Source organism: Gluconacetobacter aggeris (genome assembly GCF_014174395.1).
GTDB classification, from domain to species: domain Bacteria; phylum Pseudomonadota; class Alphaproteobacteria; order Acetobacterales; family Acetobacteraceae; genus Gluconacetobacter; species Gluconacetobacter aggeris.
Window position 1 is genome coordinate 57672 of the sequence record NZ_JABEQD010000003.1, and the last position, 57671, is coordinate 115342.

The 57671-nt window shown below is 65.6% G+C and carries 51 protein-coding genes (2 of these 51 cut by a window edge); 25 read left to right on the forward strand and 26 right to left on the reverse strand.

The window, feature by feature from the left end; genetic code table 11:
- Positions 1 to 702, reverse strand: partial view of a lysine--tRNA ligase gene (locus HLH36_RS05365; RefSeq protein WP_182985439.1) — the 5' end (the start) only. 918 nt of this gene lie to the left of the window's left edge; 702 of the gene's 1620 nt are visible here — the first part of the coding sequence; the start codon lies at positions 700 to 702; its stop codon lies off the left edge, out of view.
- Between the two features lie 108 nt (positions 703 to 810).
- Here HLH36_RS05365 and HLH36_RS05370 point away from each other — a divergent pair, with 108 nt between their 5' ends.
- On the forward strand, positions 811 to 3765 hold the full coding sequence (locus HLH36_RS05370; RefSeq protein WP_182985440.1) for an ATP-dependent DNA helicase: 2955 nt from the start codon (positions 811 to 813) through the stop codon (positions 3763 to 3765).
- Between the two features lie 8 nt (positions 3766 to 3773).
- Here HLH36_RS05370 and HLH36_RS05375 read toward each other — a convergent pair whose 3' ends face one another.
- Together HLH36_RS05375 and HLH36_RS05380 are read right to left on the reverse strand one after the other, a co-directional pair.
- Complete coding sequence (locus HLH36_RS05375; RefSeq protein WP_012225746.1) at positions 3774 to 3977, reverse strand: cold-shock protein; 204 nt, start codon at positions 3975 to 3977, stop codon at positions 3774 to 3776.
- 187 nt (positions 3978 to 4164) lie between these two features.
- On the reverse strand, positions 4165 to 5226 hold the full coding sequence (locus tag HLH36_RS05380) for a YeiH family protein (protein ID WP_338030397.1): 1062 nt from the start codon (positions 5224 to 5226) through the stop codon (positions 4165 to 4167).
- 109 nt (positions 5227 to 5335) lie between these two features.
- On the opposite strand from HLH36_RS05380, the gene HLH36_RS05385 reads away from it, so the two are divergent.
- The gene (locus HLH36_RS05385) at positions 5336 to 6217 is read left to right on the forward strand and encodes a LysR family transcriptional regulator (protein WP_182985441.1); all 882 of its coding nucleotides are present in this window, start codon (positions 5336 to 5338) and stop codon (positions 6215 to 6217) included.
- Positions 6218 to 6314: 97 nt separating this feature from the next.
- Here the strand turns inward: HLH36_RS05385 and groL are convergent, their stop codons facing one another.
- Complete coding sequence (gene groL, locus HLH36_RS05390) at positions 6315 to 7955, reverse strand: chaperonin GroEL (RefSeq protein ID WP_182985442.1); 1641 nt, start codon at positions 7953 to 7955, stop codon at positions 6315 to 6317.
- A gap of 53 nt (positions 7956 to 8008) precedes the next feature.
- Positions 8009 to 8299, reverse strand: a complete 291-nt coding sequence (locus HLH36_RS05395; RefSeq protein ID WP_114726807.1) for a co-chaperone GroES — start codon at positions 8297 to 8299, stop codon at positions 8009 to 8011.
- A gap of 272 nt (positions 8300 to 8571) precedes the next feature.
- On the opposite strand from HLH36_RS05395, the gene HLH36_RS05400 reads away from it, so the two are divergent.
- Positions 8572 to 8832: an usg protein gene (locus tag HLH36_RS05400; RefSeq protein WP_182985443.1), complete on the forward strand. Its 261-nt coding sequence runs from the start codon at positions 8572 to 8574 to the stop codon at positions 8830 to 8832.
- A 46-nt stretch (positions 8833 to 8878) separates the two neighbouring features.
- Here HLH36_RS05400 and HLH36_RS05405 read toward each other — a convergent pair whose 3' ends face one another.
- Positions 8879 to 9079, reverse strand: coding sequence for a DUF4169 family protein (locus tag HLH36_RS05405; RefSeq protein ID WP_182985444.1), 201 nt, complete (start codon positions 9077 to 9079; stop codon positions 8879 to 8881).
- Between the two features lie 46 nt (positions 9080 to 9125).
- On the opposite strand from HLH36_RS05405, the gene HLH36_RS05410 reads away from it, so the two are divergent.
- The 4 genes from HLH36_RS05410 to HLH36_RS05425 all read left to right on the forward strand — a co-directional run bounded on the left by HLH36_RS05410 (position 9126) and on the right by HLH36_RS05425 (position 14376).
- Positions 9126 to 9794 (forward strand): dienelactone hydrolase family protein, encoded by a 669-nt coding sequence (locus tag HLH36_RS05410; protein ID WP_182985445.1) that lies wholly within the window; start codon positions 9126 to 9128, stop codon positions 9792 to 9794.
- 376 nt (positions 9795 to 10170) lie between these two features.
- Positions 10171 to 11700 (forward strand): FkbM family methyltransferase, encoded by a 1530-nt coding sequence (locus HLH36_RS05415; RefSeq protein WP_182985446.1) that lies wholly within the window; start codon positions 10171 to 10173, stop codon positions 11698 to 11700.
- A gap of 26 nt (positions 11701 to 11726) precedes the next feature.
- A complete protein-coding gene (locus HLH36_RS05420) occupies positions 11727 to 13352 on the forward strand; it encodes a glycosyltransferase family protein (RefSeq protein WP_182985447.1) in 1626 nt (541 codons plus the stop codon).
- The gene (locus HLH36_RS05425) at positions 13345 to 14376 is read left to right on the forward strand and encodes a hypothetical protein (RefSeq protein WP_182985448.1); all 1032 of its coding nucleotides are present in this window, start codon (positions 13345 to 13347) and stop codon (positions 14374 to 14376) included. Before HLH36_RS05420 ends, HLH36_RS05425 begins: the two co-directional genes overlap by 8 nt.
- Before the next feature lie 190 nt (positions 14377 to 14566).
- Here the strand turns inward: HLH36_RS05425 and HLH36_RS05430 are convergent, their stop codons facing one another.
- The 5 genes from HLH36_RS05430 to HLH36_RS05450 are packed head-to-tail and all read right to left on the reverse strand — an operon-like array spanning position 14567 to position 18769.
- Positions 14567 to 15361, reverse strand: a complete 795-nt coding sequence (locus tag HLH36_RS05430; RefSeq protein ID WP_182985449.1) for an acyltransferase family protein — start codon at positions 15359 to 15361, stop codon at positions 14567 to 14569.
- Positions 15292 to 15786: an acyltransferase family protein gene (locus tag HLH36_RS19715; RefSeq protein WP_182985450.1), complete on the reverse strand. Its 495-nt coding sequence runs from the start codon at positions 15784 to 15786 to the stop codon at positions 15292 to 15294. Before HLH36_RS19715 ends, HLH36_RS05430 begins: the two co-directional genes overlap by 70 nt.
- Positions 15787 to 15844: 58 nt before the next feature.
- Complete coding sequence (locus HLH36_RS05440) at positions 15845 to 16762, reverse strand: S-methyl-5'-thioadenosine phosphorylase (RefSeq protein ID WP_182985451.1); 918 nt, start codon at positions 16760 to 16762, stop codon at positions 15845 to 15847.
- A complete protein-coding gene (locus HLH36_RS05445) occupies positions 16752 to 17534 on the reverse strand; it encodes a cytochrome c1 (protein ID WP_182985452.1) in 783 nt (260 codons plus the stop codon). The genes HLH36_RS05440 and HLH36_RS05445 overlap by 11 nt, the downstream gene beginning before the upstream one ends.
- Positions 17531 to 18769, reverse strand: coding sequence for a cytochrome b (locus HLH36_RS05450; RefSeq protein WP_182985453.1), 1239 nt, complete (start codon positions 18767 to 18769; stop codon positions 17531 to 17533). Before HLH36_RS05450 ends, HLH36_RS05445 begins: the two co-directional genes overlap by 4 nt.
- Before the next feature lie 156 nt (positions 18770 to 18925).
- Here HLH36_RS05450 and hemF point away from each other — a divergent pair, with 156 nt between their 5' ends.
- Entirely contained in the window at positions 18926 to 19828 is a 903-nt protein-coding gene (gene hemF / locus HLH36_RS05455) for an oxygen-dependent coproporphyrinogen oxidase (protein WP_182985454.1), read from the forward strand.
- 159 nt (positions 19829 to 19987) lie between these two features.
- Positions 19988 to 21079 (forward strand): type 2 periplasmic-binding domain-containing protein, encoded by a 1092-nt coding sequence (locus HLH36_RS05460; protein ID WP_182985455.1) that lies wholly within the window; start codon positions 19988 to 19990, stop codon positions 21077 to 21079.
- Between the two features lie 28 nt (positions 21080 to 21107).
- On the opposite strand, the gene HLH36_RS05465 is transcribed toward HLH36_RS05460, so the two are convergent.
- From HLH36_RS05465 to HLH36_RS05485, 5 genes are all read right to left on the reverse strand, one after another.
- Positions 21108 to 21704, reverse strand: a complete 597-nt coding sequence (locus tag HLH36_RS05465) for a Smr/MutS family protein (RefSeq protein ID WP_182985456.1) — start codon at positions 21702 to 21704, stop codon at positions 21108 to 21110.
- Between the two features lie 118 nt (positions 21705 to 21822).
- Positions 21823 to 23247: a cytochrome-c peroxidase gene (locus HLH36_RS05470; protein ID WP_338030398.1), complete on the reverse strand. Its 1425-nt coding sequence runs from the start codon at positions 23245 to 23247 to the stop codon at positions 21823 to 21825.
- 93 nt (positions 23248 to 23340) lie between these two features.
- Positions 23341 to 24195, reverse strand: a complete 855-nt coding sequence (locus HLH36_RS05475; protein WP_182985458.1) for a DNA-methyltransferase — start codon at positions 24193 to 24195, stop codon at positions 23341 to 23343.
- On the reverse strand, positions 24195 to 25352 hold the full coding sequence (mltA, locus tag HLH36_RS05480) for a murein transglycosylase A (RefSeq protein ID WP_182985459.1): 1158 nt from the start codon (positions 25350 to 25352) through the stop codon (positions 24195 to 24197). Before mltA ends, HLH36_RS05475 begins: the two co-directional genes overlap by 1 nt.
- Before the next feature lie 59 nt (positions 25353 to 25411).
- Positions 25412 to 26092: a Tim44/TimA family putative adaptor protein gene (locus HLH36_RS05485; RefSeq protein ID WP_182985460.1), complete on the reverse strand. Its 681-nt coding sequence runs from the start codon at positions 26090 to 26092 to the stop codon at positions 25412 to 25414.
- 220 nt (positions 26093 to 26312) lie between these two features.
- On the opposite strand from HLH36_RS05485, the gene secB reads away from it, so the two are divergent.
- On the forward strand, positions 26313 to 26831 hold the full coding sequence (gene secB / locus HLH36_RS05490; RefSeq protein ID WP_182985461.1) for a protein-export chaperone SecB: 519 nt from the start codon (positions 26313 to 26315) through the stop codon (positions 26829 to 26831).
- Between the two features lie 622 nt (positions 26832 to 27453).
- Positions 27454 to 28773, forward strand: a complete 1320-nt coding sequence (locus HLH36_RS05495; RefSeq protein ID WP_246376496.1) for an MFS transporter — start codon at positions 27454 to 27456, stop codon at positions 28771 to 28773.
- A gap of 43 nt (positions 28774 to 28816) precedes the next feature.
- Here HLH36_RS05495 and HLH36_RS05500 read toward each other — a convergent pair whose 3' ends face one another.
- Complete coding sequence (locus HLH36_RS05500; RefSeq protein WP_246376498.1) at positions 28817 to 29578, reverse strand: uroporphyrinogen-III synthase; 762 nt, start codon at positions 29576 to 29578, stop codon at positions 28817 to 28819.
- On the reverse strand, positions 29568 to 30701 hold the full coding sequence (gene hemC, locus HLH36_RS05505; protein WP_182985463.1) for a hydroxymethylbilane synthase: 1134 nt from the start codon (positions 30699 to 30701) through the stop codon (positions 29568 to 29570). The genes HLH36_RS05500 and hemC overlap by 11 nt, the downstream gene beginning before the upstream one ends.
- Before the next feature lie 149 nt (positions 30702 to 30850).
- Between hemC and tsaD the strand changes: the two genes are divergently transcribed.
- The 3 genes from tsaD to HLH36_RS05520 are packed head-to-tail and all read left to right on the forward strand — an operon-like array spanning position 30851 to position 33712.
- Positions 30851 to 31921: a tRNA (adenosine(37)-N6)-threonylcarbamoyltransferase complex transferase subunit TsaD gene (gene tsaD, locus HLH36_RS05510; protein WP_182985742.1), complete on the forward strand. Its 1071-nt coding sequence runs from the start codon at positions 30851 to 30853 to the stop codon at positions 31919 to 31921.
- Complete coding sequence (locus HLH36_RS05515; protein WP_182985464.1) at positions 31918 to 32745, forward strand: 23S rRNA (adenine(2030)-N(6))-methyltransferase RlmJ; 828 nt, start codon at positions 31918 to 31920, stop codon at positions 32743 to 32745. The genes tsaD and HLH36_RS05515 overlap by 4 nt, the downstream gene beginning before the upstream one ends.
- Positions 32746 to 32749: 4 nt before the next feature.
- Positions 32750 to 33712 (forward strand): NAD(P)H-dependent glycerol-3-phosphate dehydrogenase, encoded by a 963-nt coding sequence (locus tag HLH36_RS05520; RefSeq protein WP_182985465.1) that lies wholly within the window; start codon positions 32750 to 32752, stop codon positions 33710 to 33712.
- Between the two features lie 21 nt (positions 33713 to 33733).
- On the opposite strand, the gene HLH36_RS05525 is transcribed toward HLH36_RS05520, so the two are convergent.
- The 3 genes from HLH36_RS05525 to HLH36_RS05535 form a co-directional block, all read right to left on the reverse strand.
- Positions 33734 to 34480 carry a hypothetical protein gene (locus tag HLH36_RS05525; RefSeq protein ID WP_182985466.1) on the reverse strand — a complete coding sequence of 249 codons (747 nt, stop codon included), beginning with the start codon at positions 34478 to 34480 and terminating at the stop codon, positions 33734 to 33736.
- A 95-nt stretch (positions 34481 to 34575) separates the two neighbouring features.
- Positions 34576 to 36075, reverse strand: coding sequence for a M20/M25/M40 family metallo-hydrolase (locus HLH36_RS05530; RefSeq protein ID WP_246376499.1), 1500 nt, complete (start codon positions 36073 to 36075; stop codon positions 34576 to 34578).
- A 300-nt stretch (positions 36076 to 36375) separates the two neighbouring features.
- On the reverse strand, positions 36376 to 37617 hold the full coding sequence (locus HLH36_RS05535; RefSeq protein WP_182985467.1) for a NupC/NupG family nucleoside CNT transporter: 1242 nt from the start codon (positions 37615 to 37617) through the stop codon (positions 36376 to 36378).
- Between the two features lie 169 nt (positions 37618 to 37786).
- Between HLH36_RS05535 and HLH36_RS05540 the strand changes: the two genes are divergently transcribed.
- The 7 genes from HLH36_RS05540 to HLH36_RS05570 all read left to right on the forward strand — a co-directional run bounded on the left by HLH36_RS05540 (position 37787) and on the right by HLH36_RS05570 (position 49453).
- On the forward strand, positions 37787 to 38272 hold the full coding sequence (locus HLH36_RS05540; protein WP_182985468.1) for a glutathione peroxidase: 486 nt from the start codon (positions 37787 to 37789) through the stop codon (positions 38270 to 38272).
- A gap of 82 nt (positions 38273 to 38354) precedes the next feature.
- Entirely contained in the window at positions 38355 to 39923 is a 1569-nt protein-coding gene (gene murJ / locus HLH36_RS05545) for a murein biosynthesis integral membrane protein MurJ (protein ID WP_182985469.1), read from the forward strand.
- A gap of 62 nt (positions 39924 to 39985) precedes the next feature.
- On the forward strand, positions 39986 to 42640 hold the full coding sequence (gene mutS / locus HLH36_RS05550) for a DNA mismatch repair protein MutS (protein ID WP_182985470.1): 2655 nt from the start codon (positions 39986 to 39988) through the stop codon (positions 42638 to 42640).
- A 235-nt stretch (positions 42641 to 42875) separates the two neighbouring features.
- Positions 42876 to 45776, forward strand: a complete 2901-nt coding sequence (locus tag HLH36_RS05555) for a [protein-PII] uridylyltransferase (RefSeq protein WP_182985471.1) — start codon at positions 42876 to 42878, stop codon at positions 45774 to 45776.
- A gap of 265 nt (positions 45777 to 46041) precedes the next feature.
- Positions 46042 to 46737: a VIT1/CCC1 transporter family protein gene (locus tag HLH36_RS05560; RefSeq protein WP_182985472.1), complete on the forward strand. Its 696-nt coding sequence runs from the start codon at positions 46042 to 46044 to the stop codon at positions 46735 to 46737.
- 41 nt (positions 46738 to 46778) lie between these two features.
- On the forward strand, positions 46779 to 47978 hold the full coding sequence (gene chrA / locus HLH36_RS05565; RefSeq protein ID WP_220791433.1) for a chromate efflux transporter: 1200 nt from the start codon (positions 46779 to 46781) through the stop codon (positions 47976 to 47978).
- Positions 47979 to 48139: 161 nt separating this feature from the next.
- Complete coding sequence (locus tag HLH36_RS05570; RefSeq protein ID WP_182985473.1) at positions 48140 to 49453, forward strand: MFS transporter; 1314 nt, start codon at positions 48140 to 48142, stop codon at positions 49451 to 49453.
- A 23-nt stretch (positions 49454 to 49476) separates the two neighbouring features.
- Here the strand turns inward: HLH36_RS05570 and HLH36_RS20035 are convergent, their stop codons facing one another.
- The gene (locus HLH36_RS20035; RefSeq protein ID WP_182985474.1) at positions 49477 to 51366 is read right to left on the reverse strand and encodes a tetratricopeptide repeat protein; all 1890 of its coding nucleotides are present in this window, start codon (positions 51364 to 51366) and stop codon (positions 49477 to 49479) included.
- Between the two features lie 78 nt (positions 51367 to 51444).
- Here HLH36_RS20035 and HLH36_RS05580 point away from each other — a divergent pair, with 78 nt between their 5' ends.
- The gene (locus HLH36_RS05580) at positions 51445 to 52950 is read left to right on the forward strand and encodes a carboxypeptidase M32 (protein WP_182985475.1); all 1506 of its coding nucleotides are present in this window, start codon (positions 51445 to 51447) and stop codon (positions 52948 to 52950) included.
- 75 nt (positions 52951 to 53025) lie between these two features.
- Here the strand turns inward: HLH36_RS05580 and HLH36_RS05585 are convergent, their stop codons facing one another.
- Both HLH36_RS05585 and HLH36_RS05590 read right to left on the reverse strand, forming a co-directional pair.
- Positions 53026 to 53559 carry a DsrE family protein gene (locus tag HLH36_RS05585; RefSeq protein ID WP_182985476.1) on the reverse strand — a complete coding sequence of 178 codons (534 nt, stop codon included), beginning with the start codon at positions 53557 to 53559 and terminating at the stop codon, positions 53026 to 53028.
- A gap of 63 nt (positions 53560 to 53622) precedes the next feature.
- Complete coding sequence (locus tag HLH36_RS05590; protein ID WP_182985477.1) at positions 53623 to 53907, reverse strand: hypothetical protein; 285 nt, start codon at positions 53905 to 53907, stop codon at positions 53623 to 53625.
- Between the two features lie 196 nt (positions 53908 to 54103).
- Between HLH36_RS05590 and HLH36_RS05595 the strand changes: the two genes are divergently transcribed.
- Positions 54104 to 55051 (forward strand): GlxA family transcriptional regulator, encoded by a 948-nt coding sequence (locus HLH36_RS05595; RefSeq protein ID WP_182985478.1) that lies wholly within the window; start codon positions 54104 to 54106, stop codon positions 55049 to 55051.
- A 148-nt stretch (positions 55052 to 55199) separates the two neighbouring features.
- Here the strand turns inward: HLH36_RS05595 and HLH36_RS05600 are convergent, their stop codons facing one another.
- The gene (locus tag HLH36_RS05600) at positions 55200 to 56015 is read right to left on the reverse strand and encodes a DJ-1/PfpI family protein (RefSeq protein ID WP_182985479.1); all 816 of its coding nucleotides are present in this window, start codon (positions 56013 to 56015) and stop codon (positions 55200 to 55202) included.
- Between the two features lie 239 nt (positions 56016 to 56254).
- Between HLH36_RS05600 and HLH36_RS05605 the strand changes: the two genes are divergently transcribed.
- Positions 56255 to 57001, forward strand: coding sequence for an SDR family oxidoreductase (locus HLH36_RS05605; protein ID WP_182985480.1), 747 nt, complete (start codon positions 56255 to 56257; stop codon positions 56999 to 57001).
- A 47-nt stretch (positions 57002 to 57048) separates the two neighbouring features.
- Positions 57049 to 57534 carry a YybH family protein gene (locus HLH36_RS05610; protein WP_182985481.1) on the forward strand — a complete coding sequence of 162 codons (486 nt, stop codon included), beginning with the start codon at positions 57049 to 57051 and terminating at the stop codon, positions 57532 to 57534.
- A 110-nt stretch (positions 57535 to 57644) separates the two neighbouring features.
- Here HLH36_RS05610 and HLH36_RS05615 read toward each other — a convergent pair whose 3' ends face one another.
- Positions 57645 to 57671, reverse strand: the 3' portion of a protein-coding gene (locus HLH36_RS05615) for a TetR/AcrR family transcriptional regulator (protein WP_338030399.1). The gene runs 471 nt beyond the window's last position; only the last 27 of its 498 coding nucleotides appear in the window; its start codon lies off the right edge, out of view; it ends in the stop codon at positions 57645 to 57647.

Here is a 57671-nt window from a genome sequence, read left to right on the forward strand (position 1 = left end):
CTTCGCATGGCCACCGGTCACCGGGGTCTCGAACGTCTCGCCATCCTCGTCGGTCCAGCGCACCGTCCCGGCAACGGGGTCGATGCCGTCCATGCGCACCTGCATCACCAGTCCGGTACGCGGATGAATCGGCAGAACGGGGGAGTAGGTCGCCCGGCGATCCGGGCCAAGGGTCGGGACGATAACCGCGACGATCTCGTCATGCACCTCAAGCACCCGACGCAGCGCCGCATCGAACCGGCCGCTGGCATAATACTCGGTAGAGGACGCGAATTCATATTCAAAGCCGAATCCGTCCAGGAACGAGCGCAGCCGGGCGTTATTGTGCGCCGCGAACGATTCGTGCGTACCGAACGGATCGGGAATGCGCGACAGCGGCTTGCCCAGATGCTGGCGCAGCATGTCGCCATTCGGCACATTGTCCGGCACCTTGCGCAGCGCATCCATATCGTCGGAAAAGGCGAGCAGCCGCGTCGGCCGGCCCGTCAGGCGCGTATAGGCCTGCCGGACCCAGGAGGTCCGCGCGACCTCGCCGAAGGTGCCGATATGCGGCAGGCCCGAAGGCCCGTAGCCGGTTTCCAGCAGGGCGGGCGCATCGGCGGGCAGGGCCTTGCGTTCGACATGGGCGGCCAGCTTGGCCGCCTCTTCGAACGGCCAGGCCTTGGGCAGGGAAGCGGGGTCGAGACGGTTCTGATCGGACATGATGCGCCGGAAGCTATGAACTGAAACCTGATGGGTCAATCCATACCATACATCATCTGTCTGCCAGATGGGCGACAGACGGCGATTTGTCCCCTATATGTTCCCCTGATGGCCACACCGCCCCCCTCCCCGGACCTCCCGCCCGCCCTGGTGGCGCGCCACGGCACCTGCTCGCTGCTGACCCCGGACGGCGAACTGCTGACTGTTCCGGGAGACGAAGCCGCACGCCTGCTGCGCGACATGCCGCCGCCCCTGGTCGTGCATGCTCCCCTGACCGCGCGCCGGCTGGGCCTTCCACCCCTGCCCCAACCCACACCATGGCTCGACCTGCTGGAACTGTTCCTGTTCGCCATGCCCGGCCGGACGGTCCCGCCCACGGCGCGTGGGCTGGCATTGGCCCTGGGACTGGACGATGCGCGGATCGGCGGGGCAGAGGCCGACCTGCTGCCCGATCTCGCCGATATCCTGCTCGACCACATCGCCGCCCGACAACCGACCCCGGCCGGCGAGGAGATGGCTGCGCTGGCGGTGCGGATGGACCATGCCGGCTGGGCATGGGGCCCCAGCGTGCTGGCGGCCCTGCGCGCCGCCCACCCGCTCCCGGCGGAGGTCCTGCAGCCCAGCGATGCCATCCGCGTCTGGCGCCGCCTGCCGAAATGGGAGGAAACCGCTCCCCGTCCCACCCCGTCCAGCCTGCCGGTCCCAATCGCCGATGCCCGCCGCCGGCTGGCCGAAATGCTGGGCGCGCAGGCGGAAACCCGCGCCGGCCAAGCCGATTTCGCCGGCGCGGCCAGCGCTGCCTTCGCCCCGCGCCTGACACGGGGCGACCCGCACATGGTGCTGGCCGAAGCGGGAACGGGCACCGGCAAGACCCTGGGCTATGTCGCCCCCGCCAGCCTGTGGGCCGAACGCAATGGCGGCTCCGTCTGGATCAGCACCTATACACGGCACCTGCAGCGCCAGATCGAAGGCGAACTGACGCGGCTCTACCCCGACCCGGCCATCCGGCGGCAGCATGTCGTCCTGCGCAAGGGACGGGAGAACTATCTGTGCCTGCTGAACATGGAAGAGGCAGTGAATGTCGCCGGCAACCGGGGCGGCCCGTCAGGCGGTATCGTCGCGCTGTCGCTGCTGGCCCGCTGGGCCGGGGTCACCGCCGATGGCGACCTGATGGGCGGCGACCTGCCCGGCTGGTTCGGCGACCTGTTCGGGCGCGGCACCATCGCGGGCGTGGCGGACCGCCGGGGCGAGTGCATCCATGGTGCCTGCCCGCACTATCAACGCTGTTTCGTCGAACATTCGATCCGGCGCGCGCGCCAGGCCGACCTGGTCATCGCCAACCATGCGCTGGTGATGACCCAGGCCGCATGGCACGCCATGGGCGGTGACGCCGCCTCGGACGAAGACAACATCCCCACCCGTTACGTATTCGATGAAGGCCATCACGTGATGGATGCGGCCGATAGCGCCTTCTCCGTCGAACTCTCGGGGCTGGAAGCGGCGGAACTGCGCCGCTGGCTTCTGGGGGCGGAAGGCGCACGCTCCCGCGCCCGTGGCCTGAAACGCCGCCTGGACGATCTGGTGGTGGGCGATGCCAGGCTGGAATCCCCGCTGGATGCCGTCCTTCAGGCCGCCCACGCCCTGCCTGCGCCCGGCTGGTCGGGCCGCCTGGCCAACATGCTGCACGCATCCATGCCCGCGCCACCCGGCGACGATCCGGCCACGACGGCAGCGCCCTCTTCCGATACCCTGCCCAATCCATGCGAGCAGTTCCTGCACCTGCTGGCCTGCCAGGTCCTGGCGCGCAGCCGCGCCGGCGACCCCGCCCAGTCGCCCGCCATGCAGCAGGGCTCCATCGAATGCGACCTGCACCCGCTGGCCGAGAACGTGCCGCCGGCCGCAACCACGCTGGCCCGGGCGCTGGACCGGCTGTCGGTCGCCCTGCGCACCCTGGTCGATCGGCTGCTGGAGCGGCTGGATGACGAATCGGGCGAACTCGACCCCGCCACGCGCGAGCGGATCGAAGCCGCCGTGCGGACGATGCGCCGCCGCGCCCTGAGCCGCGTCGACGGATGGAGCGCGATGCTGCGCGCGATCGGCGAGACGCGTGACGACACACGGCTCGGCGCCCCGCAATATGTCGATTTCATCCGTATGGACCGGCGCGAGGGACAGCGCCCGGGCGAGCAGGATGTCGGACTGCACCGCCACTGGCTGGACCCGACCATTCCCTTCGCCACCGTGCTGGCGGCGCCGGCGCACGGGGTCCTGATCACCTCCGCGACCTTGCGCGACGAAAACGGAAGGGGCGACCCGGAGGAAGCCGAACGTGCCTGGGAGGCCGCCGAGGCCCGGACCGGCGCCAGCCACCTCCCCTCGCCCGCGCTGCGGGCCTCGCTGGCCAGCCCGTTCGATTACCGGCACCAGAGCCGCGCCTTCATCGTGACCGACGTGGCCCATGACGATATCGGCGCACTTGCCGCGGCCTATCGTACATTGTTCCTGGCGGCCGGTGGCGGAGGCCTGGGCCTGTTTACCGCGATTTCCCGCCTGCGTGCCGTGCATCGAAGACTGTCGCAACCGCTGGAGGAGGCGGGCATCCCGCTTTATGCCCAGCATGTCGACGGCATGGATAACGCCACGCTGGTCGATATCTTCCGTTCGGAAGAAAATGCGTGCCTGCTGGGTACGGATGCCATGCGCGACGGGGTGGATGTGCCCGGCCGGTCGCTGCGTCTGGTGGTGTTCGAGCGCGTGCCATGGCCCCGCCCCGACATCCTGCATCGGGAGCGCCGCACGCACCTGTCGCACGGGGCACCGGGCGAATATGACGACCGGATCGCGCGCCTGCGCCTGCGTCAGGCCTTCGGCCGGCTGATCCGCAGCACCGGCGACCGGGGCGCGTTCGTCCTGCTCGACCGGCGGGCGCCATCACGGCTGATGTCGGCCTTCCCCGACGGCGTCGCCATCCGCCGGGCCGGCCTTGCCGAAACCGCGCGGGAACTGGAAGCGTTCCTGCGCGCCTCGGCGGACGGGGAGCATGCAGGGCCCCCCGCCCCGTAATCTTGTCCTCAGAGCGGCTTGAGGTTCGATGCCGCCGCCTTGCCGCGCTCGGTCACGACGTCATAGCTGACGCGCTGGTTCTCATTCAGTCCCCGCAGACCCGCCGCCTGAACGGCCGTGATGTGCACGAACACATCCTTGCCCCCATCCTCCGGCATGATGAAGCCAAAACCCTTGGTTGCGTTGAACCACTTCACGGTACCCGTCGCCATAGTCACTTCGTCCCTTGTTGCCGGCATGATGCCGCTCGACCGATGTCTGCCCGACACGCGATACCCGACGGACTGCCCGCCGACGACCAGCATCGATCCAGATGGGTTATGGGCGCACGAACCCTGCCGCTTTGTCAAACCATGCCGATGACGCTCCTCAAAAAATCATGACCCTGTCGAAATGCCGTCACTGGGCCAGGCGCAGTACCCCGATCAGCACGACAGCCAGCCCCGTCAGGACCAGAAGCGACAGCACGACCGTCGCCATCACCCGTCCACCGGCCTTCATCACCGTCCGCAAATCGGCGCCCAGTCCCAGTGCCGCCATGGACAGCACGGTCAGAACCGCCGCTCCGGTTCCCAGCGGCCGGACGGCACCGTCCGGCACCAGCCCCAGCAGGCGACACGCCGCCAGCGCCAGAAAACCGACCAGGAACCATGGCACCAGCGGCGGCCTTTCCCTCCGCGTCGCCCGATTCTCCCGCCCGTCCGGGTGCGCCAGGACCGACAGCACCAGACAGACCGGTCCCAGCATCAGTACCCGCGCCAGCTTGACCAGCATGCCCATCTGTATCGCCACGGTTCCCATCGGGGCGGCCGCAGCCATGACCTGCGGCACGGCATAGACGGTCAGCCCCGCCAGCGCGCCATAGGCAACCCCTTCCATGCCAAGCAGGATACCCAGCAACGGCAATCCGAGCACGACCACCACACCGAATAACGCGGTGAACGCGATCGACGCCGCAATCTCGTCATCATCAGCCGCGATCACGGGCGCGATCGCGGCGATGGCCGAATTGCCGCAGATCGCGTTGCCGCAGGCAACCAGCAGCGCCATGCGCGCCGGCACCCCGCACAACCGGCCGATGCCAAATCCCAGCAGGATCGCCACCGCCACCACAGCCGCAATCCCGACCAGCAACGCCGGACCGGCGGCGCGGACCACCGTGTCGCTGACCGACGCCCCCAGGAGCAGGATGGCCAGTTCCAGCGGGTATTTTGCACAGAAGGCAATGCCGGGGCGCCATTTCCGGGCCGGCGTCCATCGGCTGCGCGCCACCGTTCCGCACAGGATCGCCAGAACCAGCGCCTCCAGCCACGCCCGCCCGGTCCACGCGCGTTCCAGAGCTGCCAGCGCATAGGCCACACCCGTAACCAGCAGGCACAGCGCGATGCCGGGCGCCAGAGAGACCTCATTCCGGCGGAAACAGGCGGGCACGCCTGCGGTACGGGATACGGAATTCATCATGGCGGCTTCCTTTCACCGCCCGTGTTACCGCCCGACCGACCATTCTATCCAACGCATCATTCTTGTGGTTTTAATCGCAAATTCAGATCAATCAGGATCTCCCCCCTCCATGACCCTCGAACAGCTCCGCATCTTCATCGCCGTCGCCGAACGCGAGCACATGACGGCCGGAGCAAGGGCGCTGAACGTCACCCAGTCGGCCGCCTCTGCCGCCATCGCGGCACTGGAGGACCGCCACGCCATTCGTCTCTTCCATCGGGTCGGCCGGGGCATCACCCTCACCGAGGCCGGCCGTCTGTTTCTCACCGAAGCCCGCGCCGTACTGGCCCGCATGGCCGCCGCCGAAAATGTGCTGGACGATCTGGGCGCCCTCCGGCGCGGCACCCTGCGCGTGGTCGCCAGCCAGACCATCGCCGCCTACTGGCTGCCGCCCCTGCTGGCGGATTTTCACCGCTGCCATCCAGCCCTGTCGATCACCCTTGCCATCCGCAATACCGAACAGGCCGCCGCCCAGGTCCGTACGGGCGAGGCCGAAATCGGAATCATCGAAGGCGAGATCGACGATCCCGCCTTGGCCCATTGGCCGATCGGCGAGGACCGATTATTGCTGGTGCAGGCCGAACCGTTCGACGACACCCCCATCGATGCCGTCTGGCTGCAACGCGCCCGCTGGATCATGCGCGAGGACGGCTCGGGCACGCGTTCGACGCTCGACCAGCATCTGCGCCGCTTCGGCATCGCGCCCGACACGCTGGACGTGGCGCTGGTCCTGCCTTCCAACGAAAGCGTTCGCACCGCTGTCGAAGCCGGCGCCGGCATCGCCGCCCTGTCATCCCTGGTCGTCGCGCCGGGCATCCGCGCCCGTACATTGCACGCGGCGCCGCTTTCGTTCGGCCCCAGGGCCTTCTTCGGGCTGCGCCACAAGGAACGATATCAAAGCAAGGCGGCCGAAGCCCTGCTGGCCTTCATCACCGCATCCATCCGGCAATAAGACAAAAAAAACCGCCCGCGAACGGACGGTTCTTTTCCTGCCGGATAAAGCAGCACCCGGCCCGGGCACGAAACCCGGACCGGCAGGCTGATGGATCTTAGAAATCCATGTCGCCCATGCCACCCATGCCGCCACCGGGGGCCGGCGGGGCCTTCTTTTCCGGCTTCTCGGCCACCATCGCTTCGGTGGTGATCAGCAGGCCGGCAACCGACGCCGCATCCTGCAGCGCGGTACGGACGACCTTGGTCGGGTCGATGATACCGGCCGCGACCAGATCCTTGTAGTCGCCGATCTGGGCGTCGAAGCCATAGGTGTAGTCGCTGACTTCCAGCACCTTGCCGGCAATCACCGCACCGTCTTCACCCGCATTGTGGGCGATCTGGCGCAGCGGAGCCTGCAGGGCCTTGCGGATGATCTCCGCACCGACGCGCTGGTCTTCGTTGTGGAAGTGCAGATGGCTCAGCGCGGTCGACGCACGCGCCAGCGCCGTGCCGCCACCCGGAACGATGCCTTCCTCGACGGCGGCGCGGGTCGCATGCAGCGCGTCGTCGACGCGGTCCTTGCGCTCCTTCACCTCGACCTCGGTCGAGCCACCGACGCGGATGACGGCAACGCCACCGGCCAGCTTCGCCAGACGCTCCTGCAGCTTCTCGCGATCGTAGTCCGAGGTGGTCTCCTCGATCTGCGCGCGGATCTGGGCGCAACGACCCTTGATGTCGTCGGATGCGCCGGCACCCTCGACGATCGTGGTGTTTTCCTTCTCGATCCGGACCTTCTTCGCGCGGCCCAGCATCGCCAGGGTCACGGTTTCCAGCTTGATGCCCAGATCTTCGCTGATCACCTGGCCACCGGTCAGGATCGCGATGTCTTCCAGCATCGCCTTGCGACGATCACCGAAGCCCGGCGCCTTCACGGCAGCGATCTTCAGGCCGCCACGCAGCTTGTTGACGACCAGGGTCGCCAGTGCTTCGCCATCGACGTCTTCCGCCAGGATCAGCAGCGGACGGCCGGACTGCACGACGCTCTCGAGCAGCGGCAGCATCGGCTGAAGCGACGACAGCTTCTTCTCGTGGATCAGGATGTAGGGGTTGTCCAGATCGGCAACCATCTTCTCCGCATTCGTGATGAAATACGGGGAGATATAGCCGCGATCGAACTGCATGCCCTCGACGACGTCCAGCTCGGTGTGCAGGCCCTTGGCCTCTTCCACCGTGATGACGCCCTCGCTGCCGACCTTCTGCATGGCCTGCGAGATCATCTCGCCGATCTCATGCTCGCCATTGGCGGAGATCGTGCCGACCTGCGCCGTCTCGGCCGGGGTCGTGATCTTCTTGGTGTTCTTCTTCAGCTCTTCGACGACGGCCGCAACGGCCTTGTCGATGCCGCGCTTCAGGTCCATCGGGTTCATGCCCGCGGCCACGGCCTTGGCGCCCTCGCGGATGATGGCCTGCGCCAGCACGGTCGCGGTCGTCGTGCCGTCACCGGCCACGTCGTTGGTCTTCGAGGCCACTTCGCGCACCATCTGGGCGCCCATGTTCTCGAACTTGTCGGCCAGCTCGATTTCCTTGGCGACCGACACACCGTCCTTCGTGATGCGCGGCGCGCCGAAGCTCTTGTCGAGCACGACGTTCCGGCCCTTCGGGCCCAGGGTCACCTTCACCGCGTCGGCCAGAATGTCCACGCCCCGCAGCATGCGCTGGCGTGCGTCACCGCCGAACTTTACGTCCTTGGCTGCCATTTTAGAATTCTCCTGTAGGAAACTCGTCGATCAGAAAGGAAAGAGGAAGGACTTCAGGCGATCACGCCCATGATGTCGCTTTCCTTCATGATCAACAGCTCCTCGCCATTGATCTTGACCTCGGTGCCCGACCACTTGCCGAACAGCACCTTGTCGCCCGCCTTCACATCGAGGGCGACGATCTGTCCCTGCTCGTTCCGCGCGCCGGGGCCGACCGAGATGACCTCGCCCTCCATCGGCTTTTCCTTGGCGGTGTCGGGGATGATGATGCCGCCAGCCGTCTTCTCTTCGCCGGTCAGGCGACGGACGACCACACGGTCATGCAGGGGCCGAAAATTCGTCATTATGGATCGCTCCACATCAAAAAGGTAACGCCCTTGAATAAGCAACGCCACCGGGTTGGCACGCGCGCCAGAGCCGCGTCGCTTTAGCACTCTCCTTGCGAGAGTGCCAACAAACAGGTAGGTGCCCACCCCGCCCATGTCAACGCTTTGGCAGCACTTTCTTTCGACGACTGCCAAGTTTCTGGGAATAAAGAATTTTTGTTGAAATACGCCCGGCCGATCCCGCAGGCTGACGATGTGTCCACAACCGTCGATCCCGCACCGAGGTGTCCATGTCTCTGCGGCTCCAGCTCAACGACTACCGCCTGACGACCGCCGAAATCCTCTATCGCCTTCCCGATCACCCGACCCTGCTCCAAACCTATATCTGGCAGGACCTCGATCTGGCGCCGTCCTATCCGCAGTTCCGCCGGTTTCTCGATTTCTGGACCCGTTCGCTGGCAGGCCAACTGCACTCGGTCAGGGTGGCGCAGCAGGCCCTGATCGACCCTCCGGCTCTGCGCCATGCCTCGGCCTGTCTCACATTACATTGACCGCCCAACATCGACAGCACAGGGCTGGCAGCCCGTCCGGGTCATGTCAGCCCTGCCCATCCCGCTCGGGCCCGGAGGGCAGCCGCGCACCATCCAGCGTGCGCCGGGCCCGATCAGCCTCCTGCCGGTCGCGATCACGCTCGGCGGCCGTCCTGCCATGCAGGGCGCGGTTCGTCGACGCCACGGCGGCCTGTTCCGCACGGGCCTTGCGCTTGCGCGCCTGCCGCAGGTTGACGATCTCAGCCATGGCGCCACTCTACCGGCCATCGTTGGCACAGAACAAGGACCCGTCCATGAGCCAGACCATCACCCTGACCGCAGCGGACGGTCACACGCTTTCCGCCTACAGCGCCGGCCCGGCCGATGCCCCCCGCGCGCTGGTGGTGGTGCAGGAGATTTTCGGCGTCAATCACCATATCCGCACGGTTGCCGACGCCTTCGGCGCCGAGGGATACCGCGTCATCGCCCCAGCCCTGTTCGACCGCGCCGAGCGGGATGTGGAACTGGCCTACGATCAGGCCGGGGTACAGAAGGGCCTTAAACTACGCGCCGCAATCCCGCCCGAAGACACATTGCTCGATATCGTCGCCGCCGCACGGGCGCTGGGGCTGGAACCGGCCCATACCGGCATCATCGGCTATTGCTGGGGCGGCACGCTCGCCTGGCAGGCAGCCTGCCGGACCGACAGTTTCGGGGCGGCGGTCGGATGGTATGGCGCCGGCATCGCCGCCAAGCGTACCCTTGTTCCGCACTGTCCGGTGGAACTGCATTTCGGCGAGACCGACGGATCGATCCCCCTCTCCGATATCGCCGCCATCCGCGCCGCCCACCCCGATCTGCCGATCTACATCTACCCCGATGCCGGGCATGGGTTCGGCTGTTCGGAACGCGCCAGCTTCAATGCTCCGGCGGCGGAACTGGCCCAGACCCGCAGCCTTGCCTTTTTCGACAGGCGGCTCTGAGCCTCCCAGCGGCAGCCGCCTCGCAGCCAGCATGCTAGCTGCAGAAATATCACGAATATGTGTTGGTCAGCCTTCCTAGGGAACGTGACCTTCTGCCTGCGTCCCATCACAAGATGGCCCGGCGCGGATCACATCATCCGTCAAAATATTTGCATCGACGTGATATAACCACCGAGTATATCTTGCGTTCATGTCGTTTCGAGGCAAGATGCCCTTGAACTTGTTGATGAGCGAACCGAGGCAATAGGCGGATCATGCCAAATCTGGTGCTGGACGGGTGCAAGCCGACATCCGCGACGGGGCGGCGCCACGTGCGATCCTTACCACACACTGTTCCGACAGCGTGATGCATCTGGGATACAGGGAAGCACGACATTTGCAAGACATCGATACGCGCTACGGGGCGTTCAGAATCCCCACGGCAGAAGATGACCTTATCGGCCGTTTTCTTGCTCATTACGGCGAATGGGCATGGGATGAAGTCTCCTTCGTCGCCTCCATAGTGCCGGAGAACGCACGGATTCTGGATATCGGCGCGTGCTTCGGTACCTTTGGCCTTGGCATCTCACTCCTGCGCAAGATCTCCCATGTCTGTTTCGTAGACGCCAATCCGGCGGTTATTCCCTTCCTGACCCATAATGTCACCAGCAACGCGCGCATCTCCCACACCATCAGGGAGAATTTGATCGGGAGGGCGGGTATAAAGGTGGCCGCTGCCCATAGCGATCCAGGCAACATTGGGGCCACATCCTTTACCCCCGACGCGTCGGTCCAGATCTCGCAACCCACAGTGCCGGCAATCAAGGAACTGTCCGATCTCTGGCAGGAAGAGGGGCCGTTCGACCTGATCAAGATCGATGCGGAGGGAATGGAACTCAGCATCCTCGACAGCCATGCCCGCCTCCTCTCTCAAGGCCAGGTAACCCTCTGGCTGGAATGCAATGAGGATGCTCAGTCCCTCGCACTCTGCGAACGATTATTATCCTGGGACCTCAAGGTCTTCTACTTCGCCTTCCCCAGTCACAATCCGGACAATTTCCGTCACGCGGCCACCCCGATCTTTCCCCTCGCCTATGAAGCCGGTCTGCTGGCTGCCCCCCGTCGCCAGCCGGTCCTGGACGAAAAACTGCGTGCCCATCACTGCATCCTGCGCGCGATCAGCAGCGTGGCGGACCTGCGGGAAGCATTGTGGGAGACCCCTCGCTGGGGCATGCCGGAGTGGGAAGGCAGGGACGTTCCAGCCATCGCGGCTCGGGCCGGACATTCCATGCGCGGCGAGGATTTCGAGACCTTCCTCACCCCCGGCTGGCAGAATGGCGAACTGATCAGGGACAGATTGACGGCATTGGAGCACTCCACGCGCGAAGCCCTGCACGAAGCGCATGAACAGAACACAGCCCAGCAGCAGGCACTGGACGATCTTTCGGCACGCTGCCAGAATCTGACAGACAGCCTCGTGCACGAGCAGGCGGCCCATGCCGCGGCGCAGGCACACAATCAGAAACTGCTCGACACCCTCGCGCATCGCGCCCTCGCATTGACGGCAGCGGAGGCGCAAATCCAGCGCCTTGAGAGAGAACTTGCCGCCACGACAGCGAATATGCTCGACCCGATCGCCGAAGCCGGAAAATATCTGGAAAGCACGATCCGCGATGATCTGAGAGACAAGGAATTACAAATCGACCAAATGCAATCCCTGGTCGATTACCACTCCGAACAGGCCATTGCTCTACAAAGCGCACATCAACAGCTACAAAATCGAATCAGGGACATCGAGATCAGTACGATCTGGCGGGCGACATCACCGGTGCGGCAGATTGCCGAAAGGCATCCGGCGATCCAGAAGGCGGCCCGAACAGGACGCCGCGTCGCGGCCAGCATTCGCAACAGATATTTCAAGAACTGAACGAAGCGCCAACCTGGGATCGGGCCATGAACGACCATATTGCGGCTCTCGAACATTTCTTTGACAGAACATTTTATCTTCGTTCCTATCCCGATGTGGCGGAACTGCGCATCGACCCGCTGGAACATTATTGCGCGACTGGCTGGCGAGAGGGCCGCAATCCCAGCATCTCCTTCGATACGAGCTTCTACCTGCAGCGAAATCCCGACGTCGCCAAAGCCGGGATAAACCCCCTGCATCACTATGTCTTCGCTGGCCGGCATGAAGGACGAAAGGCCATTCCCCCTTTGCGGGACATGCGCGCACGCGTCCAGAACAGCTTTCGGGCAAAGTTGGATATAAGCCCGGCACCCACGATATCAGACGAGGGCGTTCTGTCGGCGGGGCGCCTGTCGAGTCTGCTGGAAGCCGGACTCCTCGATGGACCGACCATCCTGTCGGTCAGTCATGACGACTACCGCAAGAATGTCGGTGGCGTGCAGAAGCTGATTTCGGTCGAGCAGGCCACCTGCTCGGAGCTCTCATGGAATTATCTGCATCTGTCTCCTGCCTGCCCCCGACTGGGCTTGGCCGACCGGGTCCCCGGGCTGCCGATCGCCTTATCCGTTTGCCTGAATGGCACAAAACTGGGCAACGCCACGCCGGCCAGCCTGATCCGGGCACTTGTACACACCCGGCCGAAAGGCCATCCGGTTCACGCCGTCATCCACCATCTCATGGGCCATGCTCCGGAAGATATCGGCGATATCCTTCAGGCCGTGTGTCACGATCGCATTATTGTCTGGACCCACGATTTCTTCACCCTCTGCAGCAGTGTCCAACTGCTGCGCAACGATACCGTCTATTGCCATGCGCCGCCCTCCCACTCGATGGCCTGCGGAATCTGTAGCCACGGCGCGGGCCGGCCCGCTTTCCTGGCACGCATCGAGGCCTTTTTCACGCGCTTCACACCATGTGTCATGGCGCCATCCGAAGCCGCGCTGGCCCTCTGGCTGAAGCACGCTTCCTTTTCTCATGCCGATGCGCTGGCTCGCCCACTTGGCCGATTGCTGCTCAGTGACTCGCACATTCCCTTCGAAACAGGCAGCACCGAGCGTCCGATCAGAATCGCCTTCCTCGGTCAGCGGGCCTACCCGAAAGGCTGGCCGGTCTTCCAGAATCTGGCCGAGCATTTCCAGAACGATCCTCGCTATGAATTCCATCATATCGGACTGGCGCATTCCGTTCCTGCGGCGGGACACATTATCTATACACCAGTCAATATTGCCCTCGACGGGCCAGATGCCATGATCAGGGCCGTCGTCGCCCGAAACATCGACGTGGTCGTCAACTGGTCACTTTGGCCCGAGACCTTCTGCTACGCAGCCTACGAGGCTCTGGCCGGCGGCGCCTTCCTGCTGGCACCCGACGGAGAAGGCAACGTTCCCGTCCTCCTGCGCCGCTCTGCCCCCGGCCAGGGTCTTCTTCTGGAAAGCGAAGACGAGTTGGTGGCACTTCTCGCCACAGGCAAATTGTCGAACATTCTGAAGCTTTCCAGCCGCCAACGCGGCTATCTCCTGGCCGAGGAGGGGAGTATCGCCTGGCTCCGCGATCAGCGCGAACAAGAAGTGACCAGCCGTCCAGAGTTCTTGTCCGAGGTGCAGGATGCCTAAGGTACAATGTTTCACAAGTGCTTCGTTTTCCTATCTCGATCGCGTCCGCGTTCTGGGCGAGACCCTGCATCGCCATCATCCGGACTGGGAGTTCACGTTCTGCCTGTCGGATATCGAACCCGAAGGGTTCGTCTTCAACCTGGATGAAGAGCCGATCGACGCCCTCGTCCGCATCGGGGAGCTTGGAATTCCCAATCTCGATTCATGGATGTTCGAACATGACATCGTCGAACTCTGCACGGCCGTAAAGGGAAAAATGCTCTGCCGCCTGCTGGAACAGGGCGCTGAAAAAGTCGTCTATATTGACCCCGACATCGCGATTTTTGCGGATCTGACGGATATCGAACGTGCATTGGATACCCATAACGTCATCCTGACGCCTCATCAGTTGCGGCCGGATACCAGCGAGACCGCCATTCGGGATAACGAAATCGGCTCCCTGAAATTCGGAATCTACAATCTCGGCTTCGTGGCCGTATCCGGGCGCCCCGAAGGTCGGCGTTTCGCCGAATGGTGGCGTGACCGGCTCCTTTCCTTCTGCTTTGACGACGTTCCGAACGGGCTGTTTACCGATCAAAAATGGTGCGATCACGTTCCCGCATTCTTTGACGACGTGCTGATCCTGCGTGACCCGGGCTATAATGTTGCCAGTTGGAATCTCAGCCAGCGTCCGATTGCAATCGATTCCAACGGCGTCATTCGCGCCGCGGACAGCGTACTGCGCTTCTTTCACTTCACCAAGGTCACATGGGCCGGCGAAGTCATGCTGGAACGCTATTGCGGCAACCGTATCGAAGTCTTCGAACTGATGTATTGGTACCGGGACCAGTTGGCGCAAAAGGCACCAAAGGGCCTGCCGGAACGCTGGTGGGCCTTCGCCCGTTACGAAAGCGGCAACCCGATCCCTCCCCAGCACAGGCTGGCTTATCGACAGGATGGCGCTCTCCGGCGGCAATTCCCTCATCCATTCTCCAGCGGCGCAAACTCATTCGAAAATTTCATGAAAGAACGGGAATCACGCTGATATTGCAGCGGCAGAAGGGAACGGTGCATGCCATCCATGCCCTGACGAAGGCATACGAGGAAATTTCTCCCCCTCGAAAGACCCGACTAGAGCAGATCCTGTTTGAACGTGTGCGTTCGAACAGGTAAAGATGCTCGCAAAAACAATAAACTAGAGCATTTCTACCGAACCTGTGTTCGGTGGAAATGCTCTAGGCGCCCGCGTCATGAGAGAGCCGGCGTCCAAATCGCTGCATTATGGGTTTTTCAAAAAAATGCCATGACGCAGACGCAAACAGGATGGTCAAGATGAGGATCGTCGGCAAGGCCTGCGGGCCGGAAAGCCAACCCAATCTCTTGAACGCCTCGATAATGGACAGATGCCATAAATATATCCCGTAGGATATCGTGCCCAGATATCTGAACGGTGCTGAAATCAGCAGCAGGGATTTCTGATTAACGGAACATGCCGACAACACAAGAAGACCACAAGAGACACAAAACAGCGTCTTGTAACTCACCACCATCCATTCCGAATCCCAATATATTGCATTATGCCAATATACGAGAAACGCTATGCCTCCCATGATTACGGTCGCCGCAGGAAATACCCATAGCCGCGCAGGATTGGTCGTTATAAACCGCCGCCCAGCCCTTGTGCGAACAAACCGTGCCAGCAAAATCCCACAGGCAAATTCATCCAGCATCCCCGGCAATTGAGTCGCATAGACAAAGCGGGGAAACACCCCGAGCGGTCCCGTAATATCCGTTACATGATAGATGAATAACCGCCACGTCCAGGCAATCGCAACGGCACCCACCCCGATGATCCAGGGTGGGCATTGGCGCAGCCAGACGGCCACGAACATCATCAGAACATAGAACTGCGCCTCATCACCCAAAGACCAATTGACACCGTTTATTCCGCCCTGGTGCATCAAGAATAAATTGTGAATAAATAACGCATGCGTCGCGAATTGCTTCCATCCATCCAGACTGAAGAACATGAAAGGATATATATATAGACTACAAACACGACACATGTCGCATAATGCAGCGGCACAATGCGTAATATCCTGTGCCGTGCAAAATGCGCCAGGAATTTTCTTCTATCCGTAGTCTTGTCAAGGGTAGAAAAAGCGGAAAGGCTTATTACAAAACCCGAAATGACAAAGAAAAGATCGACCCCCATCCATCCCGTGCGGAACCACACCAGAGGACCGGAGATCGGAAATCCAACCCAGTTGAAATGCATGATCACATGATAGACGACGACGCTTATCGCCGCGAAGCCGCGCAGCACATCGATAAACGGAAAGACCATGGGACGTAGTGCCCCTCCCGCCAAGGAAGATACTACGTCCCATATCTTACAATTCTTTTCAACAAAATCGGCCAGACAGCCGGCGCGAAGCGCGTCCACCTTCACCACCGGACCGGGGCCACCAGACAGATACGCCAGGCAACCCCCGGCGCATCCCGCCGAGACATCAGCCGCGCGACAGCACCCGGCCCGCAACCGCCTCCAGCTTCGCCAGCAGGACCGGGTCGCGCTTCTCAGGCGCGGTAATCAGCGCATGTTCCAGCGCCCGGTCACACCCGGCCGGGCACAGCCCGCGCGGACGGCCCAGGGTCGGGATCACCGACTTGACCAGCGCCCGGGCCCGGTCGGCATTCGACAGCATGACCTTGACCACGGCATCGACCGTCACGCTGTCATGGTCCGGATGCCAGCAATCATAATCCGTCACCATCGCGACGGTCGCGTAACAGATCTCCGCCTCACGAGCCAGCTTGGCCTCCGGCATGTTGGTCATGCCGACGACCGAGCACCCCCAGGAGCGATAGAGATTGCTCTCGGCCTTGGTCGAGAATTGCGGGCCTTCCATCACCAGATAGGTGCCGCCGCGCGTCACATCCAGCTTCAGCTCCCGCGCCGCCTCTTCCAGCACGTCGCCGATACGCGGGCACAGCGGATCGGCCACCGACACGTGGGCCACGCATCCGGTGTCGAAGAAGCTCTTCTCCCGTGCGAAGGAACGGTCGATGAACTGGTCGATGATGACGAAATGCCCCGGCGGCAATTCCGCCTTCAGCGAGCCCACGGCCGACAGCGACACGATGTCGGTCACGCCCGACATCTTCAGCGCCGCGATGTTGGCGCGGTAGTTCAGGCGCGACGGCGGGATCGGGTGCCCCCGCCCGTGACGCGGCAGGAACACGCAGCGCACGCCGTCCAGCCGTCCGAACAGCAACTGGTCGGACGGCAGCCCCCACGGGGTCTCGACCGTGCGCCATTCCTTCTCTTCAAGCCCGTCGATATCGTACAGGCCCGATCCGCCGATCAGGCCGATCACGGGTTCGACGGCGTCCTGTACAGACGAAAGGGGGGCGGTTTCAGTGGACATCGGACCAGACTCTCCGTTTCAGAAGCAACACCAGGACGGCAAGGAACAGAAGATACAACACCACCTGCATACCCAGGCGATGGCGCGCCTCCAGGTGGGGCTGCGCCACCCACGCCAGGAAGGTGGTGACATCGCGCGCCTCCTGCGCCGCGGTCGCGGGCGTGCCGTCGGTATAGACAACCTGCCCGTCGCGCAATGGCGGCGGCATCGCGATTTCCCGACCGCTTGCATAGGGATTGTACACCGCACCGGCATGGCTGGGGCGATAGGCCGCCGGAGGCTCCCGATAGCCGGTCAGCACCGCATAGATCCGGTCCGGCCCGCCCGGATAGACCAGCGCCAGCCGTGACTGGTCCGGCGGCGCCACACCGTTATTGGCCGCCGCAGCGGCCTCCGGGTTGGCGAACGGATCACGGAAATGATCGGCCGGCGTCGCGGCCCGCGTGACCGGGTCGCCCTGCGCATCCACCCCACCCGGCACCTGCTGTGTGGCCGCGATCCGGCTGACCTGCTCCATGGTCAGCCCCATCGCCGCCAGGTCGCCATAGGTCATGGCTTTCATGCCATGGCATGCCGAACAGACCTGCGCATAAACGGCATAGCCACGCTGGACGGCCGAGAGATCGAAACGGCCCAGCGGCCCCTCGAAGCTCCAGACCTGATGCGGCGGCCGATCATGCGGCCCCGCCTGTGCCATCGCGTGAGAGATATCGGCAAGCGACGCCAGAAGGCCCAGCAGGAAGCCGAACCGCAACCGCATCCCACCCCTCATGCCCCACGCCTCCCGGCATCGGCAATGCCATCCGGCAGAACGATCCCGCGCTCGGTGCGGGCCGACAGCGGCAGCAGGACCAGGAAATGCGCGAAATAATAGACCACCGCGACCCGCCCGGCGATCATCCACCCTCCCTGCGCATGATGACGGCCGACAAAGCCCAGCAGGATGAAGCAGACGACCAGCAACCCCATGCAGACCCGATAGAACGGCCGAAACCGCGCGGAGCGGATCGGCGAACGGTCGAGCCACGGCACCAGGAACAGCACCAGGATCGCACCCACCGAGGCCAAAAGCCCACCGAATTTCGACGGAACCGACTGCAATATCCCGTAGAACGGCAGGAAATACCATTCGGGCTCGATATCGGCAGGCGTATGCAGCGGATTGGCGGGGCGGAAATTCTCGGCCTCGAACACCACATTCGGCAGGAAGAACACCACCACCGCGAACAGCAGCGCAAACAGGACCAGCCCCAGCGCGTCCTTGCTCGTATAATAAGGGTGGAAAGGCACCGTATCGCGCGGCCCCGTCGGCTCGATCCCGAGAGGATTGTTCGAGCCAGTCACATGCAGCGCCGCGACATGGACGCCCACCACACCCAGCACCGCGAAGGCCAGCACCATGTGCAGGATAAAGAAGCGGTGCAGCGACACGTCCCCCGGCGCATCGGCACCCTGGAGGAAATGTTCCAGCCACGGCCCCACGCCCGGGATCGCATCGACGGCCTTGCCCGCGACATCGGCGCCCCAATACGACATCTGCCCCCAGGGCAGCACGTAACCGGCAAAGGCGGTGAACATCACCATGGCCAGCAGCACCAGCCCGCTCAGCCACAGCATCTCGCGCGGCGCCTTGTAGGACCCGTAATACAGGCCGCGAAACAGGTGGATATACAGCGCCGCCAGGAACATGCTGGCGCCCGTGACATGGATCGACCGCAGCAGCCACCCGCTGGGCACCTGGCGTTCGATCGCCTCGACCGACGCAAAGGCCCCGGCGGCAGTCGGCGTGTAGTTGATCGCCAGGAAGATGCCCGTAGCCAGCATCACCAGCAGCACGACCGTCAGGATCGCACCGAAATTCCACAGCCCGTTCAGGTTGCGCGGCGTCTGGTAGTCGACATATTCCCGGCGAAAGGCCGAGACGACCGGCAGGCGCGCGTCCAGCCAGGCCCCCACGCCCGTCTTCTCCCGTTCATCCGGCATATCGCGGGAACCAGCGTCCGTCATCGGTCCTCAATCCTCCGCCCCAACGGCGCCCGCCTTCCATACCGGCCCCCCGCCCCTTCTTGCAATTGCCCCCATGATCGGACTCTATGGACACTGTTTCAAACGCCCCTTTCCGCCTACCCAGACGACCCGTTCGACACAGAAGATGATCCGAGCATGACAGAGACCCGCGCGCCCATCCCCCACGACCATCTGAAGGAAGAGGCCCGCGCCTGGTTCGAGACCCTGCGCGACCGGATCTGTAGCGCCTTCGAACAGATCGAACAGGATGCCGACGGCGTGCAGACCCTGCCCGGCCGCGAAGCGCCCGGCACCTTCGTCCGCACGCCGTGGGACCGCGTGAACGAAGACGGCACGCCCGGCGGCGGCGGGGTCATCAGCCTGATGCGCGGCCGGGTGTTCGAAAAGGTGGGCGTCAACGTCTCGACGGTGGCGGGCACGTTCAGCCCGGAATTCCGCGCCAGCATTCCCGGCGCCGCCGAGGACCCGCGCTTCTTTGCCACCGGCATCAGCCTGGTGGCCCATATGTGCAATCCCCGCGTCCCCGCCGCCCATTTCAACACCCGGATGATCATCACCACCGAAGGATGGTTCGGCGGCGGCGGCGACCTGACGCCGATGTTCCCCGACAGTGCCGAGGCACAGGAGGACGCTGTCCGGTTCCACGCCGGCTTCCGCACCGCCTGCGACCGGCACGACCCGGCTTATTATCCGCGCTTCAAGGAATGGTGCGACCGCTATTTCTTCCTGCCCCACCGGAACGAGCCCCGGGGCCTGGGCGGCATCTTCTACGACCGGCTGAACACCGGCGACGTCGCGGCCGATTTCGCCTTCACCCGCGATGTCGGCCTGGCCTTCCTCGAGACCTACCCCGCCATCGTCCGGCACCGCATGAACGAACGCTGGACTGAAGAGGAGCGCCGCGCCCAACTGGTCCGGCGCGGCCGCTACGTGGAATTCAACCTGATCCACGATCGCGGCACCCTGTTCGGCCTGAAAACCGGCGGGAATACCGAAGCGATCCTGATGAGTCTTCCCCCCGAGGTCCACTGGCCGTAAAATCGCGCCTTCGCCGCCGAGGGCTGCCCCGGCACCTGCCATAGACTCGCCGCATTCCAGCGCAACACAGGCGCTGGAATGTCCCCTGCCATGGAGATGCCGCCTTTGCCCGCTACCCGACCCCATCCTTGTTCTGATCACCTGCCCGGTCGGGCCTAGATGCGTATGCGCCGCCGCCAGTTTCTTGCCATGGCGGGTCTCTCCGCACTCGTCGGCATTCCTGCCGCCCATGCCGGCTCGCTGACGCGCACCGCCGCCATCGCCCCGGCCGGCGGTGCCATCGTCGACCCCACCCTGCTGGTCGCCGGCAGCGCCGAAAGTGCCGCCGGCCGCTGGAGTGCGGTGCTGGCCCCCGCACTGGCACAAGGGCTGGAATCTCCCTCTCCGCTCCCCACGCACCTGACCAGCGGGCTGGACGGCGTAACCGGCGCCAACCAGTTCGATACAACGACGGTGCCGGACGGCACCACGGCCCTGCTGGTGCCCGGCGCGGCGCTGGTGGCCTCGCTGGCCGGCGACCCGCGCGCCCATTACGATTTCGGGCGTTGGGTCCCGCTGATGTTCAGCCTGGTCTCGCCCATCGTGGTGGGTCGGGCCGACCTGCATCGCACCTTGCGCGACCTGGTCCGCGACCGGCCGATCCGCGTGGCGGTTTCCAGCGACCACGGCATCGAACTGGCCACCGTAATGGCGATGGCGATGTTCGGCTTCCGGCCGATCCCGGTCATGGGCTTTGCCACCCCGCAGGAGGCCCTGGCCGCGCTGCGCGGCGGCAAGGTGGACGTGGTGCAGATTTCCGACCCGATGGCGCCCGAGGCTCTGGACGCCCTGCTGGCACCGCTGGAGCAGAGCGGCGTCACGCCCCTCTTCACGCTGAACGACACGGTACGCGCGACCGTACATGGCCGGCCCGTGCAGACCTTCGCCGAACGTTTCAGCCAGGAACGCGGCCGCGCCCCGACGGGCCTGCTGTACGAGGCATGGAAGGTCGTCGCGGCGGCCGCATCGCTCGATATCGGGCTCGTGCTGCCGATGCTGACCCCACCGGCGCAGGTCGCCGCCTGGCGCCACGCCGTCGGCGTCGCCGTCACCCAGGGCGCGCTCGACCCGCTGAAGAACGATTCCGGCCGCGCCCTGGTCAGCGGACCGGATTGCGGCCGCTACCTGCATGACATGACCGGCGAGATCTCGGCCGTTCTGATGCTGCGCCGCTGGCTCGCCGTTCACACGCCGGAATGGAGATTGGGATAAGAGGCAGCCAGCAGCGCCGGTTTCCAGCTCAGCCGCGCGCCCGGCGCAGCAGGATACGAACCGATCCCTGATTGGCGGCATGAGGATGTACGACCGCCAGGATCATCGGCCGCAGATCCGGCCGCCCTAGCCAGAACGGGAGTTCCCGCCGCAGGACCCCGCCTTCGCGGCCCGAGCCCAGCCCGGTAATGACTTCCACGCATCGCAGATTGTCGGAACGGGCCTGCACCAGAAAGGCATGCAGGCGCTGAAAGGCAGCCTGCGCGTTCTGGCCATGCAGGTCGAGCGTCCGCGACGGACGCAGCTTGCCGCTGACCAACGTCCGCCAGCTTGTATCGTCCAGACCCGGCCCCCGTTGGCCGATCGCGATCTCAGCCCGCGACCGGACCAGCGTATAGGCCGGCCGATCCACACGGGGCATGTCGGACGGCGGCGCCGGAGGCGCAGGACGGGCAACACGATCATGCGGGTCAGCCGATGGGACGGAGGGCGGCGGTACGGGCGGCGCGGCATCCACCGCCCTGGCCCGTGCCGCCGCCTTGCGGGCCAGCGGCCGGATATCGCGCACGAAGGCCGTCCACAGCGCCTGTTCGTCTTTCCCGAGAACCCGCCGACGGCGCACCATCCCTCTCCCCGCCTGCCGGCGGGCGACCCCGTGCCGCCCGCCTCCCCGATGCGCCTGATCTTAAAGCAGTTCGCGCCCCGATCGAAGCCCGGACGCGCGCTGTCTCACAGATGGTGCCTCAGGGCGCCTCGGTACCGGCCAGGGGCTGTCCCTGATAGGCGCCGGTCAAGGTCCGCAGGAAGGCCACGATGTCAGCGACGTCGTGATCGGACAGCGTGTGATCGGGCGTCTGATAACGCGCCATCAGCCGCACCGCGTCTTCAAGCGTCTTCACGCTGCCATCGTGGAAATAGGGTGCGGTCAGCGCGATATTGCGCAGGTTCGGTACCTTGAAACGCGCCATGTCGTCCGGTGACCCGGTGACGGTGTAGCGCCCCTTGTCGGCATCGGTCACGGCTCCCCCGCGCGCCGCAAAATAATCGCCTTCCAGCCCCATCACCTCGAACGCCTGGCCACCCAGCGAGACGCCGGTATGGCAACCCGAGCAGCCCACGCTCTTGAACAGCGCGTAACCGTTCTTCTCCTGCGCATTCAGGGCCTGCTCATCGCCCTTCAGGTAGCGGTCGAAGCGGCTGTCGGGCGTGATCAGCGTCTTTTCATATTCCGCGATGGCCGTGGTCATCCGGTCCTTGTCGATATCGTCGGAACCGAATGCATCATGGAAGGCCGAGACATAGCTCGGGTCCTGCTTCACCTTGTCGGCAACCAGCGTCCAGTCATGCGAGCCCATTTCCAGCGGGTTCATGACCGGACCGGCCGCCTGCTCGGCCAGCGTGGCGGCCCGTCCGTTCCAGAACTGACTCTTGTTGAACACCGCGTCATAGACGGTGGGCACATTGATCGGGCCGTGCTGGCCATTGATCCCCAGCGCCGTGACGCGCCCGTCCACGCCGCCATGATCCAGCGCATGGCAACTGGCGCAGTTCAACGTACCGTCGCCCGACAATTGCTTGTCGAAGAACAGGCGCTGGCCCAGGGCCACCTTGGCCGCGTCGACGGGCACGCTTTCGGGCACGGGCTGGACCGGCTCCCCGGCGAAGCGCGCGGCGACGCCCGGCGTCGCGTAATGCGCGCGCCGCTCGGCGGCGACCCAGTTCAGCAGCGCATCGCGCTGCGCCTGCGACAGGTGGGCATGCCAATGCATCAGCAGGTAAAGCGTCGGCGGCATGCGGTTCTGGCGAACCACTTCCTCGATCCGCGCCAGTTGTTCCTCGGAGGGAACGGCACCGGTCTGGAAGGCCTCGATCACCGGTTCGATCCGGAAGTGGCGCAATCCCTGATCCAGATCGCGCTGCATCAGTTGATTGGCCACCGGCACATGGAAATAGAAGGGCAAATCGACATTGCGCGCATGGCAATAATCGCATCGGGCCTCGCGAATCGCGGCGAATGCCGCCGAAGCCACCGGGTCCGCCAGGGTCGGCGAATGGGTATCCAGCGTCGGTGCCGTTTCATGGTCGAAATGGGTCAGATAGCCCACCACGCCGCCATAGGCGACAATCCCCAGAACCGCGACCGAAACTATTGCCTTGCGCACCGACACGTCGATTTCTCCTACCATTTCTGGAAGGGTGTGCCGGATCTATAAAACATATGTCAAAATCATATTTTTCATAAAAACGATTGATCGGGTCGATCAATCGGACAGGTCATGCCCCTCCATCGCCAGTTTCAACCGGTCCCGCGCCACTTTTACATAGGCCCCGTCCAATTCGATTCCGATGCCGCGCGCGCCTTCCGCCTGTGCTGCCACCAGGGTTGTGCCCGTGCCCATGAACGGGTCGAGGACCAGCGGGTCCGGCCGGCCATGCAGGCGGATGCACATGCGCGGCAACTGCACCGGGAACGTCCCGGGATGATTGAATTTCTGCGCCTTGTCGCGTACCGTTTCATAGGGAATGAACCACGTGTCACCACGACAGCGCTTGTCCTGTTCGTGCCCGCGCCGCGCGATGTTCGATTTGTCCTTGTACGGCACCCCGACATCCAGACGGCTGAGTTCCACCGTGCCGGACCGCGTCAGATGGAACAGATGCTCGTGGTTACGGTGCATGTAACGCGTGCTGTTGACCGGCTTGAAATGCCCATACGTGTCGTCATGGACCGAGATCGACTTGATCCAGCTGATATGGTTCTGCAGATGGAAAATCTCGCGCAGCCGAACCGCCAGTTCGAACGGCAGCCACGGCTGCGCCGACGATCCCGCGATATTCAAAAAGAACGAGCCATCCGGCCGCATCACCCGATGCAGTTCACGCGCGACCGCCATCATCCAGTCCAGATACTGGGGTTCGGACATGCGGTCGCGATAGGTCCGATAGCCCAGGCCGATATTATAGGGCGGCGAGGTCACGACGACATCGACCGAATCCGCCTCCATCCGGCGCAACTCGCGCAGGCAGTCATTCCGCACCAGCAGATGCGGCCCGATCGCCTGGCGCACGGCGCGGGGAGGACGGGTGCGGGTGCCAGGCTCGCTTCGCGGTGCCATCAGGGTCTGGTAACGACAGGACGAGGCAGCAGGGCAATCAGCCGGCCGGGCTGGCGCATGGCGCCGGCGGTCTGTTCGGCCTCGTCGCCCCAGCCCAGGAAAAGATCGGCCCGCGCGGCGCCCTTGATGTCTGTGCCGATATCCTGCGCATAGACCAGCCGCCGCCAGGTCTGGTTCGACGGCGCCGGCAAGCGCGTCTCCACCCAGACGGGCGTGCCCAGGGGAATCACCCCCCGATCCACCGCTGCCGACCGGCCCGGTTCCAGCGGCACGCCCATCGCGCCGGGCGCACCCTGACTGACCGGCACATCATCCAGGGCATTGAAGAACACGTAATTCGGATTCTCCTCCATCACCGCGCGCGCCTGCTCGGGATGGGCCGCCAGCCAGGCACGGATCGACTGCATGCTGACGTCATCCTCGCTCATCTCGCCCTTCTGTACCAGGACACGGCCCAACGGCACGTAGGGCTGCCCGTTCTTGCCGCCGAAGCACAACCGCACGATCTGCCCGCTCGGCAGGCGCACCCGGCCCGATCCCTGGATCTGCAGGAAGAACAGGTCCGCCGGATCGGCGACCCAGAGCAATTCCAGGTTCCGCCCCGCCAATGCCCCGGCATCGATCTGCGCGCGCGACCAGTACGGCAGGAACTGCCCGCCCTGCCAATGGCCGGACACCATGCGCCCATCGGTGGCCCGCGCCCGCGTCAGGTCGTCCGGCACGCGATAGACCGGCGTCTGGTAGACACCGCCACGCGACAACGCGCCCCGGATCTCCGGCTCGTAATAGCCGGTGAAGAGCGCCGACGACGACATCAGGACCGGCTGGAACCATGTTTCATAGAAGCGCTGCGCCGCCGCATTGTCGTTGACGGGCAGCACCGCTGCCGCCCGGCAGGCGGGCAGCCAGTCGCCCACACGCGCCCCGGGGCCGCTTTCGGTCCCCAGCGTCGTCTCGGCGGGCAGGCGGCCGAAATGGCGGCATTCCGTCAGGAATACCGGCAGGGCCCGCCCCGCCTCATCCGGGCCCCAGCCCGACAGGGTGGAAAAAGCGACGGGCTGACGCTCGCCCTGACCCGTTTCGGCGCAGGCGGACAGCAGAAGGATCGCGGCGGCACAGACGCCCCGCATGACGTTGGGCAGGCGGAAATAGCTCAAGGAAACAGCCAGACTTGCTCTTATATTCGGGAACCGCGACGGTCGCGGAGGGAGATCGCTCAGGCGCTGCGGCTGGCCGCCAGACGCCAGGCCGCGCCGCCGATCGACACGCCGAGCAGACGCTCGAACGTCCACAGATCCGAGAATTCGGTCACGGCGTCGGTTCCAGCTACCGGATGCCCGTCCTTGTCCAGCGTCAGGCTGATCTGGTCCGAGACGATACGGACGTCGATCCGCGCGCGCGGCGCGCCTGCCATCTGGTCGATGGCCGCATCGACGATCGCCAGGCTGCCGATGGCACGGACCTCACTCTTCTGGGTCTCGCCCGCCTGCTCGCGCGACTGGATCGCGGCGTCGAACGCGCTGAATGCCTCGGCGGTCAGGCGTTCGCGCAGCATGGCGCGGTCGCCGGCGGCGAAAGCCTGGACCACCTGACGGAACGACACTTCGACCCCACGCAGGAACTGCGCCGGCACGAACTCACGTTCCTGCCCGGCAATCGCACCCAGCACCTGGCCCACCCTGGTCTCGGGCGCCGGCACGTCATAGTCGGTCAGCGCGGCCGGCGGCTCGGCCCGGCCTTCGATCACCGGCCCCGGCCGGGGTGCCGGAGCGGCGGGCGATGCGGGCTCGACCCCCACCCGTGTCCCCAGGATGCCGCGCAGCCGCAGCGCGAGAAACGCCGCGATCAGGCCGAAGAGCACCAGGTCGAACGGAAAATGACTGAACGAAAGATCCATCACCAAGCCTAACCGAAAGGCGCGCCGGCCCTGCCAGCAACGCGATCCCTTTATGATGCCCTAACACATAGGGAACGCACTCCGCCGACACAATGCGGCAGGCCGATCCCGCGCGGGAGGAATTTCCGCCCCACCATCCCGTCAAGGTTGGCGAATGTCGCGGAGCGTGCTACCGCCGATATCGGTATCCGCCTTATTGCCCGCAAGGAAATCTTCGTTCATGTCCGATACGACTCAGTTCCCCGCCGACGGAAGCCAGAATGCCCCGCCGGCGCTGCCGCTGGCCATTAATGTGCAGTATATCAAGGATCTGTCGTTCGAAGTTCCCTCGGGCGCCGAAATTTTCGCCACGCTGCGCGCCAACCCCCAGATCTCGGTGAACATCGACGTGCAGGCCAACCGCCTGCCGCCCGAGCAGCCGGTCTTCGAGGTCGTGCTGTCGATCAAGACCGAAGCCGTGGAAGCCCCGGAGAAGGAAGGCGCCGCCCCCGGTCGCGCGGTCTTCGTCGCCGAACTGGCCTATGCCGCGGTAGTGACGCTGGGCAATGCGCCCGAGGACCTGATCGAGCCGATCCTCCTGGTCGAAGTGCCGCGCCTGATCTTCCCGTACGTGCGCAACATCATCAGCGAAGTCACGCGCGACGGCGGCTTCCCCCCGGTTGTGCTGCAGCCGATCGACTTCGTCGCCCTGTGGCAGGCCAAGCGCAGCAGCTTCCCCCAGACGGCCGGCAACGCCTGATCCCGCGCTGAACGATCATTTCTGACTGGAAAGGCCCGCCTCGTGCGGGCCTTTCTGTTTTCTGGCGCCGCCCGAGCGGGCCAAGAACATATATTTTTTATTTGCACAGATTTACGATAATATAATAAAAATTTCCGCGGCTATTTACATAAATCACTCACGAATTTACAAAATAATTTCTCATTGAGGTTATTTATTTGATAAATAATACATCAGAGCATCGACGTATATCTGCCAAAATTTATCCTTTTTATGATATTTTCCCTTCAAATCTTCGTATATTTCTTATAACGTATGCACACGACATTGATGACAGGAGAAAATAAAGTAACACTCGCACACTACACGCACAAACATGAGATCAATTCCGGTTTTTCTTTATTCTGAACTATTCAGGATATTTCTAAAATAAAAACCGTCCCACTCGATATATTATCGCATACGAAATTTCGTCACGAAAACGACGATTTCCGCGTCCTGGACGCGCATCCCTACATGATGATTTCGAAATCGATCGTGCGCACCGCACCGCGATTTCGAACGCAGCTTGCATCGATGCTTCGTAATGAGGCGAAGCCCCTCACCGTTATGTTGGCTGCCTGTTAAAGAGGAGACTCTCCCCTTGACGCAGACAGATATTCTGCTGCCCCACCCGTCCTTCGTCGAGCGGATCGGCATTCCCCGCCCCCTGCTCTGGGGCTTTGTCGGGCTGCTTCTGTTCATGGTCGGCGATGGGGTCGAGGCCGGCTACCTGGCTCCCTATCTTGAAAATCACGGCGTCCCTTCGCGTGACGTCGCTCTCCTGTTCACCATCTATGGCGTCGCCGTGTCCATTGCGTCCTGGCTGTCGGGTCCGCTGTCGGATCTGTGGGGGCCAAAGCGCGTCATGTGGATCGGCCTGGCAATCTGGGCCGCTTTCGAACCCGTCTTCCTGATGGCCGGCATCATGACCGGCAATTACATGGTCATGCTGGCCGCCTACACGCTGCGCGGCCTGGGCTATCCGCTCTTCGCCTACGGGTTCCTGGTCTGGATCGCAGCCGCGACACCGCCCCGCCAGCTCGGCTCGGCCGCGGGATGGTTCTGGTTCGCCTTCTCCGGCGGCCTGCCGACCCTCGGCTCCCTCTTCGCCAGCGTCACGATTCCCCTGGTCGGCGAGATCACGACCTTCTGGCTGTCCCTGGTGCTGGTCGTCGCCGGCGGCTGCGTCGCGCTGCTGATGACGCGTGAACCCCATGGCGCCTCGCGCCTGGCACCGCGCGACGTCTCGGTGGGCGGTATCTTCTTCGGCTCAATCTCCATCCTGTGGCGCGAGCCCAAGACGTTCATGGCGATGATCGTCCGCACCATCAACACCTCGTCCGAGTATGCGTTCCTGGTGATCATGCCGGCCTTCTTCACCAAGGTGGTCGGCTTCAGCCTGTCGCAGTGGCTGGTGCTGCTCTCCATCGTGTTCATGAGCAACATCCTGTTCAACCTGATGTCGGGCATGCTGGCAGACAGGCTGGGCCATCGGACGGTGGTTTCGGTCGCAGGCTGCCTGGGGGCGGCGATCTCGGTTCCCGCCTTCTATTACGTGCCGCTGGCCTATCACGGCAATTTCCTCGTCGCGGCGCTGGTCGGCATCTTCTACGGCGCGACCATCGCGGCGTTCGTGCCCCTGTCGGGCCTGGTCCCGCAGATCTGCCCGAAAGAGAAGGCCGCCGCCCTCTCGGCGCTCGGCCTTGGCGCCGGGGCCAGCACCTGGGTCGGCCCCGCCATCGTCACCTGGTTCCAGTCCTGGCATGGCATCGAGGGGGTCATCTGGATCTTCTCCGGCCTCTATGTCTTCGCCGGCGTGCTGACACTCTCTCTCTCGATCCCGGAACACGCGCGCGCCTATATGCGGCAGGCTCGCGCCCGAGGCGAGGACCTGCATCAAGGCGCCGCCGCCTTCCACTGACGCAAAGAGCGCGCCCGGCCGCACGACAGGCGGCCGGGCCCACCTACCCTTCCGCCTGTCCAGCCACGCCCAGAAGGTCGAGCATCGCGGCCTGGTCGGGCGTGGCGGCCAGGACGATTTCACGCCACCCCGTCATGGCAAGAATCTCGGCCGTCTTGCCGGAAATCGCGATGGCCCGTGCCCCGCGCAGCCTGTCCCGCACGTCGCGGGGCAGATGCCGCAGGAACTGACGCGCCGTTTCAGCCGAGAAGAACAGGGCCGCCGCCACCGCCTCCCGCCCGATCATCCCGCGCAGGATGTCGGCAGGCGGCATCCCCGGCCGGATGCGATAGACACAACGCCGAAGAACCCTGAAGCCGCTGCGGCGCAAGGCTTCGGCCAGATCACGCCCATATCCCGGCGCGGTCGCCAGCAGCAGCGCCCCCCCGGCCGGGCGCCACTCCGCGCGTACCAGGTCGGCCAGCGCATCGGCCGTCCCTTCGGCCGGCGTCACATGCGCAAAGCCGGCCGCACGCGCCCGGCGCGCCGTCGCGGCACCAACCGCCAGAACCGGCATATCCCCCGGCACCCGGCCGGCAAGCGCGGTAACCGCCTGGCCACTCGTGACCAGAATCGCCTGCACACCGCGCACCGGCAGCGGCGCGCGCAGGATCGGCTCGGCCCGCAGCGCCGGCAGGGCCACGGCACGCCAGCCCAGCGCCGTCACGGCCGCCATGGTTTCACTCAGGCCCGGCTCCGGCCGGGTGACCAGCACCGCCGGTCGCGACCCGCCAGATGGCAGGCCGGTCGGCAGGTCAGGGCGCAAAAATATCCGCGGGACTGTCGGCCCGCAGGCTGCGGCCCAATTCGCGCCCCATCCGCTCCGCATCCGCCGGCGCGCCGCTCACCACGCGGCGCAGCAGGAAAGATCCATCCTCCCGCGCCACCAGCCCGGTCAGGCGCAGCACCGGTTCGCCCCCTTGCGCATCGTCGATCAGGCGGGCGTAGCCGCCGATCGGCGTGCGGCACGACCCGTCCAGCTCCGCCAGCAGGGCACGCTCGGCCGTCGAGACGGCCCGGGCCTCGTAATCCTCGATCGCCGCCAGCAGTTCGCGCAGTTCGATGTCGCTTTCACGCACCGTCACACCCACGATTCCCTGCCCGGCCGCCGGCACCATGATCTCGGGGTCCAGAATAATGTCGGCCCGGTCCGCCATGCCCAGCCGGCGCAGGCCGGCCAGCGCCAGCAGGGTGGCGTCGCACTGCCCCGCCGCCAGCTTGTCCAGCCGCGTCTGCACATTGCCCCGCAGCAGGCCGAAACGCAGGTCGGGCCGCTCGTGCAGCATCTGGGCCTGGCGCCGCACCGACGCGCAGCCCACCAGGGCCCCGCGCGGCAGGGCGTCGAACGGCGCCGCCGGATCGACCTCCGGCCGCGCTTCGCCGGGCCGCAGGATCAGCACGTCACGCGCATCCTCGCGCCGCAGGGTGCAGGCCAGTACCAGCCCGGGCGGCAGCGTCGTCTCCAGGTCTTTCAGACTATGGACCGCGAAATCGATCCGCCCATCCGACAGGGCGTCATGGATTTCCTTGGCAAACAGGCCCTTGCCGCCAATTTCCGCCAGGCGGCGATTCTGTACCTGATCGCCGGTGGTGTTGATCTGGTGTTCCTGGAAGGCCCCCATGTCGCGCAACACGGGGCAGAAACGCGTCAGCATGGTCAGGAAGGCACGCGTCTGCACCAGCGCCAGCGGCGACGCCCGCGTGCCGACGCGCAACGGCAACTGGCGCCGATGCGGCAGGGCGGGGCGCACCACGCCCTGCTTCTGGCGCGCGGCAGCCTCGGCCGCGATCTTTTGCAATGCCGAAGCTTGGGCCGAAGCTTGGGCCGAAGCTTGGGCCGAGGCCGGGGCGGCGGACCCGTCGGGGACGGAGGACGGAGCGAAAACCATGTACTGTCTCTATTCCCGCGACGGCCCGAAGAAAAGATGACATAACGCCCGGCGGAACTGTCTTTTGCGCAATGATCATGTCTTCTCTCCCCCTCGGTGCCCCGGCGCCGGCCGAATCCTCAGCCCAGGCGCCCGTTCTGGCCCCGGTAATGGCCCCGGTGCTGGCCATCGAATCGTCCTGCGACGACACCGCCTGCGCCATCCTGGCGCCCGACGGCACCATCCTGGCCGAAACCGTGCTGTCGCAGTCCGGGCACATCCCCTTCGGCGGCGTGGTGCCCGAAATCGCGGCCCGGGCCCATCTGGCGGCATTACCCGGCCTGGTGCGCCAGACGCTGGACGCGGCGGGCCTGCCGGCCCGGGCGCTGGGCGCCGTCGCCGCCAGCACCGGGCCGGGCCTGATCGGCGGGCTGATCGTGGGCGCGGGCGTCGGCAAGGGGCTGGCCGTGGCGCTGGACCGGCCGTTCATCGCCGTGAACCATATCGAGGCCCATGCCCTGACCGCGCGCCTGCCCGGTCTCGTGCCCGGCGGCGCCCCGTTCCCATACCTGCTGCTGCTGGTCTCCGGCGGCCATTGCCAGTGCATCGCCGTCGAAGGCGTGGGCCATTATCGCAAGCTCGGCGGCACGATCGACGACGCAGCCGGCGAGGCCTTCGACAAGGTGGCGAAAATGCTCGGCCTCGGCTGGCCGGGCGGCCCGGCGGTGGAGGCCCTGGCGCGCGAGGGCGATCCGGCCCCCTGGCCGCTCCCCCGTCCATTGCACGGGCGCCCCGGCTGCGATTTCTCCTTCTCCGGCCTCAAGACCGCCGTGGCGCAGAAACTGGCCCCCTACGACAATGGCGCCCTGCCCCGTCCGGTCGCCGCCGGCATCGCCGCCAGCTTCCAGGACGCGGTGGCGGATATCGTGGGCGATCGCGTGGCCCACGCGCTGGACATGATGCCCGACGCCACCCTGCTGGTCGCGGCCGGCGGCGTCGCGGCCAACAGCGCCCTGCGCGCAAGGCTGGATGCGCTGGCCCAGGCACGCGGCCTGCCCTTCGCGGCACCACCGCTGCGCCTGTGTACCGACAATGCCGTGATGGTGGGCTGGGCGGCCATCGAAACCATGCGCGCCCGGCTTGCCCTCGGCCTGCCGCCGGTGGACGATCTGGACCTTCTGCCCCGCCCGCGCTGGCCGCTGGACCAGATGGCCGCCCGATTCGACGCGACCGCCGCATGAATTACCGCCACGCCTTCCACGCCGGCAATTTCGCCGACTGCATGAAACACGCGCTGCTGGTGCTGCTGCTCCAGGCGCTGGCACGCAAGCCCGCGGCGTTTTCGGTTCTGGACACCCATGCCGGCATCGGGCGCTACGACCTGGGCGGCGCGCAGGCCACCCGCACCATGGAATGGCAGGGTGGCATTGGCCGCCTGCTGGCCGATCCCCCCCCCGACCTGCCCCCTGCCTATCTGGACCTGGTCCGCCGGACCGGCGCGCCGGAGGCCTATCCTGGCTCCCCCCTGATCGCGGCGATGATGCTGCGGCCACAGGACCGGCTGGTGTGCTGCGAGTTGCATCCCGAAGACAGCCTCGTGCTGCGCCACCTGTTCGCCGGCAACAGCCAGGTCTCGGTCCATGCCCGCGACGGCTACGCCGCCCTGGGCGCGCTGCTGCCGCCGCGCGATGCGAAGCGCGGCCTGGTGCTGATCGATCCGCCTTTCGAGCAGCCCGACGAATTCGCCCGTCTGGCCCAGGGGCTGGTAACGGCGCATCGGCGATTCGCCACCGGCATCCTGGCGGGCTGGTATCCGATCAAGCACCGCGCGCCGGTACGCGCCTTCCTCGATTCGCTGCGCGATTCGGGGATTCGCGACATCGTGGCGCTGGAACTCACCCTGCGTCCGCCACTCGACCCCACACGCCTCAACGGATGCGGGCTGGTGGTGATCAATCCCCCTTTCGGCTTCACCGAGGCCGCTCTTCCGGCCCTGCGCGCCCTGACCCATCTCTCCCCTGACGGAACGGGAGAGGCCACCGTCACGCGCATCGTGGAGGAATAGGATCATGGCCGCCGCACGCATTGCCGTCATCGGGGCCGGCGCCTGGGGAATCGCGCTGGCCACCCAGGCCGCCCGTGCCGGGGCACTGGTACATCTATGGGCCCGCCACCCCGAAACCCTGAGCGACGCCCGCACCCTGCCCCGCCTGCCGCACGTCACGCTGCCCGAGACCATCACCGTGACCGACGCCATGCCGACCCGGGCCGATGCGGTGCTGCTGGCGGTGCCCATGCAGCATCTGCGCGCCGTATTGGCGCACCTCCCCCCAGCCGGGCCGATGATCGCCTGCTGCAAGGGCGTGGAACGCGACACGCTGGCATTGCCATTGCAGGTGATCGCGGACCGCTATCCCGACCTGCCGCGCGCGGCGCTCTCCGGCCCCAATTTCGCGCATGAAGTCGCACAGGGCCTGCCCACCGCCGCCGTCCTGGCCTGCACCGACCTGACGCTGGCCCGCTCCCTGGCCGATCACCTGACCACGCCGACCTTCCGCCTCTATGCCAGTGACGACGCGATCGGCGTACAGGTCGGCGGGGCGGCAAAGAATGTCATCGCCATCGCCGCCGGCGCCACCATCGGCGCGGGCCTTGGCGAAAACGCCCGGGCCTCGCTGATCACGCGCGGCCTGGCCGAACTGGGCCGGCTGGCGCTGGGGCTGGGCGGCCGCGCCTCCACCCTCTCGGGCCTGGCGGGCGTCGGCGACCTCATCCTGACCTGCACCGGCCCATCGTCGCGCAATTTCAGCCTGGGCCTGGCACTGGGAAGGGGCGAATCACTGGCCGCGATCCTGGGCAGCCGCACCACCGTCGCCGAGGGCGTCGCCACCGCCCCCGCGATCCTCGCCCTGGCCCGCGCCCATGGCATCGCCGTGCCGGTGATCGAGACGATGTCGCTGCTGCTGGCCGGCGATATCGGCCTGAACGAAGCCCGCGACCGCCTGCTCAGCCGCCCTGTCGGGATCGAATGACCTGGCGGCAGGAGCGAGCGCTCAGCGGCCCGCCCCCGTTCGCTGCGCCGCCATCAACGCCGGCATCATCATGAAAAAACTCACGATCGCCAGCATGGCACAAAACGGTCCGTATCCGAAAAGACCGGAAATGGAGAAAAACGGGATGCTGATCGCCAGGACCACCATGCTGAAGCTGATCTGGGCATCGTCCGGGTAGAGCCGTTTCTGCGCCAGCGGCAATGCGCGAAAGGCAAAGCGCCAGAGCAGCCAGGCCGCGAATGACGTGGCGAACGGAAACAGCACCCATACCGACACCCCCAGTCCCCTGGCCAGGAGCGCCATATCCCCATGGGTCGTCAGCACCCTCAGCGGGGCATAGCTCCAGACATTGAAGGTCGAGAACGCATCGACCCACACCAGCCACCACAAGGCAGCGGGACGGACCGCGCGCACGATCAGGCGATGACAGAGGAGCGCGGTCCCCCCGTTGGCCAGAAAAGGTCCGGCGGCGGCGATCAGCGCGGCCTGCCAGCCCTCGCCACTGGCAAGGATCGGCCCATAATCGACATTTTCATCGATCTGCTGCTGAAGCAGGATGTTGTCGATCGAGGCCGTTCCATAGTTCAGGGCGAACGGGTCCGCCTTCCAGCCCAACAGCCACGCCATGAAGGAATGGGCGTATTCATGCAGGAAGTAATTGAATGCATGCGCAAGCAACATGGACAGGAAGACCGTACTCCCGAAACGGAGCGACCGCCCAGCCGTCCGCATAATCGCCCCCGTCATCGGGTCTTCTCTCCCGACGAGTACAGACCATCCACCGCAGGCTGCCGCGACGTGGCACGATCCATTGCGGAGCGATCGCGCATATCCGCCCGCCCCTAACGCGAAAGATCCGTCACCAGCGTCGCGACGATATCGATGGCAGGCCCCACACTCGCGATGGGCGTCCGCTCGTTCAGCCCATGCATGAACGAATCCGAATTCCTGATGAACAGCGGGCTCACGGCATAGCTCGGCACACCGCGCGACCGAAACCACATGCTGTCGCTGGCACCCGATCCCAATGCAGGGAAAACGGCCACGTTCGGATAAACGCCATGCACCGCATGTTCGATAGCCCTGACGACATCCGCACGCATGGGCGAGGCCGGCGTCTCGACCGACCCGGCCGTGACATCCGTGATCGTCATGCCGGGATCGGCCGCCGCCTGCCGAAGCTCGTTCAGGATGTCCGCCCGCGGATGGCCGGGGAAGATACGGCAATTGACGTTGGCCGTGACCCGTTGCGGCAGCGCATTGAGGGCATGGCCACCGTTGATTTCGGTCACGACGCAGGTGGTACCGATGCGCCCGACGAAAGACGGATCGGCGGACAGGGTTTCGATGGCATCCTCATTCGTCGGCTCGGCGGCAAAGGCACGCATCGCGGCCCCGATCGGTGCCGATTCCCACTGCGCCGCCCCCAGGAAATACCCCCTGCTCAGTTCGTTGAGTTCGGGCCGGAAGCGATAATGCTGGATGCGCAGCAGATCTTCCGCCATCTCGTCGATCGCATTCAGCGGACGCGGCTCGGAGGAATGGCCGCCGGGATTGGTGACGACAAGCTGATAGTCGGCATAGGTCTTCTCGCCGCCCTCCCAGGCGAAATAATCGGGCTTGCCGGTCTTTTCATCGATGACGCCGTTCGCCCCATCCACATTCAGGACCATTTCGGCACCCGACAGCTTGTCCGCGATGATGGCACCCGTCGCCATCGTCGTTTCCTCGTCGCCGGAAAATTCGATGACGATCGCACGCCGCGGCTTGTATCCCGCGCGCTTCAACTGGACCAGCGCCTCGATTGCGATGGCATCATCCAGCTTCATGTCGGTCGCGCCGCGCCCCAGCAGAAAGCCTTTCTCGATTTTCGCCTTGAATGGATCGTGCGTCCAATCCTCGGCCTTCGCTTCCACGACGTCCATATGCCCGGAAATCACCAGGGGCTTGAGCGACGGATCGCTTCCCGGCCAACGCGCGATCAGGTAGGCCGTGCCCTCCGCGGGGGTGATCACGATATCCGACGTGGCAAAGCCGCCCGCGATCAGCGCATCCCGAAACAGTTGCGCCACCTGCGGCGTCTGGTTGCCGGGCCCCGCGACCGAGCGTAGCGCGATCGCTTTCTCCGCCAATGCCAGAGACGCCGCCACCGCCTGGCGGTCCCCAAAAGAGGCAGACCAGGCCTGGCCCGCTACGCCGAATGCCAGGGCAACGCCCAATGCCGACCCGAGGAACGCATGTTTTCTTCCAAGCCTGAAAACGCAAGGGGGCGACGCCGCGTCGATTTTCGACGAGATGAGGCCATCGCCATTTTCAGACAGGAACATGGTGCGGAGAGACAATGGAATCGATCCTGAAAATTATCACAAAGTAACGATTTCTATAACATGATCGCCTCGGGTGAAAAGCCACACGTGACAATGGTTTGCAGCCACCCTGGCGCAACAACGGGCATATGAGCCTTCTTTGGACCGGAATCATATCAAATCATCGATATTTCCAGTCTTCTCGCGCCATTTGCAGTTGCATCGCCTTGCCCGTCACGACGACGGCACCAGCAGGGTCCATAACGGGCGGACATTCATATCAGAACGAAAATACCGTCAGATAACGGGCACTTTCTCCAACGACATCCCACACGGCTAACCGATGAACATGCCCGCGATGGTGGCACTGGCGAAATTCGACAGCGACCCGGCGAACACCGCACGCAGCCCCATGCTCGCGACCTCTCCCCGTCGCGCGGGGGCGATGCTGCCGAACCCGGCAATCAGGATGCCGACCGATGACAGATTGGCGAACCCGCACAGGGCGAAAGAGGCAATCGCCAGCGCGCGCGGATCGAGCGTCGCATCATGAAAATGCGGCGCCAGAGCGACATAGGCCACGAACTCGTTGAAGACGAGCTTCTGTCCCATGATCGCGCCGACCACGCCGCTTTCATGCCACGGCACCCCGATCAGCCATGCCAACGGGGCGAAGATCACGCCGAAGATCGTCTCCAGCGACAGGTTGCCCACCCCCAGCCAGCCACCCAGCCCATGGATCAGCCCGTTGGCCAGCGCGATCAGCCCGATAAAGGCGATCAACATCCCACCGACCGCAACCGCAACGCCGACACCGCTGGCGGTGCCGATGGCGATAGCCTCGAAGACATTGACCGGATGCTCATGGCCGAATTCCAGGTCGAGGCCCGAGATTCGCGTCCCTTCGCGCGACGGCATCAGGATCTTGGCGAACAGCAGCCCGCCCGGAATCGCCATCACCGACGCCGCCAGCAGATAATCCATCGGCACGCCCAGCCCGGCATACCCCACCAGCACCGAGCCAGCGACCGAGGCTGTGCCGCTGGACATGACGGCGAACAGTTCCTCCCGCGTCAGAAGCGGCACATAGGGGCGCAGCGCCACCGGCATCTCGCTCTGGCCGAGAAAGATCGTCGTGACGGCCGAGAAGGATTCGATCATCGAGGTGCCCAGCACCCGCCGCACCAGCCCGCCCAGCAGCCGCGCGAGCCGCTGCATGATCCGATAATAATACAGGATCGCGATCAGGGCCGATATATAGGCAATCTGCGGTAGAATCCGCAGCGCGAAAATGAAGCCGCCATCGGGAAACAGCGCATCCATGCGCGGGCCGACCAGAGGCCCGAACAGGAAGGCACTTCCCTGCGCGCCATACCCCAGCACGGTATCGACGGCGCCGGAAATCGCGTGCAGCGCCACCCGCCCCGGCGGCACGAACAGGACCAGCCCCCCCAGCGCCACCTGCATCGCCACCGCCGCCAGTATGATGCGGGGGCGGATACCCCGCCGGTCCGCCGAAAACGCCACCGCCAGTGCAATCAGGCAGGCCAGCCCGAGAATGCCATGCAGGACCGCCATTCCACCCCACCAATCCACATCGTAACGGCACAAAACCGCAACGACACTGTGCCCTGCGCGATGTGCTGTCCAGAGTGACGGATCGCGCCGGGCGTTCCCACTCGTGCGGCGAGGGAAACTGCTCTAGGCTCCAGCCCGTTATAGACCGCAACAGACCGAATCGGCTCCCATGACGACCGCGTACGACTTTACCCTCCCGGCCCTGGAAGGCGGCACGATCGACCTCGGCGCCTTGCGGGGCAAACCGGTGCTGATCGTGAATACCGCGTCGAAATGCGGCTTCACCCCCCAGTTCGAGGGCCTGCAGGCGCTCTGGTCGTTCTATCGCGGCAGCGGCCTGACGGTGATCGGCGTACCGTCGAACGATTTCGGCAACCAGGAACCCGGCTCCGCCGAGCAGATCGCCACCTTCTGCGCCCGCAATTACAGCGTCACCTTTCCCATGGCCACGCGCAGCCACGTCCGCGGTGCCGAGGCGATTCCACTCTTCCGCTGGCTGGGGCAGCAGGGCGGCCTGCTCGCCCGCCCGCGCTGGAATTTCTACAAATACCTGATCGGCCGCGACGGCGCGCTGGCCGACTGGTTCGTCAGCCTCACCTCGCCCGAATCCCGGCGCATGCGCCTGGCCATCGAACGCACGATCCTGGATCACTGACCCCTCCCTTCGCCGCCCGAATCAAGCTGGGCCGGATGAATAGGGTCGTGCAGTATGCGCGCGGCAAGGCAGGAGGTCCCATTTGCTCAGAGGTTTTCTTACGGTCGGCGGCTGGACGATGCTCAGCCGTGTGCTGGGTCTGGTGCGCGATCAGCTGCTGGCGGCCTTCCTGGGGGCCGGGCCGATCCAGGATGCCTATCAGGTGGCCTTCCGCCTGCCGAACATGTTCCGCCAGCTCTTCGGCGAAGGCGCGCTGAACACCGCCTTCGTGCCGCTCTTTTCCGCCATGCTCACGACCGACGGCACCGAAAAGGCCCGCCGCTTCGCCAGCGAGACCTTCAGCGTCCTGCTGACCTGGCTGACGCTGATCGCGGTACTGGGCGAGATCTTCATGCCGCAGGTCGTCAGCGTGATCGCCGCCGGCTTCCCCATGGATGGCGACCGCTACCACATGGCGGTCACGCTCAGCCGCATCACCTTTCCCTATCTGGTACTGATCTGCGCGGCAGCACTCGTGTCGGGCGTGCTGAACGGCCTGCACCGGTTCGGCGTGGCGGCGGCGGCCTATGTGTCCTTCAATGTCGTCGGCATCGCGGCGATCCTCCTGCTGCCGCCGCTGACCGGCGATGTCGGAAAGGCGGCCGCCTGGGGCGTCACCGCATCGGGCGTCGCCCAATTGGGGCTGCTGCTGCTGGCGGTCCGGCGTGCCGGCTTCCGCCTGATGCTGATGCCGCCACGCCTGACGGCGCGCATCCACACCCTGATCCGGCGCATGGCGATCGGCTGCCTGGGCAGCGGCATCAGCCAGATCAACCTCCTGGTCGATACCGTCATCGCCTCGTACCTGCCGGCCGGTAGCGTGTCGTTCATCTATTTCGCCGACCGGATCAACCAGTTGCCGCTGGGCGTGCTGGGGGCTGCGGCCGGCACCACCCTCCTGCCGGTCCTCAGCCGCCACGTGGCGGCCAAGGACCATGATGGTGCCCACAGTGCGCAGAACCGGGCGATCGACTATGCCATGGTCCTGACCCTGCCGGCCGCGCTGGGCATGATCGTGCTGGCCCACCCGATCATCGCCACGCTGTTCCAGCACGGCGCCTTCACCCCGCGCGACGCCATGCTGTCGGCGCAGTCGCTGCGCGCCTTCGCCATCGGCCTGCCCGCCTTCGTGCTGATCAAGGTCCTGGCCCCGGGCTTTTTCGCCAGGGGCGACACGGCGACACCGGTGCGGATCGGCCTGTTCACGCTTACCCTGAATTTCATCCTGAACCTGCTGCTGATGCATCCGCTGCTCCATGCCGGGCCGCCCCTGGCCAGCAGCCTGGCGGCGATCGTCAATGTGGCAACGCTCGGCTTCGTGCTGCGCCGCCGGGGCCTCCTGCACATCGCCCCCGCCACGCTGTCGCGGGTCGCCCGGATGATGCTCGCGGCACTGGGCATGGCAGCGGTGCTGCTGATGCTGAACCTGACCGTCCTCGGCCCCCTGGCCGTCCGCCACGGCCCCTTGCGGATCGTGGCGCTGATGCTCCTGGTCACCTCCGGCATGCTGGCCTACGGCGTCGGGCTGCACCTGCTCGGCGTGATGGAACTCCGCGCGGCCGGGACGATGCTGCGCGCCCGGCTGGCCCGGCGGCGCGGCAGCGCGGCCTGAGCGGCCATGACGCCGCATTTCCCGGCTGGCACATCGGCATCCGGGCCTGTACACAGACCCGCATGACGCTCCCTTCCCCGGACGGCGCCACCCCGGCCATGGCGCAATGGTTTTCCCTGAAAGCCGAACATCCCGAAGCCCTGCTGTTCTTCCGCATGGGCGATTTCTACGAAATGTTCTTCTCCGACGCCGAAGCGGCGGCCGGCGCGCTGGACATTTCGCTGACAACGCGCGGCACGCACGGCGACATGCCGATCCCGATGTGCGGCGTGCCGGTGGCGGCCGCCTCGGCCTATCTGGCGCGGCTGATCCGCCGGGGCTTCCGCGTCGCGGTGGCCGAGCAGACCGAACCGCCGCGCAAACCCGGCAAGGGTGTTCCCAAGGGGCCATTGGCCCGCGCGGTGGTACGCCTGGTCACCCCCGGCACCCTGACCGAGGACGAGCTTCTGGAAGCCGGCCGGCAGAACCTGCTGGTGGCGGTGGCGGCCGGTGCGGGCCGTGCCCCGGCCAGCCGGAACTGGGGCGTCTCCTGGATCGACATCTCGACCGGCGCGTTCGAAACCGCATCCGTCCCGCCCGACGGGCTGATGGACCTGCTGGGCCGCCTCGATCCGGCTGAAATCCTGGCCGCCGGCGACGTCGACCTGGGCGATTTCGATGCCAGGCGCGCGCCGGAAGCCACCACGCCGGCCGCCGCAACGGCACGCCGCCGGGTGGCCGAGACCTTCGCGGTCGCCAGCCTCGACGCCTTCGGCACCTTCTCGGACGAGGAGGCCGTCGCTGCCGCGATGGCGCTGGATTACGTCCGGCGCAGCCAGGCCGGACAGATGCCGCGCCTGGCACACCCGCACGCCCATGAAAATGGCGGCATCCTAGGCCTGGACCCGGCCACCCGCGCCAGCCTGGACCTGCTGCGCACCCGCGACGGCACCACCGAACATACATTGCTGGCCAGCGTCAGCCGCACCGTCACCGCACCCGGCAGCCGCCTGCTGGCGGAATGGATCGCCGCCCCCCTCACCCGTAGCGCACCGATCGCCGCCCGTCAGGACGGATGGTCGTGGCTGATCGAGGAAGGCGGCGTCCGCACCGCGCTGCGCCAGGGGCTGCGGGGCACGCCCGACATCGCCCGCGCGCTGGCCCGCCTGTCATTGGGCCGGGGCCTGCCGCGCGACGCGGCGGCGGTACGCGACGGGCTGTCCATCGCCCGGCGCATTGCCGCGTCCCTGGCCGATGGCCGCGCGACGCCCCCCGCCCTGATCGCCGATGCCATGGGCCATCTGGGCGGCGGCACGGCGCTGGAGGACCGGCTGAAGCAGGCACTGGCGGAATCCCTGCCCGCCCGCGTCGAGGATGGCGGCGTGATCGCCCCCGGCTTCGATCCCGAACTGGACGCCGAGCGCGGCCTGCGCGACGACAGCCGGCGGATCATCGCCGGCTTGCAGAACGACTACGCGCAGCAATTCGGGGTCGCCAGCCTCAAGATCCGCCACCACGCCCAGCTTGGCTACGTCATCGAAATCCCGACCGCCGCCGCCACGCGCGTGCGCGATCGCACCGACCTGATCCTGCGCCAGGGCACGGCCAGCGCCGCGCGCTTTTCGACCGACGAACTGATCAGCCTGGACCGCCGCATCGCCGAGGCCGGAGAACGGGCGAGCGCGCGGGAACGCGGCATCTTCGCCGCCCTGGTGCGCGACATCCTGGCCGAACCGGCGGTGCCGGCCATCGCTCACGCGCTGGCGGTGCTGGACGTGCTGCAATCCTGCGCCGATCTGGCGGCCGGCGGCCTGTGGTGCCGGCCCGAGGTCACCGACGATGCCGCCTTCACCCTGACCGGCTGCCGCCATCCGGTGGTCGAGGCCGCGCTGCCGCGCAGCGAGCGCTTCACCCCGAACGACTGCATGCTGGAACCCGCCCAGCGCGTCATGCTGCTCACGGGGCCGAACATGGCCGGCAAATCGACCTTCCTGCGCCAGGGCGCGCTGGCCGTGATCCTGGCCCAGGCCGGGTTGCCGGTGCCGGCCAAGGCCGCGCGGATCGGCATCGTCGACCGGCTGTTCTCGCGCGTCGGCGCATCGGACGACCTCGCACGCGGCCGCTCGACCTTCATGGTCGAAATGACCGAGACCGCGGCGATCCTGAATCAGGCCGGCCCACGCTCGCTGGTGGTGGTGGACGAAATCGGCCGCGGCACCGCGACGCTGGACGGCCTGGCGATCGCCTGGGCGGTGCTGGAAGCCATGCATTCCACGTTGCGGTGCCGCTCGATTTTCGCAACGCACTTCCACGAACTGGCCGAACTGGCCGAAAGCCTCCCCCGCCTCTCCCCCCACACCATGAGCGTGCGCGAATGGAAGGGCCAGGTGGTGTTCCAGCACGAGGTCGTTCCGGGTTCGGCACGCCGAAGCTGGGGCGTGCATGTGGCCCGGCTGGCAGGCGTGCCGGAGCCGGTTGTCCGCCGCGCAGCCAGGCTTCTGGCCGGTCTGGAAAAGGAACGCGCGGTCGGCGCCCGGCCGCTGCCGCTCTTCTCCTCCACCGATGCGCCGGCAACGCCCGAACCGGTCGATGCGGTCGAGCCCGGCGTGCCGGAAGCGGTGCGCCGGATGCTCGAACAGCTCGATCCGGATGCCTTGACGCCGCGCGGCGCGCTGGACATGGTCTACGCCCTCAAGAAACTGATGCTTGAAGAATCGCGGCATCTGGACCACGGATAGAACACGGATAGAACAGGAAGAGGCTGCTTCAAAAGCGTCGATGGTGAGCGGAAGCGCGGCTTGCCGCGCGTCAGGCGGTTGTTTTCGAGCATCGGAGCGGAGCGGCCTTGATCGCTGCCCGCCGCGACGCACGGAAAACCGCCATCAGGCCGCCGCAATCGGGGCTTTTGAAGCAGCTTCTGAGGCCAGACGAGCGTCCGGCCGTCAACATTTTCAGGAAACCGATCACGCCGCGATGCCGACCTTGTCTTCTCCTTCCCTGTCCGTCAGGGACCTGACCCGAAGCCTCGCGGCCTCTCTCCTGTCATCGGAAACGGGGGGCCCCGTCCCGCGCGACATGGCCATCGGCCTGTTTCGCCGGCATCTCGCCCGGTTCCAGGCCTCGGTGCGCGAGGAATTCGAAGCCCATCGCCTGCATGGCGCCTCCGCCGCCAAGCAGTTGGCGCACTATACCGACGGCATGATCCGTACGCTGGTCGATTTCACGGTCGGGCACGCGCTGGAATTCGCGCCCGAATCCGGACGGCCCACCCTGGCGGTAGCCGCGACCGGCGGCTATGGGCGCGGCATGCTGGCCCCCTTCAGCGATATCGACCTGCTGTTCCTGACGCCGGACGACCCCTCGGCCGATATCAGCCGCGTCGTCGAGTATATCCTGTATTTCCTGTGGGATCTGGGGCTGAAGGTCGGGCATGCCACCCGATCGATCCCCCAATGCATCGCCGAGGCCGAGGCCGACACCACGGTCCGCACCACGCTGCTGGACGCACGGCTGCTGGCGGGTGACGACGCGCTGTTCGCGATGTTCGAGGCCCGCTACATCGTCGCCTGCGTCGAGGCGGGGGCCGCGCGCTTCATTACCGACAAGCGCAAGGAACGCACGGCCCGCCACCACCGGTTCGGCGACAGCCCCTACCTGGTGGAACCCAACGTCAAGGAAGGGCGCGGTGGCCTGCGCGACCTGCAGACGCTCTACTGGATGTGCCGCTACACGTTCGGCACGCGCCACGTCTCCGACCTGCTGGCCCCCGGCTTCAGCAGCCTGGGCCTGCTCACCGAGCAGGAAGCCAAACGGGCCCGCCGCTCGTGGAACTTCCTGTGGAGCGTGCGGCTGCACCTGCATTACATCTCGGGCCGCGCCGAGGAACGGCTGACCTTCGACGTCCAGCCCGTGGTCGGCGCGCGCATGGGCTATACCCGCCACGGCCGCCAGGTCGGGGTGGAGCGCTTCATGCGCCATTATTTCCTGACGGTGCGCGAGGTCATGCGCCTGACCCATGTGCTGGAACCGGCGGTGATGCGCCAGGCCCTGGGCCCGACCGCAAACGCGCCGCAGGCCGACGCCGCGATGCGCGACGCGGGCTTCACGGTGCTGGACGGCCAGATCCTGCCCGAACGCGGCTCCTCCTTCGATGCCGAGCCGATCCAGATGATGCGCCTGCTGGAATGGGCGCGGACGCGCAAGCTGCCGATCCACCCGCTGGCCATGCACAAGCTGATCCGCTGGGAACGCCGCGCCGCCAGCCTGCGTGGCAATCCCGAGGCGGCACGGATCTTCCTCGACCTGCTGTGCGGCGCGCCGCCCGAGCGCGCCCTCCGCCCTGCCCCCGCAACCGAAGGCACGGGCGCACCGCGCGAGGAAGCACCCAGCTTCCACGCCACCGCGGAAGACCGGCGGCAGGGCAATGCCTACTGGCTGCATATCCTGAACGAAACCGGGATCATGGGGCGCCTGATGCCCGACTGGTCGCGCATCGTCGGCCAGATGCAGTTCGACACCTATCACGTCTTCACGGTCGACGAGCATACGATCGAGGCCATCCGCATCTTCGGCCGGATCGAGCACGGCGCCATGGCCGACGAGATCCCGCTGGCCTATGACCTCGCGCGCAATCTCCAGTCCCGCCGCGCGCTCTACATGGCCATCCTGCTGCACGACATCGCCAAGGGGCGCGGCGGCGACCATTCCGAACTGGGCTCCGAGATCGCGCTGGAAGTCTGCCCCGAAATGGGCCTGACCGGCGAGGAAACCGAAACCGTCTCGTGGCTGGTCCTGCACCATCTGCTGCTCAGCCAGACCGCCTTCCAGCGCGATATCGACGACCCCAAGACCATCCTCGACCTGGCCGACACCATCCAGTCGCCCGAACGGCTGCGCCTGCTGCTGCTGCTCACGGTCGTCGACATGCGCGCCGTCAGCCCGCGTGTCTGGAACGCCTGGAAGGCAACCCTGCTGCACGAGCTGTACATGCGCGTGGCCGAGGTGCTGGAAGGCGGACTGGCCACGACCGAACGCGACGTCCGCGTCGCCCGCGCCAAGGAAGCGGTGGGCGAAATCCTGGAAGAAGACGGCTTCATCCCCGAGGAAACCGAGCATTTCCTCGGCCTGGGCTATGGCAGCTACTGGCTGTCCTTCGACCAGGACACCCACGCCCGCCACGCCCTGCTGATCCGGGAATCCGAACGGCGCGATTCGCCGCTGACGGTGGAAACCCAGCCCCTGCCGACACGCGGCGTGACCGAGGTCACGATCTACACTGCCGACCATCCCGGCCTGTTTTCCCGTATCGCCGGCGCGCTGGCGATCGCGGGCGCCTCGATCGTGGACGCGCGCATCCACACGCTGATCAACGGCATGGCGCTGGATACGTTCTGGATTCAGGACGCCAGCGGCGAAGCGTTCGAGGAACCGCACCAGCTCGCCCGCCTGTCCGCACTGGTCGAGCAGAGCCTTTCCGGGCGGGTGGACATCGCCCGCGAAATCGGCGGCATCGGCCGCATGCGCTACGGACGCCGCATGCGCGCGATCCACGTGCCGCCCCGTGTGGTGATCGATAACCGCGCCTCGAACAGCTACACGGTCATCGAGATCAACGGCCGCGACCGGCCCGGCCTGCTGCATGACGTGACGCAGGCGATCAGCGGCCATAAATTGCAGATCGCCTCGGCCCACATCACCACCTACGGCGTGCGCGCGGTCGATGTCTTCTACGTCAAGGACCTGTTCGGGCTGAAGATCACCGACGAACACCGCCTGACCGAAATCCGCGAGGCCCTGATCGTGGGCCTGCGCAAGGCCGAGGAAGCCGCCACCAGCGACACCGACGCTCCGCCCGTCGAAACGTTCTCCATCTGACGGCATGCCATTCACGGGGCGATGGCGATCGGCAAGACCGCTCTCGTCCCCCGCTGGCCCTGACCGGGCGACACCGGCTTCAGCACGCGTTGCGCGACTGGAAATCATGGCATGAATTCCTGACAGCAACCTGAACAGGCCGGCAATGCGAACATAAAAACAAAATGAAACCGGACATCGATGCATCCTGAAAAATGCATTTCGAGAAAAAGAGATTTTACATCATAAATAATTGCCGGTTCCATTGATCAGGGCAGCCCGTCTTATGTCGCGACTTCGCATGCACGCCGAACACCATGCCGTCGAGAAACTGGGGTGGCTGCGGGCCGCCGTCCTGGGCGCCAATGACGGCACATTATCGACCGGCAGCCTGATCGTGGGCGTCGCCAGTTCTCATGCGTCGCGCGGCAGCATCCTGGTCGCGGGCCTGTCGGCGCTGGTGGCCGGGGCCCTGTCCATGGCCGCCGGCGAATATGTCTCGGTCAGTTCCCAGGCGGATTCGGAGCACGCGGATCTCGCCCGCGAAAAGCGCGAACTGGCCACCGACTGGGATGGCGAGGTCAACGAACTGACCGGAATCTACCGCAAACGGGGGCTGGACGAGGCCCTGGCCCGCCAGGTGGCGGTCGAACTCATGAAGCATGACCCGCTCGCCGCACATGCCCGTGACGAACTCGGGCTCTCCGACGGCACGGCAGCCCGGCCCATCCAGGCGGCATTCGCCTCGGCCTCGGCCTTTTCCTCCGGCGCCCTCCTGCCCGTCCTGACGGCGGTCCTGACGCCGGAACCCTATGTGTCCTGGGCCGTATCCGCCATTTCCGTCCTGGCACTCGCCGGTCTCGGGGCCGTCGGCGCGGTGGCAGGCGGGGCCCGGCCGCTGCGCCCCACGCTTCGGGTCACGTTCTGGGGGCTGATCGCGATGATCGTCACCGGCGGTATCGGGCAGCTCTTCGGTGTGTAGCGCGTCCCCGGGCAACACCATCTTCCATCATGCGGACTAGCATGCCGTCCGATCGCCCGCCGACCAGCGCGGCATTCGAGATCCTGCGCATCTTCCTGCGTCTGGGCTGCACCGCCTTTGGCGGCCCGGTGGCGCATCTCGGCTATTTCCGGACGGAATTCGTCGAACGCCGAAAATGGCTGACGGAACAGGCCTATGCGGACCTGGTCGCCCTGTCGCAATTCCTGCCGGGGCCGGCATCGAGCCAGACGGGCTTCGGGATCGGCCTCATACGGGGCGGCCTGGCCGGCGGCATTGCGGCCTGGATCGGCTTCACCCTTCCCTCGGCCGCCCTGCTGGTCGCCTTCGCATACGGCGCGGGCGGCATCGCGGCGACGGGTCCGGGGGCCGGCATGCTCCATGGCCTCAAGCTCGTGGCGGTGGCAATCGTCGCGCAGGCCGTGCTGGGCATGGCCCGAAGCCTGTGCCCGGACCGCCCGCGCGCCACGATCGCCACGGCCACATTGGTGACGATGCTGCTCGCGCCAGGCTCCCTCTTCCAGATCGGCACCATCATCGCCGGCGGCGTGGCCGGCTGGTTCCTGTGCCGGGGGCCCGATGCCTTACCGGCGGACACGCTGCTCCTGCCCCTGTCCCGGCGCGCGGGCATGGGCTGCATGGCGGTTTTCCTGGGGCTTCTGGCCTTCGCATTCATCCCCATGCTTCCCGGCCCCGTCGCCCTGTTCGATGCCTTCTACCGATCGGGCGCCCTGGTCTTCGGCGGCGGCCACGTCGTGCTGCCGCTGCTGCGCGATGCGGTCGTCACGCCCGGATGGGTGTCGGACAACGCATTCCTGGCCGGGTACGGCGCCGCACAGGCCGTCCCCGGCCCCCTCTTCACCTTCGCGGCCTATCTCGGCACGATCGCGGGCCTACCGCCGGGCGGCTTGGCCGGCGCGGCCATCGCGACAGGCGCCATCTTCCTGCCCGGCATTCTCTGCCTGCTGGGCGCCCTGCCCTTCTGGCACGATCTGCGCGGCCGGCCAGGGGCCCAGGCCGCCATGCGGGGCACCAACGCCGCCGTCGTCGGGCTGCTGGGTGCGGCGCTCTACAACCCGGTCTGGACCAGCGCCGTACATGGGGCGGCAGATTGCGCGGTTGTCGTCACAGCCTTCGTCCTCCTCCTGGTCTGGCGCGCGCCGCCGCTTCTCGTCGTGCTGCTTTCGGCCCTGACCGGCGCGGTCATGCCTCCTCCCGCCTGAGGCGACACCTCGCCGCTCCGGTCCCTCATCACGCCTTCGCGGCATCGAACCGCTTCCAGAACATTCCGAAACCGGTAATATATCGTGGCGCCCAACCCGTCACGATATCGCGCGCGGCTCGCCAGCCCCGGCCCAACGGAACAGAAGGGAGAGACGTATCGATGGAACGGAATGCCAGCCGCACCAGGAGAAACGTTCTGATCGGGGCCGCCTGTGCCGGCAATTTCCTCGAATTCTACAATTTCATGGCCTACGCGTTCTTCGCGCCCATGATCGGCCATGCATTCTTTCCCGGTGACAGCAACAGCCTGATGAACCTGCTCTACGCGCTGATGACGTTCGCCGTCGGGTTCATCATGCGGCCACTGGGCGCCGTCATCATCGGGCGCTTTGCCAGAACCCACGGGCAGCATGCGGCCCTGATGCTGACATTCGGCATGATGGGATTCGGCTCGTTCCTGATCGCCGCCACACCGCCGGCGGCATCCATGGGCATCACGGCGCCTGTCATCATCATTTTCGCCCGGATGCTGCAGGGTTTTTCCGATGGCGGCGAGGTCGGGCCGGCGACCGAACTGCTCTATTCCGCCGCACCCGGCGGCCTCGGCGGCATCTTCGGCACGCTTCAGTACATGACACAGTTGCTCGGCGGCCTGCTCGCCGTCCTGCTGGGCCTCATCCTGTCCCTCTGCATGTCGCATGATGCCCTCTTTTCCTGGGGCTGGCGGGTGCCCTTCCTCTTCGGGCTCATCATCGTTCCAGCGGGCCTGTTCCTCCGCCGCCTTGCCGCCGGCCACACGATTGTACCCCACCCCGCCATGGCGTCCTCGCCCGAGGAACGGCTCGCGGTCCGCAAGGTGATTCTGTTCGTATTCCTCGCCCTCGTCAGCGGCACCGTCTCCACCTATCTCCGCACCTTCGGCGTCAGCTACGCGGTATCGGTACTCCATCTGTCACCGGCCACCGGGATGGCCGCCATGGCGGCCGGCCTGGCCTTCGGCGTGCTGAGCGTTCTTGCCAGCATGTTTTTCATCGCCCGCCATCCACACCCGGCAGGTACGGTGATCGGCGTCACCCTTCTGATGGGTGCCCTGTCGCCAATCGTCTATTATTACGCCATCCACGATCCCGGCCTCGGCAGCCAGTTGGCGCTGAACATTTCCATGTTCGCGCTTTCGGGCTTCGTCATGACCTGCATGTGGAAGGTCCTGCTGGATTCCCTCCCCCCGCACAGCCGCTCCTTTCTGTTCGGCGTCATCTACGCGACTGCCGTGTCCGTATTCGGCGGCCTGACGCAGCCCGTCGTCACCTGGCTGATCGCCATCACCGGCAATCCGCTGATCCCCGGCTGGATGATGGCGGCAACGGCCATTCTGGGGCTTTTCAGCTATCTTCGCCTGGACGCCCTGCAATTTCCGAAGGCAGCCTTCAATCCGCCTGCGGCCGGCATCCGGGAAAGCCGAGCCCCTTCATAAAAATCCCTGCGATATCGCAATCCTCATCGAACGACGCACCGCCAGCATTCCAGCGCGGCGAGCAGCGCGGCAATCGGCGCCTGCCATGCGCACGCGGGCATCTCGGGACCAGCCTGCCTGAACTGCTCCAGCGACGGATACCAGCGACTGGTCCCGTTCCCCCAGCGCGGCGCCTCCGCCCGGTCGAACGCGGCGGACCACCGCCAGTCGCCGCCGAAACGGTTCAGCAGCCAGACCGGCCGCCCCATCGCCCCGGCCAGATGGGCCATCGCGGTATCGACCGTAATTACCAGATCCAGCCCGGCAACGACCAGCGCGGTATCCAGCCAGTCGCCCGTGACAGCGGACTCCATGGCGAAGGGCGGATCACCCGCCGCCGCACCATGCTGGAGGCTGACGAAGCACATCCCCCCGACATCGCCCAGCGACGCGAGCATCTGCGGCGCGATCGACCGCCTGCGATCGAACCGAAAGGCCGGATTGCCCGCCCAGCACAACCCGACCCGCGGCAGCCCCACCCGAGCATCCTCGGGCACGGGCGGCAGCAGATAGGGCACAAAGGGCGGCACCTCCGCCATTCCCAGCAGATGCGGCAGGCTGAGCAACCCGCAGCGCGCCACCACATCGTCCGGCACAGGTGTCCCATCCGGCAGCACCACACAGCGCGACGCAATCAGCCCCTCCGGGTCGGGCATCGTCCGCACCAGCCGATGCAGCGCGGGCGGCAGATCCACCACCACCCCCACCCGCCGCAGACAAGAGGGCAGATAGCGCAGGAACTGGATCGCATCGCCCACCCCCTGTTCCGCATGCAGCAGCAGGCGCCCATGAGGCAGTGCCGATCCATCCCACGGCGCAAGCGCCGGCCAGCGCATCTCGGGCAACAGGCGCTCCCTCGCTTCCAGATGGCGCCACCCCTCCGCCATCCTGCCCCGCGCCAGCAGCAGCGTGCCCAGATTGAATTCCGCCCGCGCGCCCTCCGCGCCCCGTGCCGCCTCCGGCTCGGCCAGCACGCCGCGCAGCAGGCGCTCGGCGGCCGCATCCTCGCCCATGTCGGTCAGGATGGTCGCATCATTGACGGCGATCCGCACATCGTCCGGCGCACATCGCCGCGCCGCCGCCAGCGCCATACCCGCCCTGGGCAGATGGCCCAGCGCCATCAGCACCAGCCCCAGATTGTTCAGCGTCTCCGGCACATCCGGCACCAGCCTGTCGGCCTGCTCCAGCGCCGCCAGCGCCTCTTCATGCCGGTTCAGCGCAAACAGAACGGCCCCATGATTGGCCCAGGCCGCCCCCTGGTCCGGGCACAGATCCCGCACCAGCCGATAGAGGATCTCCGCCTCCCCATGCCGCCCCCACTCGGACAGCAGCACGGCCAGCTCATGCAGCCGCCCGGCATCCTGTGCGACAAACCGCCTCGCCGACGCCTCCAGCCGGGGCCCAATCCCCACGCCATCCCCCATGATCGCGGCACGCGCCCAGTCCAGCAGCAGCGCGGTGTCGGCAGGGCGCAGCCCCAGCGCGGCACGCAGGCTCGCTTCGGCCTCCCCCCACCGCCCCATCTCCCCCAGCACCGCCGCCAGCGCCGCATGGCCACGCGCGTCGCGCGGCTCGCGCAGGGTCGCGACATGCAGGGCCGCGCGCGCCGGCTCCCGATGCCCCTGCTCATGCAGCGCGCAGCCCAGCGTGATATGAAAATGCGCGGCCGGCAGGATCGCGATCGCCCGCCCCGCCAGCCCGATCGCCAGGTCCGGCCGGCCGGACGCACGGGCAACGCAGGCCATGCCATGCAAAATATCGGGGTCGTCCGGCGCCTCGACCAACGCCGCGCGCAGCACCGACGTGGCGCCATCACGGTCGCCATCCGCCAGCAGCCTCATCGCTCCGGCCACCCTGTCCCGTCGTCCGTCCATTCCATTCGTCCCGGTTGCATCCGCCGCCCGCCATCGCCCACACTGCGGCAGCCCGTCCCATTCGCAAGAAGAGAGACCATGCCACAAAGCGCTTACCAGGATCTGACCAGCCATTTCGCCCGCATCGGGCGCATCCGCAACGCGCTGGGCATCCTGGGATGGGACAAGGATGTCATGATGCCCTCCGGCGCCGCCGACAGCCGCGCCGACAGCATCGCCACCCTCAGCGTCCTGTGCCACGACATGCTGACCGACCCGCGCGTCGGCGAATTGCTGGAACGGGCGGAAGCCCCCGCCGGCACGTGGGAGGCCGCGAACCTGCATGAAATGCGGCGCGCCTGGCTGCACGCCGCATCGGTGCCCGCCGAACTGGTCGAAGCGTCCTCCCGCGCCGCATCGCGGTGCGAGGTCGCATGGCGCACGGCCCGGCGCGACGGCGATTTCGCCGCCCTGCTGCCCCTGCTGTCCGACGTGCTGGAGCGCACGCGCGAGCTGGCCATCGTCAAGGGCGCGGCGCTGGGCCTCTCGCCCTACGACGCCTTGCTGGACCAGTACGATCCCGGCACCCGCCGCACCGATATCGACCCGGTCTTCGCCGAATTGCGGCGCGACCTCCCCGGCCTGATCGCCGAGGCCCAGGCCCACCAGGCCACCCTGCCGCCGATCGTGACCCCGGCCGGCCCCTTCCCCGTCGCGCAGCAGGAGGCCCTGGGCCGGCGGATCATGACCGCGCTGGGCTTCGACATGTCTCGCGGCCGGCTGGATGTCAGCATCCATCCCTTCTGCGGCGGGGCCGAGGACGATGTGCGCATTACCACCCGCTATGACGATGCCGATTTCCTCTCCGCCCTGATGGGCGTGGTGCACGAGACCGGGCACGCGCTCTACGAACAGGGCCTGCCGGCGGCGTGGCACACCCTGCCCGTCGGCCAGTCCCGGGGCATGAGCCTGCATGAAAGCCAGTCGCTGCTGATGGAAATGCAGATCGCGCGCTCCCGCCCCTTCATCGACTGGATCGCCCCCCTGCTGCGCGAGACGTTCGGCGCGACCGGGACCGACGCCGGCTGGTCGGCCGACGCGCTGTATCGCACGGTCACGCAGGTCAAGCCCGGCTTCATCCGCGTCGACGCCGACGAAATCACCTACCCCGCCCATGTGCTGGTCCGCTACGAACTGGAAACCGCACTGATCGACGGCTCGCTGGCGCTGCGCGACCTGCCGGAGGCCTTCAATACCGGCATCCGCGACCTGCTGGGGCTGGAGGTGCCGAACGACCGGCTGGGCTGCCTGCAGGATATCCACTGGCCCTCGGGCGCCTGGGGCTATTTCCCCACCTACACGCTGGGTGCCATCCTCGCCGCCCAGCTCCGCCAGGCGGCGTTCGACGCCGACCCCGCCATTGCGCAGGGCATCGCACGCGGCGACTTCGCCCCGCTGGTCGCCTGGCTGCGCCTCCATGTACATAGCCAGGCCAGCCGTCTCTCCACCGCCGGCATCGTCGCGGCCGCCACCGGCACCCCGCCCTCGACCAGGGCCTACCGCGCCCACCTGCGCGAACGCTATTGCGGCACAGGCCCGTACTGAAGACAACGCACGACCAGGGCGCCGCCCTGGACCCGGAAGGGGACAGTCGTCCCCTTCACCCCTGTTCCGCCGGCATCAGTGGATCACGGCCCACCCTCTCAGTTGCAGGTTGGCCAACGTCACCATGGCGGACAGGTCGATCTGGACCCCGTCGGCAACGGCGTCCCGCTCGATCTTCTGGCCCGACAGAGCGTAGCTGCAAACCTCGATCGAGACCCCCGCCTTACGCAGCGCGCCCAGCAGCCCGGTATTCGGATTGTCTCGTCCGAAACGCGCCCGGTATGCCGCGTCGGAGAGGACAGACGGCGTAGCCGGCCCGTAGACGATCACCACCACATCGCCGATTGCGGGATGTATCCCGTCGGCAGCAAGGAGATTCATGAAGCGAGCGGCCCGCTCCAGCGACGGATTGATCTGCGCTGGATCCGGTGCGGCCCGCATCGTCTCGAACGCCACCCTGTAGCGCAGGGAGGGATCCGGATGGTTGGCCACGTTCCCAGCCGCATGAATGGCGCCATAGGCCGGGACAGCGGTGTCACCCGCCTGTGCCTTGGCAAGTCCGCCCCAACCACCCAGAAGCGACAGGGACGCGAGAATCAGACGGGTCATGTTCTTCAATGAATCAACTTTCGTGGAAGAGGCAGGCATGCCCGTAACACAATTCATGCAGGGTCATTGCCCTGTTCCCCATGTTGCCAGGATGCTCACATCACCCCAGGCCGGAAATAGCGGGCCGGGAGATATGATCTCCTGTTTGTTCCTTCCCGGACATGAAGACATTGAAGCGAGCAAAATATCGTCGTCCGATGGAACAGGCCGCTTCGCCGCGTGTCGATCACCATGCTCTATTTGGAGAACGAAGTCTATATTCTGACGATTTTCTCTCAGAGCCTGACCGTAAATGCGCGCTGGCGGCGATCCGACGCGCGTTTCCTGTGCTTCGGTGCTCACTTCCATCAAGGCCGCTCCGCTCCGATGCTCGGAAACACACGCCGGACGCGACCCTTGCGGGCCGGTCTCGCTCGCCAGTCCACATTTCCGGTCAGGCTTTCAGGAATTCAAATCCGCATTACCCGGCCAGGAAATTGCACGGCACTCAAAGCGTTTCGAGAAAAATATGGCTCGAAATCCGTTTTTCCCTTAAATCAGGACCATGTCTCATATCGGATTTTTCATTTGCTCCAATCATCGGCTCCTCGATCTCGCGGGGCCTCTGGGCGCCTTTGAGGAGGCGAATATTTTCATCGATAGGGATCCCTACCGCCTGACGGTGATTTCCGAGGAGGGAGGCGCCGTTGTCGGGAGCGCCGGGGTTTCCATCGCAACCCGATCGTTCCGCGACATGGATTTCGATACGGTCATTTTCATCGGCGGCGACATCCAGGCCTTCCAAAATCCCGATGTCATCGCGGCGGCAAAGGACCTCGCCGCGCGCACGGCCCGCGTGGCGAGCGTCTGCACGGGCGCGTTCCTCCTTGCGGAAACCGGATTTCTCGATGGCCGTCATGCAACGACCCACTGGCGTCTCGCGCCGGAACTCCAGCAGCGATATCCTTCTATCCGGGTCGAAGCCGATCGGATTTTCATATCGGACGACAAATTCTGGACCTCCGCGGGCATTTCGGCCGGTATCGATCTGGCGCTGGCGCTCATCGAGACGGACCGCGGACCCGAAATCGCACGAGAGGTCGCGCGTGAACTCGTCGTTCCCTACCGGCGCTCCGGCGGTCAGTCACAGTTTTCGGCCATGTCGCAGATGGAACCGGAATCGGACCGTATCCGCATGGCGCTTGCGTTCGCGCGCGACCATCTGGTCGAGCCTCTGCCGATCGAACGGCTGGCGGAAGCCGCAAGGTTGAGTGTCCGTCAATTTGGGCGCGCCTTCCGTCGCCAGACCGGTGAAACACCGGCCAGAGCGGTGGAACGTTTGCGTGTGGAGGCGGCATGCGTCCGGCTGCGGAATGGCTCCGAGCCGATCGAACAGATCGCAAAAGCGATCGGCTTTGCGGACCCGGAACGCATGCGGCGCGCGTTCGTGAAACTGCACGGCCATCCGCCGCAAGCGATCCGGCGCGCCGGCCGGCAGGAAAGCGCCGTTTAGCCGGCCCTATGGACGCCTCGGCGGCAGGCAGGAATCCCGAGGCACGGCGTCCACCCGAATTGACGGCACATGCGCGAATCACGCGCCGTCAATGGGTGCGTCTGGCGCCTGCCTGCGCCATCAATGAAGATATCTTCCGGAAGAACGATCAGAGAATGGGCCGCATGAGGCCGTGTTCCGAGCCCGGCAGCATTTTATAAACCGCATCACGAACGTTCGGCGGCGCCTCCAAAGGATTGCCCGCATGAAATGGCGGTTGCGGGTCATACTGGACCAGAAGCTGCACTTCCTGCGCGGCCTGGGCCCCGCGCAGTTCCGCCGCGATCGCCACGCCGAAATCGATCCCGGCGGTAACGCCCCCGCCGCTCATGAACCGGCCGTCCTTCACGATGCGCGCAGGGTCCGGAATAGCGCCATATTCCTTGAGCACATTCAGAAACGCCCAGTGGCAGGCACTGCGCCTTCCTTTCAGAACACCCGCGGCGGCAAGGATGATGGAGCCGGTACAGACGGACGTGACATATTGCGCGGTCTCGGACAGTTTCCGGATGTGCGTGAGAATTTCAGGCTTCATCATCGCCGAAAGATCAAGAGCGCCCGGAACGCAGATGACATCGACCTTGTCTATGTCGGACAGTTTTTCCGTCGGTCCGAAAACAACGCCTTTTTCGAGCGTAACAAGGCCGCCGGCGGGGCTGGCGAACCGAACATTCGTATTGGGAATACGCGAGAGGATTTCATTGGGGCCAGCGAAATCCAGGAGCGTCCCGTTCGGATAGATCGCGAACAGGAATTCGACAGGCTTCTCGGCCTTGCCGACCGTACCGGCACGCACTTTTTCCGACAGGAGGCCCGCTGTAGCGGTCGCGGCAAGCGCCGCTCCGCCCATCAGCATCGCATGACGCCGCGCGCGGCCGTACGCGCTCAGTTCTTCGGTGACGGTTTCGTCGAAAACTTCAGACATATCGCTCTCCTCAAGCCACCCCGTCGCGCAGGGTCGGCTGCTGAACAGTTGCGACTCCTAGTTCCAGGCGCATATTTCCGAAAGGACCTAGTTCCCTCATTTTTAGCCACACCCAGTTCCCCACAAGGCCATGTCTATATTTAAGGGAAATACGTCCTTTCGGACATTTCCCATTCGGCTAGGTTCGGCGGGACCGATAAGGGACGCCTTCTGCGGCTCTTGAATGTGAGGAATCCAGAATGAGACTTTCAGGAAAAACCGCACTCATCACCGGCGGCACAAGCGGCATCGGTCTCGCGACCGCCAGGCGCTTCATCGAGGAGGGTGCCCGCGTGGCCGTGACCGGCCGCGACGAATCCCGGTTCGCCGACGTGCATGCCGAACTCGGCGGCGAGGCGCTCGTCCTTGCCGCGGACGTTCGCTCCATCGAGGCCATGCAGGCGGTTGCATCCCGTGTCCAGGAGACCTTCGGCGGTCTTGATATTCTGTTTGCGAATGCGGGTTACGTCATTCCAACACCGCTGCAATCGATCGATGAGCGTCAGTACGACGATGTCATGGACATCAGCGTCAAAGGAGCCGTGTTCACGATGCAGGCGGCCTTGCCCGTGCTGCGCGAGGGCGCATCGGTCATTCTTACGACCTCCTTTATCGATCAGACCGGAAAACACGGCTTGTCGCTGGTCGCGGCGGCAAAGGCGGCGGTCCGGTCGTTCGCGCGAAGCTGGTCCTACGAACTGCTCGACCGCAAGATCCGCGTGAACGCGGTCGCGCCAGGAGGCATCGAAACGCCGCTGCTCGGCAAGCTCGGCCTGTCCGAAGCCGAGGTGGAAGCCTTCAAGACGCAGTTCGCCTCGACTGTGCCCTTGGGGCGAATGGGCCAGCCTGAAGAAATCGCGGCGGCTGTTCTCTACCTTGCAAGCGACGAATCCCGATACGTCGTCGGAACGGAACTGGTGGTCGACGGCGGCTGTTCCCAGCTCTGAGACCAACCTCCCCTTTTCACCATTCAATGATTATTCATGGAGACATCATGATGAAGGTCACAAAGCCGCTCTCTTATATCCTCGGGGCGTCGATGGCGCTCGCGCTACACTATTCGCCCGCCTCGGCGGCCGGCGCGCAATCGCCTGACCCGGCCGCGGTCAAGGCTGTGACGGAACAGTTTGCCGCCGATCTCGCCAAAGGAGATCTTCAGGCGATTTCGCGTCTCTACACCGATGACGCCGAGCTTCTGCCGCCGAACGCGGAGGCGATTTCCGGCCGCGCGGCGATCCTCGCCTATTTCGAGAAGATCTTGCGGCCGGATCTCGTCGGGGGTGCCCAATTTGATCATTACGAGATCTACGGTAGTGCCACGGCCGCGACCAGCATCTCCCAGATCAGGATGCTCGATACAAATGGCCACGTCGTCGAACGCGGCAGGCAGACGATCGTCCTGCTCAAGCAGAATGGGCAGTGGAAGATTCATCGCGACATGTGGTCGGACACGTCCCCCGCGAACACGGGCAACCCGTAAGAACTGCCTGTCCCGCCGGATAGCGATCCTATAAAAAACAAATAATCCGTCGCCATATCCATCAACCAATGTGAATGGATATGGCTCCGGGCCGCCTCCCGGACATCCAGCTACCCGCCCGACGCATGCCGCGCGAC

Coding starts and splice junctions, on each gene's coding strand:
- HLH36_RS05370 (WP_182985440.1), top strand. CDS start 811: ATGGCCACACCGCCCCCCTCCCCGGACCTCCCGCCCGCCCTGGTGGCG.
- HLH36_RS05375 (WP_012225746.1), bottom strand. CDS start 3,977: ATGGCGACGGGTACCGTGAAGTGGTTCAACGCAACCAAGGGTTTTGGC.
- HLH36_RS05380 (WP_338030397.1), bottom strand. CDS start 5,226: ATGATGAATTCCGTATCCCGTACCGCAGGCGTGCCCGCCTGTTTCCGC.
- HLH36_RS05385 (WP_182985441.1), top strand. CDS start 5,336: ATGACCCTCGAACAGCTCCGCATCTTCATCGCCGTCGCCGAACGCGAG.
- groL (WP_182985442.1), bottom strand. CDS start 7,955: ATGGCAGCCAAGGACGTAAAGTTCGGCGGTGACGCACGCCAGCGCATG.
- HLH36_RS05395 (WP_114726807.1), bottom strand. CDS start 8,299: ATGACGAATTTTCGGCCCCTGCATGACCGTGTGGTCGTCCGTCGCCTG.
- HLH36_RS05400 (WP_182985443.1), top strand. CDS start 8,572: ATGTCTCTGCGGCTCCAGCTCAACGACTACCGCCTGACGACCGCCGAA.
- HLH36_RS05405 (WP_182985444.1), bottom strand. CDS start 9,079: ATGGCTGAGATCGTCAACCTGCGGCAGGCGCGCAAGCGCAAGGCCCGT.
- HLH36_RS05410 (WP_182985445.1), top strand. CDS start 9,126: ATGAGCCAGACCATCACCCTGACCGCAGCGGACGGTCACACGCTTTCC.
- HLH36_RS05420 (WP_182985447.1), top strand. CDS start 11,727: ATGAACGACCATATTGCGGCTCTCGAACATTTCTTTGACAGAACATTT.
- HLH36_RS05425 (WP_182985448.1), top strand. CDS start 13,345: ATGCCTAAGGTACAATGTTTCACAAGTGCTTCGTTTTCCTATCTCGAT.
- HLH36_RS05430 (WP_182985449.1), bottom strand. CDS start 15,361: ATGTTCTTCAGTCTGGATGGATGGAAGCAATTCGCGACGCATGCGTTA.
- HLH36_RS05440 (WP_182985451.1), bottom strand. CDS start 16,762: ATGTCCACTGAAACCGCCCCCCTTTCGTCTGTACAGGACGCCGTCGAA.
- HLH36_RS05445 (WP_182985452.1), bottom strand. CDS start 17,534: ATGAGGGGTGGGATGCGGTTGCGGTTCGGCTTCCTGCTGGGCCTTCTG.
- HLH36_RS05450 (WP_182985453.1), bottom strand. CDS start 18,769: ATGACGGACGCTGGTTCCCGCGATATGCCGGATGAACGGGAGAAGACG.
- hemF (WP_182985454.1), top strand. CDS start 18,926: ATGACAGAGACCCGCGCGCCCATCCCCCACGACCATCTGAAGGAAGAG.
- HLH36_RS05460 (WP_182985455.1), top strand. CDS start 19,988: ATGCGTATGCGCCGCCGCCAGTTTCTTGCCATGGCGGGTCTCTCCGCA.
- HLH36_RS05465 (WP_182985456.1), bottom strand. CDS start 21,704: ATGGTGCGCCGTCGGCGGGTTCTCGGGAAAGACGAACAGGCGCTGTGG.
- HLH36_RS05475 (WP_182985458.1), bottom strand. CDS start 24,195: ATGGCACCGCGAAGCGAGCCTGGCACCCGCACCCGTCCTCCCCGCGCC.
- HLH36_RS05485 (WP_182985460.1), bottom strand. CDS start 26,092: ATGGATCTTTCGTTCAGTCATTTTCCGTTCGACCTGGTGCTCTTCGGC.
- secB (WP_182985461.1), top strand. CDS start 26,313: ATGTCCGATACGACTCAGTTCCCCGCCGACGGAAGCCAGAATGCCCCG.
- hemC (WP_182985463.1), bottom strand. CDS start 30,701: ATGGTTTTCGCTCCGTCCTCCGTCCCCGACGGGTCCGCCGCCCCGGCC.
- tsaD (WP_182985742.1), top strand. CDS start 30,851: ATGGCCCCGGTGCTGGCCATCGAATCGTCCTGCGACGACACCGCCTGC.
- HLH36_RS05515 (WP_182985464.1), top strand. CDS start 31,918: ATGAATTACCGCCACGCCTTCCACGCCGGCAATTTCGCCGACTGCATG.
- HLH36_RS05520 (WP_182985465.1), top strand. CDS start 32,750: ATGGCCGCCGCACGCATTGCCGTCATCGGGGCCGGCGCCTGGGGAATC.
- HLH36_RS05525 (WP_182985466.1), bottom strand. CDS start 34,480: ATGACGGGGGCGATTATGCGGACGGCTGGGCGGTCGCTCCGTTTCGGG.
- HLH36_RS05535 (WP_182985467.1), bottom strand. CDS start 37,617: ATGGCGGTCCTGCATGGCATTCTCGGGCTGGCCTGCCTGATTGCACTG.
- HLH36_RS05540 (WP_182985468.1), top strand. CDS start 37,787: ATGACGACCGCGTACGACTTTACCCTCCCGGCCCTGGAAGGCGGCACG.
- mutS (WP_182985470.1), top strand. CDS start 39,986: ATGACGCTCCCTTCCCCGGACGGCGCCACCCCGGCCATGGCGCAATGG.
- HLH36_RS05555 (WP_182985471.1), top strand. CDS start 42,876: ATGCCGACCTTGTCTTCTCCTTCCCTGTCCGTCAGGGACCTGACCCGA.
- HLH36_RS05560 (WP_182985472.1), top strand. CDS start 46,042: ATGTCGCGACTTCGCATGCACGCCGAACACCATGCCGTCGAGAAACTG.
- chrA (WP_220791433.1), top strand. CDS start 46,779: ATGCCGTCCGATCGCCCGCCGACCAGCGCGGCATTCGAGATCCTGCGC.
- HLH36_RS05570 (WP_182985473.1), top strand. CDS start 48,140: ATGGAACGGAATGCCAGCCGCACCAGGAGAAACGTTCTGATCGGGGCC.
- HLH36_RS20035 (WP_182985474.1), bottom strand. CDS start 51,366: ATGGACGGACGACGGGACAGGGTGGCCGGAGCGATGAGGCTGCTGGCG.
- HLH36_RS05580 (WP_182985475.1), top strand. CDS start 51,445: ATGCCACAAAGCGCTTACCAGGATCTGACCAGCCATTTCGCCCGCATC.
- HLH36_RS05585 (WP_182985476.1), bottom strand. CDS start 53,559: ATGACCCGTCTGATTCTCGCGTCCCTGTCGCTTCTGGGTGGTTGGGGC.
- HLH36_RS05590 (WP_182985477.1), bottom strand. CDS start 53,907: ATGGAAGTGAGCACCGAAGCACAGGAAACGCGCGTCGGATCGCCGCCA.
- HLH36_RS05595 (WP_182985478.1), top strand. CDS start 54,104: ATGTCTCATATCGGATTTTTCATTTGCTCCAATCATCGGCTCCTCGAT.
- HLH36_RS05600 (WP_182985479.1), bottom strand. CDS start 56,015: ATGTCTGAAGTTTTCGACGAAACCGTCACCGAAGAACTGAGCGCGTAC.
- HLH36_RS05605 (WP_182985480.1), top strand. CDS start 56,255: ATGAGACTTTCAGGAAAAACCGCACTCATCACCGGCGGCACAAGCGGC.
- HLH36_RS05610 (WP_182985481.1), top strand. CDS start 57,049: ATGATGAAGGTCACAAAGCCGCTCTCTTATATCCTCGGGGCGTCGATG.